Origin of the sequence: Proteus faecis (assembly GCF_030286765.1) — a bacterium.
GTDB lineage: Bacteria > Pseudomonadota > Gammaproteobacteria > Enterobacterales > Enterobacteriaceae > Proteus > Proteus faecis.
In genome coordinates, this window is the sequence record NZ_JASVWV010000008.1 from 115343 (window position 1) to 173013 (window position 57671).

General features: G+C 38.2%; 44 protein-coding genes, 1 tRNA gene and 1 pseudogene. 22 read left to right on the forward strand and 24 right to left on the reverse strand.

The features are described from left to right. Nucleotides 1-21: 21 nt before the first annotated feature. On the reverse strand, nucleotides 22-549 hold the full coding sequence (locus QSH13_RS11825) for a fimbrial protein (RefSeq protein WP_006534899.1): 528 nt from the start codon (nucleotides 547-549) through the stop codon (nucleotides 22-24). Nucleotides 550-1227: 678 nt separating this feature from the next. Between QSH13_RS11825 and mrpI the strand changes: the two genes are divergently transcribed. Beyond that, nucleotides 1228-1788, forward strand: coding sequence for a phase variation DNA invertase MrpI (gene mrpI / locus QSH13_RS11830; protein ID WP_109397033.1), 561 nt, complete (start codon nucleotides 1228-1230; stop codon nucleotides 1786-1788). Nucleotides 1789-2221: 433 nt separating this feature from the next. Here the strand turns inward: mrpI and QSH13_RS11835 are convergent, their stop codons facing one another. Then, the gene (locus tag QSH13_RS11835) at nucleotides 2222-3445 is read right to left on the reverse strand and encodes an RtcB family protein (protein ID WP_109397034.1); all 1224 of its coding nucleotides are present in this window, start codon (nucleotides 3443-3445) and stop codon (nucleotides 2222-2224) included. Nucleotides 3446-3447: 2 nt separating this feature from the next. Continuing rightward, nucleotides 3448-4581 carry a slipin family protein gene (locus QSH13_RS11840; protein WP_194294832.1) on the reverse strand — a complete coding sequence of 378 codons (1134 nt, stop codon included), beginning with the start codon at nucleotides 4579-4581 and terminating at the stop codon, nucleotides 3448-3450. A gap of 558 nt (nucleotides 4582-5139) precedes the next feature. On the opposite strand from QSH13_RS11840, the gene rtcR reads away from it, so the two are divergent. Together rtcR and rnz are read left to right on the forward strand one after the other, a co-directional pair. Next, a complete protein-coding gene (rtcR, locus tag QSH13_RS11845; protein ID WP_109397036.1) occupies nucleotides 5140-6732 on the forward strand; it encodes an RNA repair transcriptional activator RtcR in 1593 nt (530 codons plus the stop codon). A 9-nt stretch (nucleotides 6733-6741) separates the two neighbouring features. Further along, complete coding sequence (rnz, locus tag QSH13_RS11850) at nucleotides 6742-7659, forward strand: ribonuclease Z (protein WP_109397037.1); 918 nt, start codon at nucleotides 6742-6744, stop codon at nucleotides 7657-7659. A gap of 85 nt (nucleotides 7660-7744) precedes the next feature. Here rnz and QSH13_RS11855 read toward each other — a convergent pair whose 3' ends face one another. Further along, a complete protein-coding gene (locus QSH13_RS11855; protein WP_286039214.1) occupies nucleotides 7745-8407 on the reverse strand; it encodes a DUF421 domain-containing protein in 663 nt (220 codons plus the stop codon). A 264-nt stretch (nucleotides 8408-8671) separates the two neighbouring features. Between QSH13_RS11855 and QSH13_RS11860 the strand changes: the two genes are divergently transcribed. Together QSH13_RS11860 and betT are read left to right on the forward strand one after the other, a co-directional pair. Then, nucleotides 8672-9241, forward strand: coding sequence for a hypothetical protein (locus QSH13_RS11860; protein ID WP_109397038.1), 570 nt, complete (start codon nucleotides 8672-8674; stop codon nucleotides 9239-9241). 365 nt (nucleotides 9242-9606) lie between these two features. After that, on the forward strand, nucleotides 9607-11613 hold the full coding sequence (betT, locus tag QSH13_RS11865; RefSeq protein WP_109397039.1) for a choline BCCT transporter BetT: 2007 nt from the start codon (nucleotides 9607-9609) through the stop codon (nucleotides 11611-11613). A gap of 65 nt (nucleotides 11614-11678) precedes the next feature. Here the strand turns inward: betT and hpaR are convergent, their stop codons facing one another. Continuing rightward, on the reverse strand, nucleotides 11679-12116 hold the full coding sequence (hpaR, locus tag QSH13_RS11870; protein ID WP_006534911.1) for a homoprotocatechuate degradation operon regulator HpaR: 438 nt from the start codon (nucleotides 12114-12116) through the stop codon (nucleotides 11679-11681). A gap of 590 nt (nucleotides 12117-12706) precedes the next feature. On the opposite strand from hpaR, the gene hpaC reads away from it, so the two are divergent. Together hpaC and dtpB are read left to right on the forward strand one after the other, a co-directional pair. After that, complete coding sequence (gene hpaC / locus QSH13_RS11875) at nucleotides 12707-13225, forward strand: 4-hydroxyphenylacetate 3-monooxygenase, reductase component (protein ID WP_109397041.1); 519 nt, start codon at nucleotides 12707-12709, stop codon at nucleotides 13223-13225. Between the two features lie 596 nt (nucleotides 13226-13821). Continuing rightward, nucleotides 13822-15306 carry a dipeptide/tripeptide permease DtpB gene (dtpB, locus tag QSH13_RS11880; protein WP_286039156.1) on the forward strand — a complete coding sequence of 495 codons (1485 nt, stop codon included), beginning with the start codon at nucleotides 13822-13824 and terminating at the stop codon, nucleotides 15304-15306. Between the two features lie 168 nt (nucleotides 15307-15474). Here dtpB and fbaA read toward each other — a convergent pair whose 3' ends face one another. The 7 genes from fbaA to dnaQ form a co-directional block, all read right to left on the reverse strand. After that, nucleotides 15475-16554, reverse strand: coding sequence for a class II fructose-bisphosphate aldolase (fbaA, locus tag QSH13_RS11885; RefSeq protein ID WP_006534914.1), 1080 nt, complete (start codon nucleotides 16552-16554; stop codon nucleotides 15475-15477). A gap of 63 nt (nucleotides 16555-16617) precedes the next feature. Beyond that, nucleotides 16618-17781 carry a phosphoglycerate kinase gene (gene pgk, locus QSH13_RS11890; protein WP_109397043.1) on the reverse strand — a complete coding sequence of 388 codons (1164 nt, stop codon included), beginning with the start codon at nucleotides 17779-17781 and terminating at the stop codon, nucleotides 16618-16620. 87 nt (nucleotides 17782-17868) lie between these two features. Then, complete coding sequence (gene epd / locus QSH13_RS11895) at nucleotides 17869-18888, reverse strand: erythrose-4-phosphate dehydrogenase (protein ID WP_109397044.1); 1020 nt, start codon at nucleotides 18886-18888, stop codon at nucleotides 17869-17871. 257 nt (nucleotides 18889-19145) lie between these two features. Beyond that, entirely contained in the window at nucleotides 19146-21140 is a 1995-nt protein-coding gene (tkt, locus tag QSH13_RS11900) for a transketolase (protein WP_109397045.1), read from the reverse strand. 788 nt (nucleotides 21141-21928) lie between these two features. Next, nucleotides 21929-23152, reverse strand: coding sequence for a hypothetical protein (locus QSH13_RS11905; protein ID WP_286039155.1), 1224 nt, complete (start codon nucleotides 23150-23152; stop codon nucleotides 21929-21931). Nucleotides 23153-24089: 937 nt separating this feature from the next. Further along, a tRNA-Asp gene (locus tag QSH13_RS11910) sits at nucleotides 24090-24166 on the reverse strand. Nucleotides 24167-24289: 123 nt separating this feature from the next. Next, a complete protein-coding gene (gene dnaQ, locus QSH13_RS11915; RefSeq protein WP_109397047.1) occupies nucleotides 24290-25042 on the reverse strand; it encodes a DNA polymerase III subunit epsilon in 753 nt (250 codons plus the stop codon). A gap of 65 nt (nucleotides 25043-25107) precedes the next feature. On the opposite strand from dnaQ, the gene rnhA reads away from it, so the two are divergent. Continuing rightward, the gene (gene rnhA, locus QSH13_RS11920; protein ID WP_099074311.1) at nucleotides 25108-25590 is read left to right on the forward strand and encodes a ribonuclease HI; all 483 of its coding nucleotides are present in this window, start codon (nucleotides 25108-25110) and stop codon (nucleotides 25588-25590) included. A gap of 8 nt (nucleotides 25591-25598) precedes the next feature. On the opposite strand, the gene QSH13_RS11925 is transcribed toward rnhA, so the two are convergent. Next, on the reverse strand, nucleotides 25599-26315 hold the full coding sequence (locus QSH13_RS11925) for a methyltransferase domain-containing protein (protein WP_109397048.1): 717 nt from the start codon (nucleotides 26313-26315) through the stop codon (nucleotides 25599-25601). Between the two features lie 38 nt (nucleotides 26316-26353). Between QSH13_RS11925 and gloB the strand changes: the two genes are divergently transcribed. Together gloB and mltD are read left to right on the forward strand one after the other, a co-directional pair. Next, entirely contained in the window at nucleotides 26354-27109 is a 756-nt protein-coding gene (gloB, locus tag QSH13_RS11930) for a hydroxyacylglutathione hydrolase (protein ID WP_072063584.1), read from the forward strand. Between the two features lie 75 nt (nucleotides 27110-27184). Continuing rightward, on the forward strand, nucleotides 27185-28510 hold the full coding sequence (mltD, locus tag QSH13_RS11935; protein ID WP_109397049.1) for a murein transglycosylase D: 1326 nt from the start codon (nucleotides 27185-27187) through the stop codon (nucleotides 28508-28510). Nucleotides 28511-28774: 264 nt separating this feature from the next. Here mltD and QSH13_RS11940 read toward each other — a convergent pair whose 3' ends face one another. The 4 genes from QSH13_RS11940 to mazG all read right to left on the reverse strand — a co-directional run bounded on the left by QSH13_RS11940 (nucleotide 28775) and on the right by mazG (nucleotide 34788). Beyond that, nucleotides 28775-30157 carry an SLC13 family permease gene (locus QSH13_RS11940; RefSeq protein ID WP_109397050.1) on the reverse strand — a complete coding sequence of 461 codons (1383 nt, stop codon included), beginning with the start codon at nucleotides 30155-30157 and terminating at the stop codon, nucleotides 28775-28777. A gap of 321 nt (nucleotides 30158-30478) precedes the next feature. Next, the gene (gene eno / locus QSH13_RS11945) at nucleotides 30479-31780 is read right to left on the reverse strand and encodes a phosphopyruvate hydratase (RefSeq protein WP_036911952.1); all 1302 of its coding nucleotides are present in this window, start codon (nucleotides 31778-31780) and stop codon (nucleotides 30479-30481) included. Between the two features lie 62 nt (nucleotides 31781-31842). Continuing rightward, nucleotides 31843-33480: a glutamine hydrolyzing CTP synthase gene (gene pyrG / locus QSH13_RS11950; RefSeq protein WP_109397051.1), complete on the reverse strand. Its 1638-nt coding sequence runs from the start codon at nucleotides 33478-33480 to the stop codon at nucleotides 31843-31845. Nucleotides 33481-33990: 510 nt separating this feature from the next. Further along, a complete protein-coding gene (gene mazG / locus QSH13_RS11955) occupies nucleotides 33991-34788 on the reverse strand; it encodes a nucleoside triphosphate pyrophosphohydrolase (protein WP_249718135.1) in 798 nt (265 codons plus the stop codon). A 304-nt stretch (nucleotides 34789-35092) separates the two neighbouring features. Here mazG and QSH13_RS11960 point away from each other — a divergent pair, with 304 nt between their 5' ends. Continuing rightward, entirely contained in the window at nucleotides 35093-35719 is a 627-nt protein-coding gene (locus QSH13_RS11960; protein WP_286039154.1) for a colicin-like pore-forming protein, read from the forward strand. A gap of 23 nt (nucleotides 35720-35742) precedes the next feature. Here QSH13_RS11960 and QSH13_RS11965 read toward each other — a convergent pair whose 3' ends face one another. The 4 genes from QSH13_RS11965 to dgt form a co-directional block, all read right to left on the reverse strand. Beyond that, on the reverse strand, nucleotides 35743-36081 hold the full coding sequence (locus QSH13_RS11965; protein ID WP_232799376.1) for a colicin E1 family microcin immunity protein: 339 nt from the start codon (nucleotides 36079-36081) through the stop codon (nucleotides 35743-35745). A 149-nt stretch (nucleotides 36082-36230) separates the two neighbouring features. Further along, on the reverse strand, nucleotides 36231-38468 hold the full coding sequence (relA, locus tag QSH13_RS11970) for a GTP diphosphokinase (protein ID WP_109407068.1): 2238 nt from the start codon (nucleotides 38466-38468) through the stop codon (nucleotides 36231-36233). A 71-nt stretch (nucleotides 38469-38539) separates the two neighbouring features. Continuing rightward, nucleotides 38540-39865 (reverse strand): 23S rRNA (uracil(1939)-C(5))-methyltransferase RlmD, encoded by a 1326-nt coding sequence (gene rlmD / locus QSH13_RS11975; RefSeq protein ID WP_109397055.1) that lies wholly within the window; start codon nucleotides 39863-39865, stop codon nucleotides 38540-38542. Nucleotides 39866-40253: 388 nt separating this feature from the next. Then, complete coding sequence (dgt, locus tag QSH13_RS11980; protein WP_286039153.1) at nucleotides 40254-41762, reverse strand: dGTPase; 1509 nt, start codon at nucleotides 41760-41762, stop codon at nucleotides 40254-40256. 126 nt (nucleotides 41763-41888) lie between these two features. Here dgt and mtnN point away from each other — a divergent pair, with 126 nt between their 5' ends. Both mtnN and btuF read left to right on the forward strand, forming a co-directional pair. Further along, nucleotides 41889-42584, forward strand: coding sequence for a 5'-methylthioadenosine/S-adenosylhomocysteine nucleosidase (gene mtnN / locus QSH13_RS11985; RefSeq protein ID WP_109397057.1), 696 nt, complete (start codon nucleotides 41889-41891; stop codon nucleotides 42582-42584). Nucleotides 42585-42689: 105 nt separating this feature from the next. Further along, on the forward strand, nucleotides 42690-43514 hold the full coding sequence (gene btuF, locus QSH13_RS11990) for a vitamin B12 ABC transporter substrate-binding protein BtuF (RefSeq protein ID WP_109397058.1): 825 nt from the start codon (nucleotides 42690-42692) through the stop codon (nucleotides 43512-43514). A gap of 240 nt (nucleotides 43515-43754) precedes the next feature. Here btuF and erpA read toward each other — a convergent pair whose 3' ends face one another. Continuing rightward, a complete protein-coding gene (erpA, locus tag QSH13_RS11995; protein WP_006534944.1) occupies nucleotides 43755-44099 on the reverse strand; it encodes an iron-sulfur cluster insertion protein ErpA in 345 nt (114 codons plus the stop codon). 275 nt (nucleotides 44100-44374) lie between these two features. On the opposite strand from erpA, the gene hemL reads away from it, so the two are divergent. Continuing rightward, nucleotides 44375-45661 (forward strand): glutamate-1-semialdehyde 2,1-aminomutase, encoded by a 1287-nt coding sequence (hemL, locus tag QSH13_RS12000; RefSeq protein ID WP_109397059.1) that lies wholly within the window; start codon nucleotides 44375-44377, stop codon nucleotides 45659-45661. Nucleotides 45662-45733: 72 nt separating this feature from the next. Here the strand turns inward: hemL and mrcB are convergent. Together mrcB and hrpB are read right to left on the reverse strand one after the other, a co-directional pair. Then, nucleotides 45734-48040 (reverse strand): annotated as a pseudogene (gene mrcB, locus QSH13_RS12005) (bifunctional glycosyl transferase/transpeptidase); the annotation flags it as partial. Between the two features lie 128 nt (nucleotides 48041-48168). After that, nucleotides 48169-50601, reverse strand: coding sequence for an ATP-dependent helicase HrpB (gene hrpB, locus QSH13_RS12010; RefSeq protein ID WP_286039213.1), 2433 nt, complete (start codon nucleotides 50599-50601; stop codon nucleotides 48169-48171). Between the two features lie 85 nt (nucleotides 50602-50686). Here hrpB and sfsA point away from each other — a divergent pair, with 85 nt between their 5' ends. The 8 genes from sfsA (at nucleotide 50687) to panD (ending at nucleotide 57604) form a co-directional block, all read left to right on the forward strand. Beyond that, complete coding sequence (sfsA, locus tag QSH13_RS12015) at nucleotides 50687-51397, forward strand: DNA/RNA nuclease SfsA (RefSeq protein WP_109397061.1); 711 nt, start codon at nucleotides 50687-50689, stop codon at nucleotides 51395-51397. A 196-nt stretch (nucleotides 51398-51593) separates the two neighbouring features. After that, nucleotides 51594-52049, forward strand: a complete 456-nt coding sequence (gene dksA, locus QSH13_RS12020; protein ID WP_023580786.1) for an RNA polymerase-binding protein DksA — start codon at nucleotides 51594-51596, stop codon at nucleotides 52047-52049. Nucleotides 52050-52102: 53 nt separating this feature from the next. Next, complete coding sequence (gene gluQRS, locus QSH13_RS12025) at nucleotides 52103-53014, forward strand: tRNA glutamyl-Q(34) synthetase GluQRS (RefSeq protein WP_109397062.1); 912 nt, start codon at nucleotides 52103-52105, stop codon at nucleotides 53012-53014. 90 nt (nucleotides 53015-53104) lie between these two features. Next, on the forward strand, nucleotides 53105-54658 hold the full coding sequence (gene pcnB / locus QSH13_RS12030) for a polynucleotide adenylyltransferase PcnB (RefSeq protein ID WP_369961646.1): 1554 nt from the start codon (nucleotides 53105-53107) through the stop codon (nucleotides 54656-54658). Next, entirely contained in the window at nucleotides 54651-55145 is a 495-nt protein-coding gene (gene folK / locus QSH13_RS12035; protein WP_109397064.1) for a 2-amino-4-hydroxy-6-hydroxymethyldihydropteridine diphosphokinase, read from the forward strand. Before pcnB ends, folK begins: the two co-directional genes overlap by 8 nt. 359 nt (nucleotides 55146-55504) lie before the next feature. Continuing rightward, on the forward strand, nucleotides 55505-56296 hold the full coding sequence (gene panB, locus QSH13_RS12040; RefSeq protein ID WP_196544168.1) for a 3-methyl-2-oxobutanoate hydroxymethyltransferase: 792 nt from the start codon (nucleotides 55505-55507) through the stop codon (nucleotides 56294-56296). A gap of 43 nt (nucleotides 56297-56339) precedes the next feature. Then, on the forward strand, nucleotides 56340-57191 hold the full coding sequence (gene panC / locus QSH13_RS12045) for a pantoate--beta-alanine ligase (protein WP_109397066.1): 852 nt from the start codon (nucleotides 56340-56342) through the stop codon (nucleotides 57189-57191). Nucleotides 57192-57223: 32 nt separating this feature from the next. Then, nucleotides 57224-57604: an aspartate 1-decarboxylase gene (gene panD, locus QSH13_RS12050; protein WP_036932765.1), complete on the forward strand. Its 381-nt coding sequence runs from the start codon at nucleotides 57224-57226 to the stop codon at nucleotides 57602-57604. The last annotated feature ends 67 nt before the right edge of the window (nucleotides 57605-57671 follow it).

Consider the following 57671-nt stretch of genomic DNA (forward strand, 5'->3'; position numbering starts at 1 on the left):
TTGTACAGAACTTATTTTTTCTTACTGATAAGTCAGTGCGAAAGTTGCGATTGCAGTGAAGTCACCTGGAACAGCAGCTGCTGCAGAAGAACCTTGTAAGTAAGCAGCAAAGTTCAGATCGTTATTACCATCACGTAATGTTTGAGCTGCACTTGGTGTGCCTAATTTGATTTGTTTGCCACCCGCATCGGTGATAACAACAGCAGCATTTTTAGCGATACCTTCAATACCTAAAGAACCCGCTAAGATGTCTGCATCTTCTGAACCAGTGAAGGTTGTTTGAACAGTTTTATAAGTTTCTGTTGTGCAATTCTCTAAAGTAATTTTAAAATCACGAGAATTACTACGACCACCATCTTTTAATGCAGCAGTAGAAATTTGACCTAATGGAACAGTTTGATTTTCTGAATCAGGATGAATAGAACAAGGTGCATCAATAATTGAACCAACAAATTTAACTGTACCGTGACCTTGATCAGCAGCAAATGCAGAACCTGCAGCAACAGATAAACCTAAGCCAAGAACTAACGCTAATTTATTTAATTTCATCTTTTTGTTTCCTAAAATATAAAGGACGAAGACATTAAAAATAATAAATTCATTAGGATTGAATTATTCCTAATTGAATGACTCATTTATTGAGTTTTTGAATTTTGGTATATTGATGCCCGTCCTAAACGCAATTAAATATCGTTAGAAACAAAACAAAATACACCAAATTGTTTTGTTAAAAATTTTCATCTCGAAATTAGACTTATTTAGATAATCTATCTTTAAATATCGGAAAAAGAGTTTATAATTCTAAGTGCAAATACTATAATTTGTGAAAAAAGTAAAAAAATTTATTTCTGGATTTTAAACAAAGTAACCAATCATGTTTGTTTTTTAAAATAATGATAAATATCAATATGTTAATTAAATTAAGATATAAGGTTAATATTAAATTTGACTTAAGTGCGAAGCCAGAGAATAATAGTAAACAATTTGGTGTATTCTGTTTATTTCTCTAAAGATGTCTGAATTCCTCTCTTTAGTCATTTTTCACTTTTTCAATCAATAACTTTCATTTTCCAAAAATCAATAATCTTTCGATAAACTTGTTTAAAATGAACAAGTAAAAGTGAAAGCATAAAAAAAATATAACCCTTTATTGATGCATATTACTTGTTATAGTGATGCAACAATTGACTTTTGTTCCTTGTTATCTCATTGAAAAGGTTATGAAAAATGAAGCAACGCAAGTTTCTTACACGTTTTGAGATCAATTCTATTTTGAAACAAGCAAAGGAAGGACGGTATCCAGAAAGAGATTACTGCATGTTTTTAATGTGTTTTTTACATGGATTTCGCGTTAGTGAACTATGTAGGTTAACCCTCAGCGATATTGATTTGGAAAGTCGGATACTCTATGTCAGACGTTTGAAAGGAGGGCTATCTACAACACAACCAATTATCGAAGATGAGTATGAAGCATTAGTTAACTGGTTGAAAAAACGGGAAACATGGAGAGAAGCTGATTCTGAATGGGTGTTTTTATCTCAAAAAACAGGTCCAATCTCGCGCCAACAAGTTTATGGATTACTTCGCCGTTTAGGTAAAAAAGCTAATGTATCTATTATTCCTCACCCTCATATGCTACGTCATGCATGTGGCTATGCCTTAGCTGATTTAGGACGAGATACGCGTCTAATCCAAGATTATTTAGGACATCGTAATATTTCACATACTGTTATCTATACCGCAAGCAACTCAAAACGTTTTATTCACATTTGGGACGCAAGAAATTAACAATTACTTTTTTATTAATATGTACAATGAGGATTAATACACTAAATAGAGTAAGCTATATTTTTTCAATAAGAATAAAGTTAATTTTAATATAATTAATAAAATTAGGAATTGTTTTATACTAAAATAAATAACTGCGATTGTAGATATTAATAGGTTATTAATAATTACTTTTCAATTATAGAATCACTTAATATAAGTATTCTTTTTTTGATTGTCTTTATTAGTCGTAAATGAGTCTAATATCAGTAATTATTTATTAATAATACTAAACATTTATTGTTTGAATTTTAAGCGAGAAATAAGGACTTAATTTAAAAGTAACTTTAATTCTTTAACTTATATTCATTTGCATACCATGCACACTCTTTCATATCTCACTATCCCCAACGTTATCGTTAGGGGATAGTTATGGATTACCTTAAAAACACCATTATCCTTTTACACAAACAACCTGTCGTAGTGTATGAACTATCTCAACAAGCGATAACTGTGCCTTCATAACAGCATCAATATCCTTATAAGCCATTGGAATTTCATCAATCACATCTTCATCTTTTCGACATTCCACATGTGCAGTTGCTCGAATTTGGTCTTCAACATTAAAGGTTTTTTTCGCAGCTGTTCGGCTCATTACGCGTCCAGCGCCATGACTACATGAACAGAAACTGTCGGCATTTCCTTTTCCTCTCACAATAAAGCTTTTAGCCCCCATTGACCCAGGAATTATCCCCATTTCACCTTTTTGAGCTGAAACAGCGCCTTTTCGAGTCACCAGCACTTCTTCACCAAAGTGCATTTCCTTTTGCACATAGTTATGGTGGCAATTTACCGCCTGTTGTTGTGTTGTAAAAGGTTTCGCTATTTGTGTTGATAATGCCGCCAACACGTGTTCCATCATAATTTCACGGTTATGTCGGGCAAAATCCTGTGCCCACTCTACGGCTTCTATATAGTCATCATAGAAAAGAGTCCCTTCCTTTAAGTACGCTAAGTTTTTATCCGGTAAGTTAGCGATATGTTCTCTCATATCTTCTTGTGCCATTTGTATAAATAGCGTACCAATAGCATTACCGACGCCACGAGAACCACTATGTAACATGACCCAAACATTATCAGATTCATCAAGGCACAACTCGATAAAGTGGTTTCCTGTTCCTAATGTACCAAGGTGACAATAGTTATTCGTATTTCGTAAACGTGGGTACTTATCAGTTAAAATCTTAAAACGCCCTTCAAGTTGTTGCCAATGTTGATCAACAAGTTTAGGTGGGTTCTTCCATGAACCACGATCATTTCCTGATTGATAACTTGTTCTTCCATGAGGTACAGCTCTTTCTATTGCCGTTCTTATGGCAAACAAATTATCTGGCAGATCATTTGCGTGTAATGATGTTTTCACCGCAATCATTCCACATCCAATATCCACACCAACAGCAGCCGGAATAATCGCACCTTTTGTTGGAATAACACTCCCTATTGTTGAGCCTTTCCCTAAGTGAACATCAGGCATTACCGCCATATGTTTGAAAATAAAAGGCATCTTAGCGGTATTTATAAGTTGCTTTAGAGCATCTGCTTCAACGGGCACACCATTTGTCCACATTTTGATTTCAGCAGTTCCTGCTTCTTTTACTATTTGATGATCCAATATCATGCCTATGCTCCTTTAATTTGTACTAACCCGTTTAATACTTGGTCTAAACCACCATAAACGGAAATCTTATCAATACGTTCTGCAATTCGTTCTACGGTTTCTAGCTCTTTTAATCGTAAGGCTACTGGATTGTTTTCCATCACTTTTGCCGTATTTAATAAAGAGCGTGTCGCGGATGTCTCTTCTCTTCGACGAATAACATTAGCCTGAGCCGATTTTTCTGCCTCAACAACTTGCGCTAAAATCGTTTTCATTTCGCCTGGTAAAACAATATCTTTTACCCCTAATGAAGCCACTTCAATACCATATCCTTTAGTCATTTCACTGATTTTTTCACTCACTAAGCTGTCAATCAGGGTTTTATTTTCTAATAATTCATCCAATGTTCGTGTTCCTACGGCTTCACGTAACGCAAACTGCAACTCTTTATATAAGAACTCAATCGGTGAACTCAGTAATTGATACGCTGAAAGCACATCGCTATAACGCCAGTTTGCTGACAAATTAATGCGCAATGTCACTTTATCTTTCGTTAAGATCTCCTGACCACTCACATCAAGAGTTTGTAAACGCATATCAACAACCTCAACATCAACTTTGTGCTGATAACGCCAATAGCCTTTTAATCCAGGAGGCAATAGTGATTGAGTTTCACCATCAATACGGATAATGCCAGCATGCCATGTCGGAATATCCACACTTAATACACCTTCACTGCCTTTGACAGTCTGGTTACGTAATTTTGGATGCTGCAATTTTTTAACCAAGGTTGGCGAAACTTCCAATTCATTCGCTGACAACACTTCCATTGAGCGTTGTGTATAATTCCAATAGAGACGACGGGTACTCGGCGCTAAGATCTCTTTGAGTGAGCCATTTTCATAAAGTAAGCCAATCTCTTCATCAGATAACACAATATCAAAACAATATTCACGCACCCATTCTGGATGATATTGACGTAAAAATTCGGCTTTCTCTCTTTCAATTTCCGGACCGTTTAACTCCACCAGCTCAACACTTAATTGACGACGAAAATCGAAAAATTTATGCTCACCGGCTGTAAGGACTTCAATATACTCATCGTCCTTCTTTAATAAACCCAGCTGTCCTTGTTTTACTTTTATTGTTGTTTTTATCATCATTGCTTCCTTTTTCTCTTCTTTATTTTTAGCTTTCTTTTATTACCATTTTTATCGTGACTTGCTTTCCACGAACAAACTTGGCGAAATCGAAGGGAAAACAAGAGAGGAACGATACTTTGTTTGTCTCTTCTTCTGCCTCCAATCCAGCGTAGTTGCTGGTGGATAAGCAAGGTGACGGTACTGCTGTCACAACGATTTTTTATATTTAATTTTACATTTGGATTTGTAATGGTTTTGGTGTCAGGAATCGAACCTGAAAATAACCCTCTTCACCTACAGAGTCCCGATGTGAAGGAACACATTTAGATAACACCACAGAGTGTTCTTCATGTGCCTACCAGATTTAAAATCTGCTCAAGACACTAATAATATTGCGAAGATCGTGCCAAGTTTTTAAAACCCACCCTAAAAAACTTTTAATCAATTGTTTTTATTAACAATAATATCTTTAATATAAATTTTTACTATTTATACATTGAATTAAAAAAGATAAAAACTTATCTTTTTATCTATATGTTTATAAATATAGATAAAATAAATAGAGATAACGTAATGAAACGCAAAGTGGTGATTGGTGTTTTAGGCACAACATTAGATAGACGAGGTAAAAGCCATAAAAGATGGAACTCATGGCGCCCAACAATTTCTATTTGCCATCAAAAAGATTTCCCTGTTAGTCGATTAATCATGATCCACCAGCCTAATGATTCAATGTTAGCGTCAAAAACCATTGAAGATATTCATACCATTTCACCTGATACTGAGGTGTTACCTTACGAAATTGATATTCGCGATCCTTGGGATCTCGAAGAGGTTTATAGTCACTTTCTTGATTTTGCAGTGAATTATCCATTTGATACCGAAAATGAAGAATATTATGTACATATCACCACAGGTACACATATCGCTCAGATTTGTTGGTTCCTACTGACTGAAGCACATTATTTACCGGCAAAACTATTACAAACCTCGCCTTCTTCTAAAATAGAAAATAAAGACGGCATCAAAACAGTACAATCAGCCACGGGTAGTTATGCTGTTATTGATCTTGATTTAAGCCGTTATACCAAGCTAACGAGCCGATTTGAGCATTACCATAATGAATCCCTCTCTTTTTTAAAATCAGGGATCGCCACACGTAATGAACGTTTTAATACTTTGATTGCTCAAATTGAACGTGTTGCATTGCGCTCCGTTGCTCCCATTTTATTAACAGGCCCCACGGGTGCCGGTAAATCATTCCTTGCTCAGCGTATTTATGAATTACGGCAGTCTCGCCATTTTGTAAAAGGCCGTTTTATTGCTGTTAACTGCGCCACTTTACGAGGAGACAATGCGATGTCCACTTTATTTGGGCATGTAAAAGGTGCATTTACAGGGGCATTACAAGCCAGACAAGGCTTATTAAGAGAAGCCGATAAAGGAATTTTATTTCTTGATGAAATTGCAGAATTAGGACTTGATGAGCAAGCCATGTTGCTTAAAGCGATAGAAGAGAAATCTTTTTATCCTTATGGTTCAGATACTGAGGTACAAAGTGATTTTCAGCTAATCGCAGGAACACATCGTGATATGGACAAGCAAATTGCAAAAGGACTTTTTCGTGAAGATCTTTATGCAAGGATCAACTTATGGTCTTTTTCACTACCTGGTTTAGCCGATCGTAAAGAGGATATTGAACCTAATATCGATTATGAATTGCATCACTTTGCAAAATGCCATCAAAAGGCGATCCGTTTTAACTCTGATGCGAAATCACACTATATTCGATTTGCAACATCGGAACAGGCATTATGGCGTGGTAATTTCCGTGAACTTAGTGCTAGTATAACGCGAATGGCGACACTTGCCGAAAATGGTCGTATTACCCTTCCTCTGGTTGATGAAGAAATTAATCGTTTAAAACAAAATTGGGGAATAGCTTCCACCTCTTTATTTAAGAATACTGAGATTGATCTTTTCGATCTGAGTCAACTTAATACAGTGATCAAAACGTGCCAACAATCATCAACTCTCTCAGAAGCCGGTAGAAAACTTTTCGCAGTATCAAGACAAAATAAAAAACAACCCAACGATGCCGATCGCCTACGTAAATATCTAGCAAAATTCGATTTAAGTTGGGAACAAATTCGACATGGAGAATAATATTTCATTATGGAGCTCACTTTTTTAGGCACTAACGCCGGCGTTCCTTCTAAAGATCGCAATGTCACAAGCATGGTGCTTGATTTACAAAATAAACAAAAAAGCATGTGGATGTTTGATTGTGGTGAAGCAACACAACATCAAATATTGCATACCCGTGTGAAACTACCGCGTTTAAATAAAATATTTATTACCCATTTGCATGGCGATCATATTTTTGGTTTACCAGGATTGCTTTGTAGTCGCTCAATGGGAGGAACGGAAACATGTTTAACGGTATATGGCCCTAGGGGTATAAAAGCCTTTATAGAAACAGCACTGACATTAAGCCAATCTTATTTAACTTACCCTATTAATATTATTGAGATTGACGAAGCGGGTTTTCTGTTTGAAGAAGAAGGTATGAAAGTCAGCTGTGAAGTTCTTTCTCATCCCGTACCTTGTTTTGGTTATCGTTTAGAAGAAGAAAACCGTCTAGGTAAATTAGATGCCGAAAAACTGAAGGTTGACAATATTCCAGCGGGTCCTTGGCTACAAGACTTAAAACAAGGTAAAACAATTAAATTGCCAGATGGCAGAGTTATTGACGGCAAAGAGTATATTGGCCCAGAAATAAAAGGTCGTTGTATTGCTATTTTTGGAGATACTCAACCCACACCGAATGCATTAAAGCTGGCTAATAACGCAGATGTTATTGTTCATGAAGCAACGTTTAAACATGAAATGGCAGATCAAGCAAATAGTCGTGGACACTCAACAACAGTACAAGCGGCACAGTTAGCAAAAGAGGCTAATAGCAAAAAGTTGATTATCACACATATTAGTAGTCGCTATTCACCCGAAGAGTGTGTTGAATTACTCAATGAAAGCCAAGAAATCTTTAGCCAGACAGAAATGGCTACTGATTTTGAGGTATTTAAGTTGTAATTACGTCTTTATTAACTAGCAGTGGCGATATTATTTCGCCATTGTTATAAATCACACTCCTCTCATTTACGCATATTTTAGTTATTTATAACGTCGTCCGCTTAATCTTCCCATCTTGTAAAATAAAATTGACCTTTCCATCCCAAAATTCAGCTAAGAAAATATCTTCCGGTTTATCAATATGCTGATTTTTCATCTCTTCTTGAAGCCACGCTTCATCTTTTTCTATTTGCGCTAATTCTGATGTGCGAATAACGCCCTCTTTCATGACAATAATTGAAGGCATTTTTGCACCATCACACACTACGGTGATTTGTCCATCTGGTTCAATTTGCGCATAATTGACCTCTTGAAACGAATGAATACCCTGAGCATGAAGACGAGACGTTATGTTTAAAATGTCTATTTTATTCTTTTTCTCCATGATGTTTTCCATTATAAACTCCCCCTTCTTTATAATAGGAATAGGGTTACCAATGGTCACTGCACGGAAAAAGTTGAATCGTTTACTAATATAATTAAGCAAAGAGATAAAACATACCCCAATTAAAAAGACGATAATATATTGATAAAGAGGAATTGCATCAGTGTAAATGACCCCTCCCATAATGCCACCGAGGACAAAATTACCAATAAAATCAATAGGTGTTAATTGAGAGAGTTGTGTTTTACCTGATAAATTCATATGAACTAATATGATAGTAAAACCAATAATAAATTTGATAATAACTAGAAAGTAATATTCCATTTGCATCTCACATTTCCAATAATCTCTGCTTTTATTATAAAGCAGAAAATCCCCCTCAGATAAAAATCTAAATTATTTTTGATGATATTTGACTAAGAAAAAACACTTTATATACTTAGAATTGTTGATTTTAAGACTCACACTATACTTATTACTATGGTTTATCTGTAATATCTTATTATCAACTCAATAGCTTCTCGCCTTTTCTAGCTCTTACGCGGGATATCACTGAATTGTTTTTGAATACACATTTGGGAGAAAAAAATGAATAAAAAACTACTTACTTCATTGGTTCTAGCGGGTTTGGTCACTATTACAGCAGGTTGTGATGATTCATCTAAGAAAGTCGATGATAGCATTGATAAAGCAAAAGAAACTGCTACTCAAGTTACTGAAACAGCGCAAGATAAAGCCAACGAATTAACGGAACAAGCCAAAGATAAAGCTGCCGACTTGAAAGAAGATGCGTCAGCAAAAGCAGATGAATTAACAAAACAAGCTCAAGAGTTAAAAGATAAAGCTGAACAAAAAGCGGCTGAGCTAAAAGATGTAAGTGCAGCAAAAGCTGAAGAAATTAAGCAAAGCCTAGAAGCTGAAAGTAATAAATTATCTGAAAAAGCCGCAGAGCTAAAACAAGATGCAAGCAAAACAGCAGATAACCTGATGCAAGAAGCAGACAACAAGATTGATCAGCTAAAAGGCGACGCGTCAAAAACTAGCGATGATGTAAAACAACAGGCTCAAGAGACTGAAAATAAAGCAATTGATAAAGCGGATCAATTAACTGATCAAGCCAAACAAAAAATTGATGATTTAAAAACTGAAAACAAATAATCCGATTTCAGTTTTTTTGATGAATTGAGAGCCAGTAAACTTTCACTGGCTTTTTTTGTACAAAAAAAAGACAAGGGTTGATCGTTTAAGCAAAAAATGTAACCATATTCTCCTTTTTTCAACAGGAGAAACCTATTAAAGAGCGAAAGCATCTAGAATATAAAGTTATTAATAAATTGATTTAATTGTACTTTTCTTCATCTTGCGGAAAAAATAATTTACTTCCGTTCTTTTATAAAACATTTGTCCAATTTGGTGTTTTATTCAAATTTTCTTATGAACTTTTCTTTTCTGGTAACATAAGCAATCAGATAATGGGTAGCGAAAAGTCTCTTTCTAAGAAAATAACTATAAATAGGTTAACTATGAGTCAACAAAACGATATAACCCCTCAAAAAAAAGTTAGGATGAAAATTAATCCTCCCGTTTTTTATACATCAGCGTTGTTAATTTTACTGGTCGTTGGTTTCTCGGCGTTATTTCCTGAGTTAGCTAATGATAAATTAGGTCATCTTCAGGAAAATCTCTTCAGAAATGCGAGCTGGTTTTACATTCTAGCCGTTGCATTGGTTTTGCTGAGTGTGACTTATTTAGGACTTTCCCGCTTTGGTCAAATCAAGTTAGGGCCAGATCATGCTCGCCCTCACTTTAGTTATTTTGCTTGGTTTGCCATGCTCTTTTCAGCAGGTATGGGGATTGGCTTAATGTTCTTTGGTGTTGCCGAACCTGTTATGCATTACCTAATGCCTCCGACTGGTGAAGCTCAAACCATAGAAGCCGCGAAAGAAGCGATGCGATTAACCTTTTTCCACTGGGGATTACATGCATGGGCAATTTACGCCATTGTCGCGTTGATCTTAGCTTTCTTCTCTTATCGCCATGGTTTACCGTTAACACTGCGCTCGGCACTTTATCCAATTATTGGTGATCGCATACATGGCCCGATTGGTCATGCGGTTGATATTTTCGCCGTTATGGGAACCGTATTTGGTGTCGCAACCTCACTTGGATTTGGTGTTCTGCAAGTTAATGCGGGTTTAAATCACCTCTTTAATGTACCGATTAATCCAACCATCCAAGTAATATTGATTGTTGTGATCACAGGACTTGCAACCATTTCAGTTGTTTCTGGGTTAGAGAAAGGGATCCGCTTTTTATCTGAACTTAATTTAGGATTGGCGGTTATTCTTCTTTTATTAGTTATTACTCTCGGTCCAACCGTATTGATATTAAAATCATTTGTTGAAAATACGGGGGGATATCTATCCGAAATTGTCAGTAAGACCTTTAATCTTTACGCATATGAACCCAAATCGAGTGATTGGTTAGGGGGATGGACTCTGCTTTATTGGGGTTGGTGGCTTTCATGGTCCCCATTTGTAGGGATGTTTATTGCCCGCATTTCTCGAGGCCGTACTATTCGTGAATTCGTTGTAGGTGTCCTGTTTGTTCCTGCTGGCTTCACTTTACTTTGGATGACCGTTTTTGGTAACACTGCGATCCATTTAATCAAAGATAAAGGTGCAGAAGCTCTTGCCAATATCGTACAGCAAGATGTGTCATTGGCTTTATTTGAGTTCTTAAATTATTTTCCATTCTCGACTGTTTTATCCTTCGTTGCGATGTTGATGGTAGTCGTCTTCTTTGTGACTTCAGCAGACTCAGGCGCAATGGTTGTTGATACTTTAGCTTCTGGCGGTGATAGCGAAACCCCCGTATGGCAACGTATTTTCTGGGCTGCCTTAATGGGCATTTCTGCAATTACTTTATTATTAGCGGGTGGTTTAACTGCACTACAAACAGTAACTATTGCAAGTGCACTTCCCTTCTCAATGGTATTACTTGCTTCTATTTATGGACTAATTAAAGCATTACGAGTTGATGTATATAAACGTGATAGCCAACAACTAACGACAATTGCACCACCAGCCAGTCGCAATCCAATTCCTTGGCAACGTCGTTTAAGAAATATTGCCTATTTTCCTAAACGCTCTCATGTAAAACGTTTTATGGATGAAGTCATTCAACCCTCAATGGAAATGGTGTCTGCCGAATTAAGTAAGCAAGCAACGCAATGCATTATCCATAATGAAGAAGATGATCGAATTGGTTTTGAAGTCGATTTAGGCGATGACATGAATTTCTTCTATGAAGTTCGCCTGCGTTTTTATACTCAACCGGCCTTTGCGTTAGCAGGATTAAGTGATGAAGAAAGAGACGAAGAGCATAAATATTACCGTGCTGAAATTCACTTAAAAGAAGGTGGGCAAGATTATGATGTAATGGGTTGGACGAAAGAACAAATCATTCACGATATTCTTGATCAGTACGAAAAACACATTCACTTCTTACACGTATTAGGTAAGCAATAATTTTATCTGCATAATAGCAACAAAAAGGAGATGCCATGACATCTCCTTTTTTCTTATCAAATAACTTATTTCTCTGATTGTTCAATATCATCTAAGTTAAGTGCAATCAGCTCTTTTAATAATCCGGACAACCGTTGTAGTTTTTCAGTCGAAAACTTTTGTTCAAGTAATTGATAGCCTTCTTCAATTTTAGGCTGAATTTTATCGTATAAACTTTGCCCATTAGCAGAAAGTGAAACAAAAAGTTTACGTTGGTCACTTATTGGTTTTAAACGACAAATTAGCTCGTCTCTTTCCATTCTAATAAGAATACCTGTTAGACTTGGTCGAAGAATACACGATTTTTGCGCTAATTCGTGGAAATCAATCGAGCGTTTATCCGCAAGTACACGAATAATACGCCACTGCTGTTCTGTCAGATTATGCTCTTTGAGAACAGGTCTAAAAAAACCCATCGCAGATTCCCGTGCTTGTAATAGCGCGATAGTTAATGATTCATGCATAATCAAGAAACTCTTTATATGGTGTTATAGGTGAAATGACAAAATATCACTCAATATAGACAGTGAAAAAGTACCGCTGTTTATAGTTTATAAATGGCTATATTCTAAGAATAGACTAATTGTTACAATTATTCATATTAACAAATAAATAAAGTTGACTCAATTTTTGCAATTTTCTTCCCTTTCTGCAATTTATCACCCATGCGCCTTTTCAGAGTCAAATTCATCTTCCACAACATCTTGAGCTATACGCAATTTTTATAAATTGGCAATTTGTGTTATCTCTTTACCAATCAAAAAAAGTAGCCTGATTTGCCTATTATCCTATTTCTAAATTAGGAATAATGTCGCTTAGCGATAAGGTTGTCTCACAGTTTTTGAGATAAAGTTAATGGGTTGTAACAAAGAAAGATTGCTATCTTTGTTCATGCGCGGTAGCGTTACAGCTTTAAAACAACGCAACAAAGAAACCGGCAATAGCATTACAACTTTGTTAGCGGAGTAGTCAGATGATTTTTATAGTTATCTAACTAATAATTATTTTAAGTGAAGACGCCCACAGACGAGAAGTCTGGCAGTAGGAGTAAATAATGTCTGAGGAAAAACAGGCTAACCCACTTTTTCGGGATGCAATGGCAAGCTTAGGCGCTGCGGTCAATATCGTGGCAACAAATGGCGATGCGGGATGTTGTGGCTTAACAGCAACTGCAGTATGTTCTGTTACTGATAATCCACCTACCGTAATGGTTTGCATCAACAGTAAAAGTCAGATGAACTCTATTTTTCAAGAAAATGGAAAATTAAGCATCAATATATTAAACCATGAGCAAGAAGAAATGGCATGTCATTTCGCCGGAATGACAGGGCTCGCGATGGCAGATCGCTTTACCCAACCAGGATGGCAAAACGGACAATTACAACAACCCGTATTAACAAATGCGCTTGCCTGCCTCGAAGGTGATATTCATGATGTACGCCAAGTCGGTACACATTTTGTTTATATGACCGAAATTAAGACTATTTCAGTACGTGAAGATGGTGATGGCCTTATTTATTTCAAACGAGGTTTCCATTCTGTTAAAAATAGACAAGCCCCCATCCCTGCTTAAATTTCACCTATTTTACTTCAAGATAAAAACGCACTTTTAATAAGGGCGTTTTTATTGACTATAATCACACCATAGAGTTAAATATTTATCTATATTAAATGAATATTTATTTATCAAAATGGCATTGACTAAGTTTTAGATATTTATTAAACATTTATTAACATCTGTTTGTTATAAAAGAATAATTTTTAATTATAATAAAAAAATTCTTTCTAGAATCAATCAGTCACATAATCAAAAGTATTTTCTTTCTACCTTTCCCCTTTATCTTTATTTAATTCAACCAGATTAAAATATAAACAAATAATAATCTCACTGATTGCATTTTATACAAAAAGTCAATTAAATGACTTTATTTGAAAATAAACTAATGAATATTTTTTTCAATCTGGTATTAATCTTACCCACAGTGTGATCAACCTTTGAGAAGTCATTCCATCAATATATTAGTCTACTCGACTTGCTGATTACCTTCTTAAATTTGCAAACATCACTCTAAATGCAACAGATAATGTTATCGTCGTGTAACATTTCTCGTGAATGTGAGTAAATAACATCGTTGTTGAAAATAAATAATAATTAGGGGCATTACATATATGGATAAACCCGCTCAAGTCGGTTTATTACAACAACCTAAACCATTCTTTATGATTTTCTTTGTGGAATTATGGGAACGTTTTGGTTACTACGGCGTACAAGGTATTCTTGCCGTTTATTTTGTTAGTAAACTCGGTTTCTCTCAAGAACAGGCTTTCATTACTTTTGGTGCATTCTCTGCACTGGTTTATGGGCTGATTTCTATTGGTGGTTATGTTGGTGACCATTTATTAGGAACAAAACGAACAATTGTTTTAGGTGCTATTGTCTTGGCTATCGGTTATTTCATGACTGGTATGTCAATTATGTATCCTAATTTAATTTTCTACGCATTAGGGACTATTGCAGTAGGTAATGGTTTATTTAAAGCCAACCCAGCCAGCCTATTAGCAAAATGTTATCCACCTAAAGATCCACGTCTTGATGGTGCATTTACACTATTTTATATGTCGATTAATATCGGCTCATTAATTTCTTTATCTATCGCCCCTGTACTTGCAGAACGTTACGGATATGCACTGACTTATAATATCTGTGGTATTGGCTTGATCATGGCGTTATTAGTTTATTTCTTCTGTCGTAAAATGGTTACCAATATTGGTTCTGAACCAGACCATTTACCAATGAGCTTTAACAAACTGTTATTAGTTATTATTGGTTCAATTGCGATGGTATTTATTTGTGCATGGTTACTGCACAACGTGATGATTGCAAATATCGTTTTAGTCAGTCTGTCTATTATTGTTGTCTTTATTTATTTCCGTGAAGCATTTAAACAAAAAGACAGAGTCGCTCGTAATAAAATGTACGTTGCATTTGTTCTGATGTTAGAAGCTGTTGTTTTCTACATTTTATATGCTCAAATGCCAACTTCACTGAACTTCTTTGCTATTCATAACGTTCATCATACGCTTTTAGGCTTTGATATTAACCCTGTAAGCTTCCAAGCACTAAACCCATTCTGGATCATTGTTGCTAGCCCAATCCTTGCTATCGCTTACAGCCATTTTGGCGCGAAAGGTAAAGACTTCTCAATGCCAGCGAAGTTTACCGCAGGTATGCTTCTGTGTTCATTAGGATTCCTTACAGCGGCAGCATCAGGTATGTGGTTTGCCGATGCTCAAGGCTTAACATCGCCTTGGTTTATCGTTCTGGTTTATTTATTCCAGAGCTTAGGTGAACTGATGATCAGTGCGTTAGGTTTAGCAATGGTTGCTGCGTTCGTACCACAATATATGATGGGCTTTATTTTAGGTATGTGGTTCTTAACACAAGCTACAGCTTATCTGTTAGGGGGGTATGTAGCGACCTTCACAGCTGCACCAGAGGGTATTACTGATCCACTACAAACTTTGCCTATTTATACCGATGTATTTGGTAAAATTGGCATAGTAACCTTAATTGTGGGCTTGGTTATGTGGGCAACAGTCCCTCTACTTAACCGAATGATGAAAGAAGAAAGCAAAAACGTTAAAGTCGCTTAATCTTTCAATTTGAATTAAATATTAATAAAAGCGCCTTTAGTAGGCGCTTTTATTTTGCAATAAAAACCATTCTTTCGTTTAAGAGTTACAATGATTTTCTACTTTTCTTGATATATAAAAAAACCCGCCAAATAAGCGGGTTTAATTTAATCATTAAGAATGATCCAATTACAGAACATCAACTGAATTCAGTTCCTTAAATGCTTGTTCTAAACGAACAACCATAGATGATTGTGCGTGACGTAACCAGTTACGTGGGTCGTAGTATTTCTTGTTAGGTTTATCAGCACCTTCTGGGTTACCTAACTGACCTTGCAGATAGGCTTCGTTCTTTTTGTAGAACTGTAAGATACCATCCCAAGTTGCCCACTGAGTATCTGTATCGATATTCATTTTGATAACGCCATAATCAACAGCTTCTTTGATTTCTTCAGCTGAAGAACCGGAACCGCCGTGGAAAACGAAATCTAAGCTATTGTGTGGTAAATTGAATTTCTGTGATACGTAGTCTTGTGAGTTACGTAGAATTTTTGGCGTTAACTGAACGTTACCTGGTTTATAAACACCGTGAACGTTACCGAAAGATGCCGCGATAGTGAAACGAGGACTTACCGCGCTCAGTTTTTCATATGCGTAAGCAACATCTTCTGGTTGAGTATAAAGTGCAGAGCTGTCCATACCCGTGTTATCAACACCGTCTTCTTCACCACCCGTGCAGCCTAATTCGATTTCTAAAGTCATATCGATTTTAGCCATACGCGCTAAATATTTAGCACAGATTTCAATGTTTTCTTCTAATGATTCTTCAGATAAGTCAATCATATGAGAAGAGAACAGTGGTTTACCTGTTTTAGCATAGTGTTTTTCACCAGCATCTAACAGACCATCAATCCATGGTAATAATTTTTTCGCGCAGTGGTCAGTATGCAGAATAACAGGAACACCATAATATTCAGCCATTTGATGCACATGATGAGCACCAGAAATTGCGCCTAAAATAGCAGCTTGCTGTGGTACATCAGATTTAAGACCTTTACCTGCGATAAATGCAGCACCACCGTTAGAGAACTGTACAATAACAGGAGAACGAACTTTCGCAGCAGCTTCTAACACAGCATTGATTGAGTCAGTACCTACACAGTTAACCGCAGGCAGAGCAAATTTGTTTTCTTTTGCTACTGCAAATACTTTTTGTACATCATCACCAGTGATGACACCCGGTTTCACGAAATCAAAAACTTTAGACATGTAATAAGATCCTATATTTGGAACAGGTAGAAAATAATTTTCTACCTGTATGAGCTGACTTAATTACTGTTTAGCGCGTTCTTCTAACATTGCAACAGCAGGAAGTTTTTTGCCTTCAACGAATTCTAAGAAAGCACCACCACCGGTTGAAATGTAAGAGATTTTGTCTGCGATATCAAATAAATCAATAGCAGCTAACGTATCACCACCGCCAGCGATAGAGAATGCTTCACTATCTGCGATTGCTTTAGCAACGATTTCTGTGCCTTTGCGGAAGTTAGGGAATTCAAACACACCTACTGGGCCGTTCCACAGAATAGTTTTTGCATTTTTCAGAATTTCAGCTAAACGTTCAGCAGTCACATCACCGATATCCAATACTTGTTCATCATCTTTAATGTCATTTGCTGATTTCAATACAGCTTCTGCTGTTTCAGAAAATTCAGTCGCAACACGAACATCGCTTGGTACTGGAATATCACATTTTTCCATTAATTTCTTAGCATCATCAACAAGATCAGCTTCGTATAAAGAACGACCTACAGGATGACCTTCTGCTGCAATAAAGGTATTTGCGATACCGCCACCAACGATTAATTGGTCAGCAATTTTTGATAAAGAATCTAATACAGTCAGTTTAGTTGAAACTTTAGAGCCACCAACAATAGCAACCATTGGACGAGCAGGTTTATCTAAGGCTTTACCTAATGCTTCTAATTCTGCTGATAACAGTGGGCCTGCACACGCAACATCGGCAAATTTAGCCACGCCATGCGTTGATGCTTGAGCACGGTGAGCAGTACCAAATGCATCCATTACAAAAACATCACATAATGCAGCATATTGTTTAGATAGCGTTTCGTCGTCTTTCTTTTCGCCTTTATTAAAACGAACGTTTTCAAGGACAACTAATTCACCTGCATTGACTTCAACACCATTTAAATAGTCTTTAGCAAGGCTAACTGGTGCAGTTAATTTATCTTTCAGATAGTCAACAACTGGTTTTAAAGAGAACTCTTCGTTGTACTCACCTTCGGTAGGACGACCTAAGTGAGAAGTTACCATCACTTTAGCGCCTTGTTTTAACGCTGCTTCAATTGTTGGTAAAGAAGCACGGATACGCGCATCTGAAGTCACTTTACCATCTTTAACGGGAACGTTCAGGTCAGCACGGATAAGAACTCGTTTACCCGCTAGGTCTAAATCGGTCATCTTAATTACAGACATGATGAATCCTCTCATTGATTCTCTAAAATTTAGTAATCTTCTGTTCAGTGCCTTGTATTATTACGCGACACCGTCATTAAAACATGATTATTTAAAACCAGTTGCAGCCATTGCTAACGTTGTATCAAGCATTCTATTAGCAAAGCCCCATTCATTATCACACCAGACTAACGTCTTGATCAGGTGTTGCCCACTGACTCTTGTTTGAGTGCCATCAACGATTGCACTATGAGGGTCGTGGTTAAAATCAGTTGAGACTAATGGCAATTCTGTGTAATCCACTATACCACGAAATGCGCCAGTTGCTGATTTTTGAATTAACCGATTGACATCTAACACATTTACAGCAGTTTTTACAGTGATACTTAAATCAATTGCCGTCACATTAATTGTAGGAACTCGTACAGAAATTGCCTCAAAATGATCCTTAAATTTCGGGAAAATTCGAGTAATTCCTGCGGCCAATTTCGTATCAACAGGAATAATAGATTGTCCTGCAGCACGAGTACGGCGTAAATCCTTATGGTATGCATCAATCACGGGTTGGTCGTTCATGGCTGCATGGATTGTAGTTACTGTTCCTGATTCTATATTAAACGCGTCATCCATCATTTTAATGATGGGGATAATGCAATTTGTTGTACAAGATGCGTTTGAAACAATTCGGTGCTCTTTTTTAAGTTCGTGTTGATTCACACCAAAAACGACAGTTGCATCTAAATCAGTTGTACCAGGATGAGAAAAAAGCACCTTCTTTGCGCCTTGTGCAATATGTGCTTCGCCATCAGCACGGGAGCCATAGGCACCACTACAATCAAGTACGACATCAATACCCAGTTCACCCCAAGGTAAATCAGTAATCTCAACGTGATGAAATAAACGAATCGTATCATCACCTACTTGCAATAAATCGTTGTTAATTCGTACATCCCAAGCAAAACGTCCGTGGCTGGAGTCATACTTGAGAAGATGCCCGATACCTTGTGCATCAGCTAATTCATTTATTGCAACAACCGTTATTTCAGCTCGTTTACCTGATTCATAAAGCGCTCTTAACACATTACGCCCTATACGACCAAAACCGTTAATAGCGACTCTGATTGTCATGTGACTTCCTTGATAACTAGTAATTTGCAACCGCTTAGAATAATAGAGCAAGATACTAATCAACAACGATAAATCAAGTAAATCTAGAAATTGTGCAGTCACCGACATTTTAGGATTAACTGAAACGGTTCAGCTTACTGATAGTCAGATTACGAAAAATGAGAGAAGATCGCAATAGTAAACAAAGATGGAAGGATAAAAAAAGAGCACATCTGAGAAATTCTTCCCAAAAATGTGCTCTTGTTAACACTTATTGATTATTTAAGTAAAGATTTTGCCTGTGTAACCACATTTTCAACAGTAAAACCAAACTCTTCAAATAATTCATTTGCTGGTGCCGATTCGCCGAAGCTATGCATACCAACAATCGCGCCTTCTAAACCAACATATTTGAACCAATAGTCAGCAATACCAGCTTCGATAGCAACACGTGCTTTCACTGATGCTGGCAATACTGCTTCACGGTAATCTGCATCTTGCTTATCAAATGCATCTGTTGCTGGCATAGAAACAACACGTACTTTACGGCCTTCAGCTGTCAGTTGTTCATAAGCACTAACTGCTAATTCAACTTCAGAGCCTGTTGCAATAAAGATTAATTCTGGAGTGCCAGCACAATCTTTCAGGATATAACCACCCTTTTCGATATTTGCCAGTTGCTCTGGAGTACGTGATTGCTGTGCAAGATTTTGACGAGAGAAGATCAGTGCTGTTGGACCATCTTTACGATCAATAGCATATTTCCATGCAACAGCTGATTCAACTTGGTCACATGGACGCCATGTGCTTACGTTTGGAGTGACACGCAGGCTTGCCATTTGCTCAACAGGTTGGTGAGTTGGACCATCTTCACCCAGACCGATAGAGTCATGAGTATAAACAAAGATACTACGGATCTTCATCAATGCAGCCATGCGTACAGCATTACGTGCATATTCCATAAACATCAGGAAGGTCGCACCGTAAGGAACAAAACCGCCATGTAATGCAATACCGTTCATAATTGCAGACATACCGAATTCGCGTACACCGTAATGGATATAGTTACCTGCTTTATCTTCGTTCAGTGCTTTAGAACCAGACCACATGGTCAGGTTACTCGGTGCTAAGTCCGCAGAACCGCCCATGAATTCAGGTAATACTTTACCGAATGCTTCTAATGCATTTTGAGACGCTTTACGGCTTGCAATACTTGAAGGGTTTTGTTGCAGATTTTCAATAAATGCTTTGGCATCTGTTTCCCAGTTTGCAGGTAATTCACCAGAAATACGACGTTTGAATTCAGCGGCTAATTCAGGGAATTCTGCAGCATATGCAGCAAATTTAGCATCCCATGCAGCTTCTTTTGCTTTACCCGCTTCTTTCGCATCCCACTCTTTATAAATTTCTTGTGGAATTTCGAATGCGCCATATTCCCAACCTAACGCTTTACGTGTTTCAGCAATTTCTGCATCACCTAATGGGGAGCCGTGAGAATCAGCAGTACCTGCTTTATGAGGAGAACCAAAACCGATAGTGGTTTTACAAATTAACAGTGAAGGCTTGTCAGTAATTTGTTTTGCTTCTTCAATCGCTGCTTTGATGCTTGCTGCATCGTGTCCATCAATGCCACTGATTACATGCCAGCCATAAGCGTCAAAACGTTCTGCTGTGTTATCAGTAAACCAACCGTGCACTTGACCATCAATAGAGATGCCATTGTCATCATAGAATGCAATCAGTTTACCTAACTGTAATGTTCCAGCTAAAGAACACACTTCATGAGAGATACCTTCCATCATACAACCATCACCCATAAAGGCGTAGGTGTAGTGGTCAACAATGTCATGACCAGGACGGTTAAATTGAGCCGCTAATGTACGTTCTGCAATTGCAAAACCCACTGCGTTTGCAATACCTTGACCTAAAGGACCCGTTGTTGTTTCAACACCAGGAGTGTAACCAAATTCTGGGTGACCAGGTGTTTTAGAATGCAATTGACGGAAATTTTTCAGATCATCTAAAGAAACTTGATAACCAGACAGGTGCAGTAAGCTGTAAATCAGCATTGAAGCGTGGCCGTTAGACAATACGAAACGGTCACGATCAGCCCAGTTAGGGTTAGTCGGGTTATGATTTAAAAAATCACGCCATAATACTTCTGCAATATCAGCCATACCCATAGGGGCGCCAGGGTGTCCTGATTTCGCTTTTTGCACAGCATCCATACTTAAAAAACGGATCGCATTAGCAAGGGTTTTACGAGTGGTCATTTTCTACTCCAAGTCGGATAAAAAGCATCTAGATAGCTGATTCTCTCAATGCAGGCAAAAAACCGCAATATAAAAAATCCGCAAAGGTGGCTATCGTAATTAGCTTAAATCAATAATTCTTTGATTTACACAACATTTTTTACGATAAAATCGGAAAATAACATTATCTCACCGCATTATTGCGCAACAAAAACATTAAATAGACATTATTTGCGCAACCAAGAAATAAGCTATTAAACCTTAGCTTGATACGACTAATCAAGATAAAATTTCTTTATCAAATTATCCATTAAATCAAATAAATATCGTATTTGTTTTAATTATAACCTAATAACTGACTGAGTTTGTTGCAAGGACGTAGAATTATAAGAGCTTAAAAAAGACAAAAAGCAGATAATTCACTGATTCAGTGATAAAAATCTTATTTACATCATATATAGCTAAAAGGAAAAATCAGCGTAACGTAAATGTTACTTATTACCTTAGCAAAATGAGTGAGAAAATAAGTAATTAGGTTATTCCAAGAATGGTTTTTATAAATTTTATTACAATAAAGAATATATTTTTCGTATTTTAACTTTCAATAAGCCTAAAGTTTCTTTTTTCTGTGTTAATTGAATATTTTTTTCTATTATCATTTTTGCAGAAAAATAATTTCAGAAAACAGCTTACTTAATAATACGCGAAAGTTTGCAAAGCAAAAAACCCAGCATAAATGCTGGGGTTTAGTAATGGAAGGCATCCCTCCGAATTGGATTATCATTTAATATGGTTATAACTAACCTTGTTCAGATATTTTTAAAGACAGGTATTTTTCTAACTTCTTTAAGGTAGGCAGTACCTTCAGTATTGCCAGTACCTGGCGAGGTACCCAGCATTTTTACAGCAATACCGTAATGCGACTGCCTCCATATTTTCATGCCTAATCCAAACGACTCCATCGCTTGATGAAAATCGTCTTTATACAAATTATCCTGAGGAATAAGATTAAAAACATCATCAATCGTCTCGGGGTTAGATAAAATCGCCTCGCTTACCTCCGGTACCGCTTGATAGGCTATTGAATTGAATCTTTCGGCATCAGGTCTACTACACAATGATTCAACTTTTTTATAACTGCGTGACTGGATTGCACTAGAGCCTTCGGTATAGTCTCTGAACCTATGAAAACCATCAACCCGCAACGTCGATAACAATGGAAAAAGTGCTGCCATTTCATTCAATCGATTAGCGCTGAGAAACAAGAGTTCAGTTGCTTGTTTCAGATCCGATTTAGCAAAGGCAATAACTTCCGTTAAACAAGAGGCCAGCCAATCAAACAATGTTTCAAAGGCCTGTAATATACGTAGAAAAATGTACTCATCATGATTAATATAAACGGGTATCATAGAGTATTCTAAGCGTAATTTTTCATTATCAGATAAGCGTAAAAACACAGCAGAACAAATTGTGTCGCAGATAGCTATCATATCCCGCTCATTATTTTCCCACTGTATATTCATTCGTTGATATACTTTTCCCATACACTTTATCAGTCGTCGGCAACGCATATTAACAAGTCGCTGATCTGGTGCCATTTCATAGAGCCAACTGCCATTATTACGCAATGCATCTAGCTCAAAGCGGATTAAATCCATAGTAATAATAGTCAATTGCCAATCGATATAATCAGCACTATTTTCTGTGTAATTCTGCCAATGTAATAAATCCAGTGCTAGATAAGATCGATAACTATAAGTGTCATCAAATTTATCCAAGACGACGTTAAGAAAACTTAACATCCAATCACCAGCGGAACTGTGGGCTAATTCATCTCGATATACTGCCAGTTGTTGTAATTTTTGCTGGGTAACAAAATGTTTTCCAACTTTATGAAATTCAGAAAGGATCTCTCTGGCATCACACCGATGACTATTATTCAATAGACTGTCTTCGGCGACCACTCTATCACTCTTTTCATGTTTTGAATCAGCCCCATCAAGATGCTCTTGCTCTGATATTCTATCAGACATAGTTAGCTCCCGGCTCTTTGTTGCATAAATGTCAGGATTTCAAGTTGCTGGGCGAGTAGTTTTATATATTCCATCCCGCTTCACTAATACTGTTACCTTCGCTACATACCCAGCACTCAATTCACTCGCTGCTTCAGCTAACTCTTCATTTTGAAGTTTCAACCATCGCTCTGTGGATTAATGTATAACCTGAAAGCACCATTCATTAATAATATAAATGTATTTATACAATATAACAGTCATTAAAACCAACAATAATTTAACGTTGAACCAACAACCCTAACTGTAAAAAGACATATTTACCGGAATTACATAAATAAAATCAATCAAGTTAAAAGGAAAATAATTTTATTACATAGGTTGAAAATTCTTTAAATTAATCCACCAAAGAGTAATTAAAGATAATTAAAAGTGATAACTTGCATTATTATAGTTTTTTAGTTCGATTAGTTATTATGATTTATTTTATTATTCTAATTGCTTTAATTATTTTAACGGTAATTTTTCGAAGGGTAACAATTAAAGATATCCCGTCATTAATCACAAGCCAAATAAGCAAATACATAAAATATATTTATACTTTTTTATTGAAGCAATGTTAAAATCTGTTTTATTGGTTTTCAATAATTATTTATATATTCAATCAAACAGCTATGCGGGTCTAATAAACAAGGTGTTACTGGCTAGCTGAGGCTAGTTTGGATATCAACGGGGATCAGTACTGGTGTTACCCGCTTAGTTACCCGCTTAATGGTAGGAGAAAGCCTTGTGTTCTTATATTTAGTTCAATGTTTCTGAACGCACGTTACCGCGTGATTTACGTGAACGATTGGCTTAATTGCGGGTAGAAGGTCGGAAAAGTAGCATACTGCTGTCTGGTATGATGATAAAACCCCAATAGCAAAAACCCCAGCATAAATGCTGGGGTTTGGAATGTTGGCGGAACGGACGGGACTCGAACCCGCGACCCCCTGCGTGACAGGCAGGTATTCTAACCAACTGAACTACCGCTCCGCGCATCCTTTCGGACGAAGTGAATATTACGAATCTCTTGCCTTGTCGTCAACTGTTTTTCTAACAAAAAGATGCATTTGGATAATTTTTAATCTCAACTTACTCTTTGTGCTTTTTTTATATTCAAACAGCCTCATCATTTGATGCTGGACGCCATAAACAATGCCCGCCTTTCTTCTCAACCAAATCTAATCGAGCCTCATGCTCAGCAACTTCTTCTGCAGTTGCTCTTATTACTCTTAATCCTGAAACTGGGCGCTCGATGCGCTGAATATCATTTTGCTCTTGCTCGTTACTTGATTCACCTTCCATTGAAAATGCTAATGCTGTTTGCCCACCGGTCATTGCCAAGTAAACATCAGAAAGTATTTCAGCATCCAATAACGCGCCGTGAAGAGTACGCTTAGAGTTATCTATTAAGTATCTATCACATAAGGCATCAAGATTATTTCGTTTGCCGGGAAACAATTCCCTCGCCATTGCAAGGCTATCGGTAATTTGACAGAACGTTTCGGTAGGCGGAATATCACGATTAAGCTTTCTAAATTCATAATCCATAAAGCCGATATCGAACGATGCATTATGAATGATCAGCTCTGCTCCGCGAATATATTCTAAAAACTCATCGGCAATATCAGCAAAAGAAGGACAATCTTCTAAAAACTCATCACTAATGCCGTGAACTTCAAAAGCTTCAGGATCAACTAATCTTTCAGGCTTAATGTAAACATGGAAATTTCGCCCTGTTAATCGACGATTGATAACCTCTACGGCACCAATTTCAATGATATTATGACCTTCATAATGAACGCCCAGTTTATTCATACCGGTAGTTTCGGTATCAAGTACAATTTGTCGTGTGATTGGAGTGCTCATAATCCGTTTTTATGTCAGACTTAGGGTTAGTTTTTCGTATTAATCAAAAAGGATAAGTCGCCTTTATGCACAAGCAGGTAGAAATATTCACCGATGGTTCATGCTTAGGCAACCCAGGCCCTGGTGGTTATGGCGCTATTTTACGCTATCAACAACATGAAAAAACCCTAAGTGAAGGTTTTTTTATGACCACCAATAACCGAATGGAACTTCTTGCTGCTATCGTAGCACTAGAAACATTAAAATTCCCTTGTAAAATTACACTGACAACAGATAGCCAATATGTCAGACAAGGTATTACACAGTGGATCCATAGCTGGAAAAAGCGTCAATGGCGCAAAGCAGACAAAAGTCCTGTGCTTAATGTCGATTTATGGAAACGCTTAGATAGTGCTATTACTCGTCATGAAATTGAATGGCATTGGGTAAAAGGCCATGCCGGTCATGATGAAAATGAACGTTGTGATGAATTAGCAAAAGCGGCAGCTCAATCACCGACACAAGAAGATACGGGTTATATCGAAAGCCAAAAAGATAAAACACAATAAATCATGTTTTATGGCTCTGAATGATTGCGTGTGGCCCCTAAAACTCGACCTTTTACACTCATTCTTGGCAATGCAAATTTCAATGCAGTGGGTGTTAAAGGAAGTGTTCTTTTACGAGCAATAATTAAATTTAAACAGCCACCAGTGTGATAGCGGCTACCATCACGTTTTATTGGTCTTGAAAATGGCATAATATGGAAATTCTGTTGTGTCATCACTTCGTAATTTAGCACACTAAGCCAATCGATTTGGCGTCGAAGTGAAAACATGCGACTTGAATAAGGTTGCTTTTGCCGTAAAAGAGGCGTGCATTTGCCCAACCCTAATAAACTAATCGGGTTAAAGCTTGTTAATACTATCCAACCATCATCAATTAAAACACGATCAGCTTCTCTTAGTAGCCAATGGGGATCTGCACTATAATCAAGCACATGAGCCATAAGACAAACATCAATCGATTTATTTTCAAAGGGTAGATAATCTAAAGACGCGATAACATCCGCATTTAATGCATTCGATGTCACATTGACTTGATGCGAAACGATACTTAATTTGGTATCCAGTTCGGCACTGAGTTGACCGAGTTTCAGCAAATGAAAGCCATACATTTTTGGCCACCAGTTTTGTAAACGCAATTCAATCGCCATGCGATAATATTCCCCCCAAGGAATATCACGCCAAGAATTTGGCATTGTAATCGGTTTTACTGAACGCGCTGCTTTCATCGTTTAACCCTTTATATTTTATAAGTAAGGTAACTTATATGGAGCTTATCAGAATTCCTGCTTTATCAGATAACTACATTTGGCTATTAAGTAATGAAAATAGTGAATGTGTGATTGTGGATCCGTCACAAGCCAAGCCTGTTATTGAAATGCTTTCACAACGCTCGCTAACACCTATCGCAATTTTATTAACCCACCATCATGATGATCATGTTGGTGGCGTTGCTGAACTTGTAAAAAAATATCCTAACATTGACGTTTTTGGCCCACAAGAAACACAAAGTAAAGGGGCTGAAAATATTATTCATAATCAAGAACGCATCATTGTTAGCACGTTCACTTTTAATGTGATTGGCACACCCGGCCATACATTGGGTCATGTTGCTTATTATTGTGAACCTTATTTATTTTGTGGCGATACACTTTTTTCTGGTGGTTGTGGTCGCTTATTCGAAGGTACCGCACAACAAATGTTTAGTTCATTACAAAGATTGAGTGCGTTACCAGATAACACATTAATTTGTTGTGCTCATGAATACACCCTATCAAATATGACCTTTGCACATCATATCATGCCAGAAAATGCACTTATTACCGATTATTTAGCCCAAGTTAGTGAAATGCGTAAAAATTTGCAACCAACTGTGCCAATAACACTGAAAAACGAAAAGAACATTAATCTTTTTTTGAAATCTGACGATATTGATTTGCAAAGGATTTTAGGTATAACCACCAATACTTACGCTCCAATTAAGACATTTACAAAATTAAGAGAGTTAAAAGACAATTTTTAAATTCTATTGATTGTTTTATTTTGGCAGACTAAGTATCATTTGGTTCAAAAAACACACAGGATGAATTTTTCTATTATGAAGACAAAAGCGATTTTGTTCTCCATATTGCTATTGGCGGGCTGCCAGCAATCTGAGAACATTAAACCTAATTTGTCTGCGATCACACCAACGTCAACGAAAGGGACTTCAACTTCTCACCAACCTCAATATGATGTAAAAACCAATTTATGGGGTTATGTGGTAAGTGAATTGAAAATGGACCTCCCTGAAAATGAAAGGATCTCGCAGCAAGAATTATACTTTTTAAATAATCCCAAACATATACAGAGCGTTGCTTCTCGCGCTGAACCTTATATGTATTCGATTATTGATGAAATTGAAAAACGTGAATTACCAATGGAACTGGCACTTGTTCCTGTCATTGAAAGTGCGTTTAATCCTCATGTTACCTCTTCTGCAAATGCCGCGGGTTTATGGCAATTTGTGCCAATAACCGGTAATTACTATGGTTTAGCACAGAACCAATGGTATGACGGCCGTCGTGATGTCATGGCATCAACGAAAGCCGCCCTTGATTTACTAGAGCGCTTGTATGTGATGTTTGATAGTGATTGGGCACTTGCCCTTGCTGCTTATAACGCGGGTGAAGGCCGTGTCATGCAAGCAATAAAGGCAAATGAGAGTCAAAACTTACCAACAGACTATTGGTCGCTTTCTTTACCTAAAGAAACGATGAATTATGTGCCGAAAATTCTCGCATTGAGCAAAGTTATTCGTGAAAACGAACAAACTATTACTTTCCCCAAAAGTAATTATCGCGATAAAGCATTAGCCTCATTTGATGTCGGCGAGCAAATCACGTTAAATAAAGTTGCTGAATTAAGTCAGTTACCTATTAATACCGTGAAAGATTATAATCCCGGCTATAAACGTGGAATAACCGCACCAAATGGCCCTCATGTCATTATGCTGCCTCGCAATAAGCTTGACCAATTCCGTACCGCTTTTGAGGATGAAGCGATATTAGAAACTATTCGTTTAGCTGTTGCCAAAACGAATCAGTCTATTAAGCAAGAAGGCGTTTATAAGGTTCGTTCTGGGGATTCGTTTTACGCTATTGCTCGTCGCTACAATATGAGTATAAAAGACTTACAGCGTATTAATGGATTGAATGCAAAGAGCACATTGCTAGTTGGTCAGACATTAAAAATTCATAATGCAGGCAGTGCCACAACAACGAAACCAGCGAAACCGTCACCAAGCTACTATAAAGTACGCCAAGGTGACTCTTATTACAGCATTGCCCGTCGCCATGGCATTAATCTAAAACAGTTAATGAGCTGGAACGCTGACATTAAAATGTTAAAGCCAGGTACGCAATTAACACTGTATATAAAATAGTTTTCTACACTTAAGCTTCTTTAAAGCCATCAATATATTAACACCTTAAAGGTGATAAATAGAGATGGCTTTTTTCTTTCCTGTCAATTAGTCCCCCTTTCCAAGAAAACCGCTCTTTTCTTCCTTTTCATCCATGCCTTCTATTTTATTTTGTTTGAATACGCTCCCCTTTACTCTTCCAAATATTAGACAATAAAAAAGCGCCTGATATTTAACTATCAAGCGCTTTGTTTTTATCTCTATGAATTAATTTAGCATACTAACTTATAGCCAGAAGAACCAAGCAAACAGAGAGATAACAAAGATACATACTAAGTTCAGTACACCACCAACTCGCACCATTTCAGTCTGTTTAATATAACCAGAACCAAAAACAATCGCATTTGGCGGAGTTGCGACAGGTAACATAAATGCACAAGATGCACCGATACCAATAATCATTGTCAGCGCCATTACTGGCATACCTAACGCTTGTGCAACGGTTGCAAAGATAGGTACTAATAACGCAGCACTCGCTGTATTACTGGTGAACTCTGTTAATACAATAATAAAGGTTGTTACCGCCAGAATAATCACAAACCAATGACTGTTACCGAAAGTATCTTTCATAAAGTCAGCCATAACTAAGCTTGCACCAGAAGATTGTAAAATTGCGCTTAGTGTTAAACCACCACCAAACAGCATTAATACGCCCCACTCTGTATTTTCTTGGATCTGGCTCCAACTAGCTACACCGGTAACCCCAATAACAATGGCGGCACTAACAGCAATAACGGTATCTAAATCTTTCACACCACCAAAAGCGCTACTGATAAAAGAACTAAAGATCCAGCAAAATACCGTCACTAAGAAGATAATCATGGTAATAACACGCTTGTTATTCCACTCTAAGACTTCTAATTTCAGATCAAACTTATGTTTCAAGTTAGGACGCAACATTAGGTACATTACAATAAACATGATAGGTAATAACACCAACATGATTGGAACACCATACTTCATCCACGTAATGAAATCTAAGTTCAGTTGAGCAGCGGCAATCGCATTTGGTGGGCTACCAACTAACGTACCTAAACCACCAATACTGGCACTATAAGCAACACCTAGTAATACGAAGACAAAAGTATTACGTTCTGAACGAATATCTAAGTTAGATAAAATACCTAATACTAGAGGCAGCATCATCGCAGCTGTTGCTGTGTTACTGATCCACATTGAGAGTAATGCAGTAACACCAAATAACAGCAATACAGCGATTGACAGTTTACCTTTTGCGATCATCAGCAAGCGGTTAGCAATTAAACGATCTAGCCCTTGGATATGAAGTGCTGTCGCTAATGCAAAGCCACCGAAGAATAAGAAAATGATAGGGTTTGCAAATGATTTTAATGACTCATTAGTATTCATTAGCCCAAGCACAACGGCTAATATAGGTATAAATAATGCTGTTATAGTCACGTGAATAGCTTCTGTCAGCCATAACACACCCACAAACACCATTAATGCTAAACCTGCATTTGCCTTTGGATCATAAGGTAAAAATTCTAGCAAAAGTAGTAATAACACCACATCAATAGCCAGAATAATTAACCCTCGTTTGTTTATCGGACTAGACTTCGCCGACGGGGCTAAATTGGATGCGTCCATGATAATACTCCACATTAGCTGATATGAACATTGGATTCACTAAGCTTAAATTGTTAACGAAATAGGTTATATGTGAAATATAAAAACATTTCCCTTCATTGAAAATGCGCAAAAGCTATATTTGAGATCTGTTCCACGAGAATTAACCAATTTATTAATAAAAGAGCAATAATTGAACACTATTTTCTCTTATACATCACACTTTTTTCAAAGTTGTTAAAAATAAATATTCTATTTTTTCTGTAAAAAAATAAAAAAAAGAGGAGAACTCAAGGTTCTCCCCTTTCAGATTAATAAATTTTTTTAATCAAAGATGCAAGATTATGCTTGGCCTTTAACTTCTTTCAGACCGTTGAAAGGTGCTTTGTTACCTAATGCTTCTTCGATACGGATCAGTTGGTTGTATTTAGCAACACGATCAGAACGGCTCATAGAACCTGTTTTGATTTGGCCAGCTGCGGTACCAACTGCTAAGTCAGCGATAGTTGCATCTTCGGTTTCACCTGAACGGTGAGAGATAACAGCTGTGTAACCTGCATCTTTCGCCATTTTGATTGCTGCTAAAGTTTCTGTCAGTGAACCAATTTGGTTGAATTTGATCAGAATTGAGTTAGCAATGCCTTTGTCGATACCTTCTTTTAGGATCTTAGTGTTAGTTACAAACAGGTCGTCACCAACCAGTTGGATTTTGTCACCAAGAACTTTAGTTTGGTATGCGAAACCATCCCAATCAGATTCGTTTAAACCATCTTCGATAGAAACGATTGGGTATTGTTTAGTCAGTTCTTCTAAGTAATGAGTGAACTCTTGTGAAGTGAAGGTTTTGCCTTCGCCTTTCAGTTCATAGTTACCCGTTTCATTGTTGTAGAACTCAGAAGCAGCACAGTCCATAGCCAGAGTAACGTCTTTACCTAAAACGTAACCTGCTTTCTCAACGGCTTCTTTGATAGCAGCTAATGCAGCAGCATTAGATTCTAAGTTAGGTGCATAACCACCTTCGTCACCTACTGCAGTGTTCATGCCTTTTGCTTTTAACACTTTTGCTAAGTGATGGAAGATTTCTGAACCCATACGCACTGCTTCTTTCAGAGTAGGTGCGCCAACAGGTTGGATCATGAACTCTTGGATATCAACGTTGTTATCTGCGTGCTCACCACCGTTGATGATGTTCATCATTGGCAGAGGCATAGAATATTGACCGTGAGTACCGTTCAGATCAGAAATGTGCTCGTACAAAGGCATACCTTTTGCAGCAGCAGCCGCTTTTGCGTTTGCTAAAGAAACCGCTAGGATTGCGTTTGCACCAAAGTTTGATTTGTTTTCAGTACCATCTAAATCGATCATGATTTTATCGATGTTAGCTTGGTCTTTTGCATCCTGGCCAAGGATCGCTTTAGCGATTGGACCATTAACAGCAGCAACCGCTTTCAGAACACCTTTACCTAAGAAACGTGATTTATCACCATCACGTAATTCTAAAGCTTCGCGAGAACCTGTTGATGCACCTGATGGAGCCGCAGCCATACCAACAAAACCACCTTCTAAGTGAACTTCTGCTTCAACTGTTGGGTTGCCACGAGAATCAATAATTTCACGACCAAGTACTTTAACGATTTTGGACATTCGGTTTTCCTCTGTACAAGTTAAATTTCCGAGAAGAGATACTCTATCTCTTCTCATATATCCTATTTCAGCAGGCCTTTTTGGTTATCAAAGGCTGCTTTCACAAAGCCTGCAAATAACGGATGGCCGTCACGCGGCGTTGAGGTAAACTCTGGGTGGAACTGACAAGCAACAAACCAAGGATGGTTTGGATTTTCAATAATTTCCACCAGTTTGTTATCTACTGAACGACCTGCAATACGTAAACCCGCATCTTCGATACGTTTTAATAGTAGATTATTTACTTCATAACGGTGACGATGGCGCTCTGTAATGGTGTTTTTGCCATACAGTGTACGAACTAAGCTATCGCCACTTAAATGGCAAGGCTGAGCACCAAGTCGCATCGTACCACCTAAATCACTATCTTCTGAACGCACTTCGACATTACCGTCTTCATCGCGCCATTCAGTGATTAATGCAATAACTGGATATTTGCAATCTGGTGCAAATTCAGTGGAGTTTGCGCCTTCCATTCCAGCAACATTACGTGCAAACTCAATCATAGCAACCTGCATACCTAAGCAAATGCCTAAGTAAGGGATTTTATTTTCACGTGCATATTGAGCAGCCATAATTTTGCCCTCAACACCACGTTCACCAAAACCACCTGGTACTAAGATTGCGTCTAACCCTTTAAGCATTTCTACGCCACGAGTTTCAACGTCTTGTGAATCAATTAGTTTGATATTTACAGCAACACGGCTTTTGAAACCACCATGTTTTAATGCTTCAATCACTGATTTATAGGCATCTGGTAATTCAACATATTTACCAACCATACCAATGGTCACTTCGCCTTCAGGATTAGCTTCTTCATAAATAACTTGTTCCCACTCTGCAAGATTTGCGACTGGGCAATCTAAGCTGAATCGTTTACAGATATAATCATCTAATCCCTGTGATTTCAATAGTGCGGGGATTTTATAAATGGAATCGACATCTTTTAATGAAATAACCGCTTTCTCTGGTACATTACAGAATAGTGCAATTTTGGCACGTTCGTTTGCAGGAATAACGCGGTCTGAACGGCAAATCAACGCATCTGGCTGGATACCGATCGACAGTAATTCTTTTACAGAATGCTGAGTTGGTTTGGTTTTCACTTCACCAGAAGCGGCTAAATAAGGCACCAATGTTAAATGCAGATAGAATGTGTGCTCGCGACCCACTTCTGCTGCCATTTGGCGAATCGCTTCTAAGAATGGTAAGGATTCGATATCACCAACTGTCCCGCCAACTTCAACTAAAACGACATCATGACCTTCACCGCCACGGATGATGCGTTCTTTGATTTCATTAGTGATATGAGGAATAACTTGAATTGTAGCCCCAAGATAGTCACCACGACGCTCTTTGCGTAATACTTCAGAATATACGCGACCTGTCGTGAAGTTATTACGACGAGTCATTTTCGTGCGAATAAAGCGCTCATAGTGTCCTAAGTCGAGATCAGTTTCAGCACCATCGTCAGTGACGAAGACTTCCCCGTGCTGAATTGGGCTCATAGTACCTGGATCGACGTTGATATACGGATCCAACTTCATCATGGTGACATTGAGTCCACGGGCTTCGAGTATAGCCGCCAGAGAGGCTGCGGCAATGCCTTTACCCAGAGAGGATACGACCCCGCCGGTCACAAAAATATAATTCGTTTTCATGCTGAACCTGAAAGTTTAGGTGTATTAGGATGATGGATATAACTGGACGGGAACACAGTATACCCGAACCTTATTTTCGCTACAAACATTCTTAGTAGTATAAAGTTCTTTTTCATCACGCCACTTATCCGTTTAAACACGAAAAAACAGTAAAAATTCAATTAACTAAACCCGTGAAAATATTTCACAAGCATTTTAGCTTAATCCTTTCAGCTAAGCTATCACTTTTAGAGAAGAGATGCTTTATTTTTTCATAATATTAAGTGTAGCAGGTTTATAGCGAGATCTTTTGCTTATGATCATACGTTTAAATTTTTTGAGATTGATCACACTTTTAATGTAATAGAATGCAAATAAAAAACTTTAAATTACCCAAAAACAAAAAAACGAAATTACATTTTATAATTTTTCTTTTTAAATATTTTTATAAAAACAGCTGAAAAAACGAGATGTTACAAGCTATTTTTATCGCACTTTATGTCATGTTAGAGTTAATTTGCGTGTCACAATTCACTCAATCGGTTGTTTTTTTGCTTTCTGCCAATAGATCTCCATCTCTTCCAATGAGGCATTTTCTATGCCAGTGCCTTTTTCTGAGAGCATTTTTTCAACAAAACGAAAGCGTTGTTCAAATTTTCGGCATGCTCGATTTAATGCTTGCTCGGGTTTTTGCTTTAAATGACGTGATAAATTCACCACAGAAAACAATAAATCACCTAACTCATCTTCAATTCGAGAGGCATCTTGAGGCTCTTTTTTCACCTCAGCTATCACTTCATCAATTTCTTCATAAACCTTACCCAAGACAGGCTCTAATTCATTCCAATCGAACCCCACTGAAGCACAACGTTTTTGGATTTTTTCGGCTTTCATTAAAGCAGGTAATGTAGCGGGAATATCATCTAATAATGAAAACTGAGCTTTAGCTTCACGCTCTTGAGCTTTAAGTTTTTCCCAACGATATTTTTCTGTGACTAAATTATTGTCACTTTCAGCGGCAAAGATATGAGGATGACGGCGTTCTAGCTTATTACTGATAGCTTCACAAACATCATTAAAATCAAATAATTTTTGCTCTTGCGCCATACGTGAATAAAAAACAACCTGATAAAGCAAATCGCCTAACTCTTCTTTTAAATCAGCAAAATCTTTGCGTGTAATGGCATCTAATACTTCATAGGTTTCTTCTAATGTATAAGGTGCGATAGTGTCAAAAGTCTGCACTTTATCCCATTCGCACCCTGTTTCAGGGTCACGTAGTTGCGCCATAATTTCTAATAAACGAAAGATTGCACGATTTTCTGACATCATATTGCCTTTTAAATAAGAGTTAGCTTTATCCTGTTTAACACTTTTTAGATAAAAAATGCCGCGAACAGTTGTCTCGGCATCTTATCATTTCAAGCTCAAGATCTTAAAAATAACTTTTTTGAAAGAATAATGACATTTTAAATTGAACTATAAATTTGTTATTTACAAATATACTCCTCGCTATAAATCCACGTTTCAACACCATATAAATACATCATTTTTGTTAAAGGTTTAATAAAATGAGTGAAAATATATTAGAGAACAAGATTTTAAATCCGCATGCCAAGATTTCCATAATAATATGACGTTTACATATCGCAATTTCCAAATTGCTGATATTTTAGCTCAACAAGCAAATAAAAAAGAACAAACAAACGATGATTTTAAGCAATTGCATGATTCAATAAAGTTTACTGCTGATTTTTATAAAGAAGTGTTTAATGCTTATGGTGATAAAGCAAGGAAATTAGCGGAGTCTTTAGCACAACAAGCCAGAGGAAAAACCATCCGTAACGTTGATGATGCGCTAAAAGCTTACGAAAAATACAAAGCGAATATCAATAGAAGAATTAATGCCAAAGATCGTAAAGCTATTGCAACTGCATTGGAATCGATCATACTCGATGATATAGCTCAAAAATTAAAAAAATTTAGTAAAGGTATGTTTTTTGTGAGTAAAGCTCTTGACGTCAAAGATTTATCGATAGAATTAATAAAAGCAACAGAAACAGATAATTGGCGTCCATTTTTTGTTAAAGCAGAGACTATATTTGTAGGAATGGCGGCTACATCGATAGCAGGATTTACATTTAGTGTACTTCTAGGTGGTCCCATAGGGATATTAGGATATGGATTGCTTATAGCAAGTATTGGAGCATTGATTGATAACGACTTAATTGAAAAAGCCAATAATTTGATTGGTGTTTAATTAATACTTTAGAGGTTGTTTATTTAGAGGAACAACCTTTTCACTAACACAAATAATATAAAAATTATTGTAATTGGTATAGATAATAAAAACACGATGAAACTATATAAAGCTAAACCACCAGCTTTACCAGCTGTATCTAAAAATAGTCCTCGATTCCAAAATTCTCTAGTAGTAAATTGAAGAAAAAAATATTCAATCCCCCATTTAGCCAACGGATATAATCCAATACCAGCAATACTAATTAACAATATTAGACTTTCATACTTCAACTCATACTCTAAGCAAGAGTATAAAAATAGAGCGCCAATAAACCATCCCCAACACATATTCTTAATATAATATTGTTTAGTTATCTTCATATTTATCTACTAGATCCCTTTTATTTAAAACTATATTTATTTTAAATAAATCCTAGCAATTAAATTACTAACTAAATATACAGTTTTTCTGATTTTTAGATAAAAAAATGCCGAGAACAGTTGTCTCGGCATCTTATCATTTTAATGTTTTAGTGAGAAAAGCGTTTCGCTTCTATCACATCAGGCAACTGATTAAGTTTTGCCAAAATACGACTTAATACTTGGAGATTATAAATCTCAATATTCATATCAATGGTCGCAATTTGTTGCTTAACATCACTACGGCTACTGACACCAAGCACATTCACTTTCTCATTGGCTAAAATAGTCGTGATATCACGTAATAATCCACTACGATCATTCGCAACAACACGCACTACTAATGAATAACCGCTGGAATAATTCTCTCCCCATACCGCGTCAACAATACGCTCTGGCGCATGAGAAAGTAATTCAGCAAGTTGCTCACAATCAGCACGGTGAATCGAAATACCACGACCTTTGGTAATAAAACCAACAATATTGTCACCCGGAATAGGCTGGCAACAACGTGCAATATGGTGCATTAAGTTACCCACCCCCTCAACGACAATACTACTACCTGAACCAGTGGTTCTTGGTGCTGGCGTTTTGCTTTCGAGTGTCCGCAGTGCTTCTTTATCTTCATCTTCCGCAGTGGCTTTATTTAATTTACTTTGAATAAAGTTCACTAATTGATTAATTCGGATATCACCGACACCAATCCCAGCTAATACTTCATCAACACTATGCACGTTATAACGCGCAATCAGCAGTTTTTCTGCTTCTTTCATATTGATATCCATATGCGCCAATTCGTTATCTAAAATCTGACGCCCTGCAAGAATATTTTTATCGCGATCCTGCTTGCGGAACCAATTGTGAATTTTTGCACGTCCACGGCTTGTCGTGACATAACCTAAATTAGGATTTAGCCAATCGCGGCTCGGGTTAGGATGTTTTTGCGTGATAATCTCAATTTGATCGCCCATTTGTAGCTGATAGCTAAAGGGCACAATGCGCCCGCCAATTTTCGCTCCAATGCAGCGGTGCCCCACATCACTATGAATATGATACGCAAAATCAAGCGGTGTTGATCCTGCAGGTAAATCAACCACATCACCTTTTGGCGTAAAGACGTAAACCCTATCATCAAACACTTGGCTACGAACTTCATCCAGCATTTCGCCAGAATCCGCCATCTCTTCTTGCCATGCAATCAGTTTACGTAACCATGCAATACGGTTTTCATAACTTCCTGTACCGCCTTTCGTTGTCGCGCCTGTGGCGCCTTCTTTGTATTTCCAGTGCGCAGCCACACCCAGCTCGGCATCTTCATGCATTTGGCGAGTACGAATTTGAATTTCAACCGTTTTACCTTCTGGCCCTAACACAACGGTATGAATAGATTGATAACCATTTGGCTTTGGATTTGCCACATAATCATCAAATTCATCAGGTAAATGACGAAAATGAGTATGCACAATCCCTAATGCTGCATAACAATCTTGAAGACGTTCAACAACAATACGTACCGCTCTTACATCAAATAATTCATCAAATGCCAAGTTCTTTTTCTTCATTTTGCGCCAGATACTATAGATATGTTTGGGGCGACCATAGATATCTACATCAACATTTTCTTCTTTCATATAACCACGTACCGTACTGACAAAATTATCAATATACTGTTCGCGATCGATACGACGCTCATGAAGCAAGCTTGCTATTTTTTTGTATTCATCAGGATGAAGATAACGGAAACAAAAATCTTCTAATTCCCATTTTAATTGACCAATACCCAATCGGTTGGCTAACGGCGCATAAATATTAAAACACTCTTTAGCAGCCAGTACGCGCTCATCTTCTGTGGCATCTTTGACTTCGCGTAAATGGGCTATACGCTCTGATAGTTTAATGACTACACAACGGAAATCTTCTACCATAGATAACAGCATACGACGCACGTTATCTACCTGAACTGAGCTTGTTTCATTGGTATGTGTCGCTTTTAATTGGCGTATGGCGTCCATTTCCATAACACCACGTACTAAGCTCCAAATAGCATCACCAAAGTGTTCTGTGACGATTTCCTGATCAATAAGATTTTCTTCAGCAAGAGGGAAAAGAAGCGCTGCCCTCATGCTGTCTTTATCCATGCTGAGTGTCGAAAGAAGCTCAACCATTTCAACACCACGCCACAATAACCGTTCGGCATCTTCACGCCCTTGAACAGTACGATGGCAGTATTCCCAGGTTTGCATGATTTCACTACCCGCATTGGCATGAGTTAAGTTCAAGCTGTTAACCCATTTATCAACAGCAAACTCTCCCGCAGGTGTTAAGTGAGCACTTCTTACTGCAACCATATTCTCTCCCTACACGGTATAAATCTTATTTGCGACTTATTTACTGGCTAACTGTTTATTATCGACTCAAATTATTTTCGACTAAACTGTGCCATTGATTCCAGATGACCCGTTTGTGGAAACATATCCAACATTTTTAAACCGGTTAGCTGATATCCAGAATCTAATAATATCTTACTATCTCTGGCTAACGTGGTCGGATTACAGGAGACATACACGATTTTTTCTGCAGATAACTTCACTATGTGTGACATTACCTCCAGCGCTCCTGCTCTTGCAGGATCTAACAACACTTTGTTAAACCCTTCTTTCGACCACGACATCGCAGAAAAATCAGCCGATAAATCTGCATGCCAAAAATGCGCATTACCTAGTTGGTTTAGTTTTGCATTCTTTTTCGCCATTTCAACCAGTGCAGGTACACCTTCTATACCCACAACTTCACTGACACGTTTTGCAATAGGTAAAGTAAAGTTACCCATACCACAAAACAGATCTAACACGCGATCTTCTAGCGATAAATCAAGCCATTCAATAGCTTGAGCAACCATCTGAGAATTTATTTCATCGTTTACTTGAATAAAATCAGTGGGTGCAAAACGTAAATTTAGACCTTCTATTTGATAGAAGGGTTCCTGCTCAATTGGAGTTAATCGTGCTATCTCGCTATTATCACCTGCAAGATACATCGTAACTTGATAAGTTTGAGAGAAATCACGCAAACTCTGTTTATCATGCTCAGGCAATGGAGATAAATGACGTAAAATAACTAATGGTCCATTATCAGCAAGCACCATTTCAACATGCCCTAAATCACGCGCTGATGTTAATTTGCTAAGGCATGTCCAAAGAGGAGGCAATAAATCATTTAATTGAGTTTTTAACACTGGGCATTTTTTTATCATCACCAAATCGTTCGAGCGCTCTTGGCGAAAGCCCATTACCAACCCTTTTTCAGGTTGATAGCGCAATCCTAATCTTGCTCTACGACGATAACCATATTCAGCGCCTGCAATAACAGGCTCCGCTGAAATAATCACCCCAGTTTCACGCTTAATAAGGTGCGATAACACACTGGCTTTTGTTGTACGTTGTAGCGCAATAGGCACATGTTGCTGCTGACAACCACCACAACGATCATAATATTCACAATGCGGTTTTATGCGCTGTTCACTGGTCGTTAAACGCTTAATAACTTCGCCTTTAGCAAACTGGCGCTTTTCTTCTGTTAAACGAATACGAGCAGTTTCTTGTGGGAGTAATCCTTTTACAAAAATTGTTTTGCCCTCAGCATGAGCAATACCTTGACCATTTGCATCCAATGCACTGGCGGTCACTTCCAGAATCATCGCCTGTTTTTTCGCAGGACGTTTTTTAGGGGAATAAAACTGCACCATAGTATTAAATTAAGTATCAATAATGAATTAACAGTGAAATGACATCGTTTTAAAATACGCTGTATTTTTTCAGCGTGACATGAATGACTATGCATTTCAGAAGAAAACATAAAGAGAGTATAACATCGAACAAGTTATTTACTTAACTGATATAAGCAATATTTTTGTTAATTTGATAAATCTTTTAATGATAACAACCTAAGGCACTCGTTTTATGAATTTTATATTGTTCTATAACTAACAAATATTATATATAACTTTTATATTGAATATATTTACAATTAATAACATCTATTTTCTGTTATTTTAATAAATCTTTATTATCACTAAGAAAAGTCTAAAATTTATCACCAATCAATTAGATAGCGTTTTTCTTAATGATTACAAATTAATCACAAACCATTAATTTTCTATATTCTTCATAAGCACAATGATCTGTCATTCCACTGATATAATCTTGAATTAATCTTGTACGATAATAAAACTCTAAGACTTTACCTTTTTCAGTATTTATATCATTTAGCTTTTCTAACATTTCGTTATAAGCTAGTTTATGTTTCACAGAAAGCTTATGATATAAACGCGTCTCAATAACATATTTAGGATGTTCGTTATATTTATGCAATCTTAAAAAATCTTCCGTTGATAATAAAAGCAAGGGTTTATAGATATCAAGTAACCCACTAATCACGCGATATCCTTTCATTTCAAGTTCTTCAACTTCAGGATGGCTAAACACCCATTTTTTAGCCACACTTTTTAATGTTGTTAATAAACGGTGCTCAGCACTATCCCCTTCCAATAAGGCGTGGTTAAAACTCCCTTCATAAACTTGAGGAAGATTTTTTATAAAACGGTAGGCAGTATAAGGGACTAATTTCCCTGTAATATAAACTCGTAAATACATAAAAAACTGATCTTGCATACTGCGCTTAGCTTCATTTTGATCGACTTTTTTATAAGCACGATTAACGGTTATATCAAATAAATCACCTTCAGTGACATCGCCATTTTCACGCCATGCATCACGTAAAAGCTGAACAAGACGGTTAATATCAAAAATCCCCTTTTCTACCGCATCATCTAAATCCGCAATACAATAAGAGATGTCGTCAGCAGCTTCCATAATATAAGTGAGAGGAAAGCGACAAAATTCCCCCATATCTAATTTTTGTTGTACTTCTTTTACAAATGCTAATTCAGACCAATAATACCCTGGTTTTTTCATTAAATAGCTATATTCTTTAGGAACATCACCTTGCCAATAAGCAGGACGAGTGTATTTCAATACACACCCAATTTGCGCATAGGTTAAATTCAATTTAAGCAGATGATGTGCCATTCGGATAGCTTGAGCATTACCTTCAAATTGACATAAATCTTGGCGTAAAGTTTGTCGCAATTCATTTAATTGCACTTTAGCTGAATACTGCATAGGGACAAATGGGCAACAGTCGAATTCGGCCGTCGCCTCTGGTGATAATACTTTTTGAAACCAATGTTTAATTGCCGCTTCACCAAAATGACCAAAAGGTGGGTTACCAATGTCATGCATTAAACACGCCATCTCAATTAAACTCTCAAGGCTATCAATACGCTCATTTAAGCCATACACTTCAAGCTTATTTTGTTTTTTTAACTCACCAATAATTTGCTTCGCGATATAACGCCCTATTTGTTGAACTTCGAGAGAATGAGTAAGGCGACTGCGTACTGCGGAATTTGTCTCTAAGGGAAAGACTTGTGTTTTTTGTTGTAAACGACGAATAGCGGCTGAGTTAATAATACGCCCTCGATCACTTTCAAATTGTCGAGAAACCTGAGTTTCATCATTAATATCGATGTCACTGCTGTTGTATTTACGTTGATAATTTAACTTCAGCTTAAAATCGATCATTCCTATCCTCTTTCTGGCTTAAATGAAACGAATTCTCTATTCTTTGTGTTATATCGTGTTTTTCCGATAGATGTTAAACTCTATTTAAATTTTATTTATTCTTAACCTACAAGTGAGTATGACACAATGAGAGTTGGCGTAATAGGTGCAATGGAGCAAGAAGTCACACTTCTGCGTGATAAAATTGAAGATTGCCAAATCTTATCCCGTGGCGGTTGTGAAATCTATACAGGTAAAATTAACGGTGTTGATGTTGCATTACTAAAATCAGGTATTGGTAAAGTTGCAGCCGCGATCGGCACAACATTATTACTTGAGCATTTTCGTCCTGATGTCGTTATCAATACTGGCTCTGCGGGTGGCTTAGACTCAAGATTAAATGTCGGTGATATCGTTGTTTCAACAGAAGTGCGTTATCACGATGCTGATGTGACTGCGTTTGGTTATGAACCTGGTCAAATGGCACAATGCCCTCCCGCTTTTATTGCAGATCCCAAACTTATTAGCATCGCAGAAGAGTGTATTGAATCACTAAAATTAAATGCAGTTCGTGGTTTAATTTGTAGTGGTGATGCTTTTATTAATGGTGCAGAACCTTTAGCTCGGATCCGTCGCACATTCCCAGATGTTGTGGCCGTAGAAATGGAATCAACCGCAATTGGCCATGTTTGCCATCAGTTCGATACACCATTTGTTGTGGTTCGTGCTATTTCTGATGTGGCTGATAAAGAATCACACTTAAGTTTTGATGAATTTTTATCTGTTGCCGCAGAACAATCAAGCTTAATGGTGACAGCGATATTGGATAAATTAAAAGACTAATTAAGTCGAGATAATCTTAATACCGCTTTATCAATACCCCGCCTTTCTTTTTTACTTATTCTAAGATAAAAAATAGGTGGGTATTTTTTTATTATTGGAAAAGTAATGCGTTTATTTATTAATCTTGGGTTATTACTCTGCCCATTATTTTGGCTCAATTTTGCTATTGCTACCACGCCTGTTGATCGTGTTATTACGCTATCGCCTTCAGCCACTGAAATGGCTTATGCTGCGGGTATGGGTAATAATATTGTCGGAGTTAGTGCTTACTCTGATTATCCAGAGGCGGCTAAAAGTATTGAACAAGTGGCCAATTGGCAGGGCATTAATATCGAGCGCATTCTATTATTAAAACCTGATTTAATCATTGCATGGCGAGGCGGTAATCCACAACGTTCGTTAGATCAATTAAAAGCCTTGGGTATTCCTATCATTTATTCTGATCCACAAAGTATTGAAGAAATCGCAGACGATCTTATTACTCTTTCCAGTTATAGCCATCATCCTGATATTGCTTTAAAAAATGCCCAACAATTGCGCCAGCAATATCAGGCATTACAGCAACAATATGCATCAAATATATCGCATCACGCCAAGAAAAAAGTATTTATTCAATTTGGGATGCAACCATTATTTACTACATCAAATAGCACATTACAGAGCCATATTACGGAACTTTGCGGTGGAGAGAATATCTTTGCTAACAGCCCGGTGGCATGGCCTCAAGTAAGCCGAGAGCAAGTACTTACAAAGCAACCTGATTTGATTATATTCAGTGGTAAGGCAGAGCAAATACCTACAATAAAAGCATTTTGGCAACCTCAACTCACTGTACCCGTTATTGCCATTGATGAAGACAGTTTTAGCCGACCTGCACCACGTATTATTAATGCAGTACAGCAAATTTGTGAGGCAGTGGCGAAAAGTTAAATTACGTTTTGTTGAAAAACGAGAAAGGATTTAACAATAGGAAATTGAAAGTTTAAGGTTTTATTCTTAGGTGTTGTTCTTAAAAATTTATCTTTAAAAAATCCCACCGACAAAAGTCGTGAGCGAGCAGTGCAACGAAGCAGGTAGCGTGCAGTAAGCGAAGCATACATTAGTATGTGAGTATTACGAGCACAGCTCTAACGCCGTGGCATACTACACAGCCACGACGCCAAAGAAAAATCAGATACTAAAAGAAGAACCACAACCACACGTGCTCTTAGCATTAGGATTCGTCACAATAAAACGCGACCCTTCCAATCCTTCGGTATAATCCACACAACCGCCCACTAAATACTGCAAACTCATTGGATCAACCACTAAAGCAACACCTTGTTTTTCTATGGTCATATCACCTTCATTCATTGCATCATCAAAGGTAAAACCATACTGGAATCCGCTACAACCGCCACCCGTGATATAAACACGTAAACGCAGATTTGGATTTTCTTCATCTGCAATCAGATCTTTTACTTTATTTGCAGCCGCGTCAGTAAATTGTAACGGCAGAGCCATATCATCACTCATTGTTCACTCCAGACTGGGTATTCCAGCAAAAAAACAGCCAGCAAAAAATTTATATTTCTTGCTGATATAATGTGATGATTATCTAATACCTGCTCATAACCTTCAAGTTTGTTGTGGACAAAATACACTTTTTGCTACCTATCACTTTTTACGATAAACCACGTACCCACAATAACAGTGAGAAATCAAAATCTTGTTGCCGTAATTTGGCTTCATCTGCGTGGTGCTTTAGAATACGCCTTAATCTTACGCTCACCCATCATTAGGAGTCTGACATGAGCAAGTCTGAAACGCTTTATAATCTCGCACAACAAGTGATCCCTGGCGGTGTCAACTCACCTGTTAGAGCATTTAACGGTGTAGGTGGAACCCCTCTTTTTATTGAACGTGCTAATGGTGCGTATATTTATGATGCCGATGGACGTGCTTACCTTGACTATGTTGGCTCATGGGGACCAATGGTTCTAGGTCATAATCACCCTGCTATTCGTGATGCTGTTACTGATGCGGTACAAAAAGGATTAAGTTTTGGTGCACCAACAGCAGCTGAAGTTGAAATGGCTAATCTCGTTACCGAACTAGTACCTTCAATGGATATGGTTCGTATGGTGAACTCAGGCACAGAAGCAACAATGAGCGCGATCCGCCTTGCTCGTGGTTATACTGGCCGTGACAAAATCATTAAATTCGAAGGTTGCTACCACGGTCATGCAGATTGCTTATTAGTAAAAGCAGGTTCTGGTGCATTAACTATGGGCCAACCTAATTCACCGGGCGTACCCGCTGATTTTGTCAAACACACTTTAACTTGCACTTACAACGATTTAAATTCTGTACGCCAAGCCTTTGAAAACTACCCAGAAGAAGTCGCTTGTATCATTGTTGAACCAGTTGCGGGCAATATGAACTGCGTACCCCCTAAAGCAGACTTCTTACCCGGTTTACGTGCATTATGTGATGAGTTTGGTGCTTTACTGATCATTGATGAAGTAATGACAGGCTTTCGTGTAGCATTAGGTGGAGCACAAGCTTATTACGACGTTGATCCTGACTTAACCTGCCTCGGTAAAATCATCGGTGGCGGTATGCCGGTTGGTGCATTTGGTGGGCATATGGAAGTGATGTCTAAACTGGCACCTATTGGCCCTGTTTATCAAGCGGGAACCTTATCAGGCAACCCAATTGCAATGGCAGCAGGTTTAGCGTGTTTACACGAAGTATCACAACCGGGTGTTCATCAGACATTAGATGAGCTAACAACTATGCTCGCTGAGGGTTTACTGGAAAAGGCGCAACAAGCAGGCATTCCAATGGTTATCAACCATGTTGGAGGTATGTTTGGTCTGTTCTTTACAGATGCAAAAGAAGTGACTTGCTATCAAGATGTAATGAATTGTGATGTTGAGCGCTTTAAGCAATTCTTCCACTTAATGTTAGAAAAACGCATCTACCTTGCTCCTTCTGCATTTGAAGCAGGCTTTATGTCTATCGCACATACCAAAGAAGATATTCAACGCACTATTGATGCCGCGGAATATGCATTTGGAAAAATGAAACGCTAATACCTATCTATTTTGACAAAAAACAAACGGCACTGACGTGCCGTTTTTATTTTAGCTAATCTACGTGATCACTTACTCAGAAAACAGATCTTGTAACCACTTTGGTGCGCCACTTTCATCGGTATCTTGCTGAACAGGTGTGCACAATCCATCTGGATTGGCTGTCCATACAGGTAAAGTACGAACACCACCGCCATAACAAGCAAAGTTCCCTTGAGCATCAACAGACATCTCTGCGATATCTTCTGGTGCTGGTGGATTTAGTTTCAGCGGTGCCTGATTCTCTAAATAGTTACGATACAGCAACAATGCCCCTGTTGACCCCGTTAAATTCGTTGGGCCATTATTATCGCGCCCCATCCATGAGATCGTCACTTCCTTACCATCAATCCCTGCAAACCAACTATCGCGGAGATCGTTTGTCGTACCCGTTTTACCAGCAAGATTGTAATTACCAAATTTTGGTTTTAATACACGCCATGCTGTCCCTGAATTCACGACTTGTTGCATACCAAACAACGTCATATAAGCCGCTTGAGGTGAAACCGTCGTTTCCGCTTGAGGATAACTTTGGTAAAGCACGGTACCATCTTGAGCAATAACAGAACGCAATGATGATAGTTTTGCTCGATTACCTAAACTACCAATTGTTTGGAAGGTTTGAGCGACTTCCATTGGTGTTAAGTTTAATGCGCCTAATAGCATCGCTGGCACTTTTTCCAGATTTTCTGCGGGTGCACCTAAGTTAATCCAAGTTTGGATCACGCGATCTAACCCGACTTCTAAACCAAGATTTACAGTCGGTATATTGCGTGAAGTCGCTAATGCATCCACCAACATTAATTTACCTTTATAACCACGATCATAGTTACGAGGTTGCCAAGGTTTGCCTCCTGGAATAGGCACAGATATTGGCTCATCAGCAAGCCATGTATTTAAACGAAAACGCTCAGGTTCACTTAATGCCGTTAAGTAGGTCGCAGGTTTTGCCAAAGAGCCAATAGAGCGACGAGCCGATAATGCACGGTTAAAGCCCGCATATTGTGGTTGAGAGCCACCCACTAATGCTCTCACCTCACCACTTAAGCGATCCACAACAACCATCGCCCCTTCAAGATCGTCAATCTTACGCACTTTACGTATATCGGCAACGCCCACTTCAACTGCTTTTTCAGCGGCATCTTGCGAGACCGGATCTAATGTAGTGAAAATTTTTGTACCCGATAAATCTTTTACTTTATCGCCTAGGGTTGTTTGTAACTCTTGACGAACCAATTGCATAAATGCCGGTTGAGGCGTTAACGCTTCACTACGTGGTTTCACACCTAAAGGACGAGCACTCAGCACATTGTAAAGCTCTTGGTCGATTATCTCTTGGGTTTGCAGCAGTTTTAATACCACATTACGACGCTCTAACGCAGATTTTGGGTTACGCCATGGGTTATAAGCAGACGCACCTTTAACCATACCCACTAAAAGAGCTTGCTGATCAAGGCTTAATTCATCAACGGGACGACCAAAATAGTAAAGGCTAGCTAAAGGGAAGCCTCGAATTTGTTCATCACCACTTTGCCCTAAAAAAACCTCATTAAGATACAGTTCTAAAATACGATCTTTGCTATAACTCGCATCCATAATGATCGCCATATAGGCTTCATTAAGCTTTCTTTTTAACGTTCTTTCGTTAGTCAAAAATAGGTTTTTCACTAACTGTTGCGTTAAGGTACTCCCGCCTTGAACCGCTTTACCTGCGCTAAAGTTTGCTAATACTGCGCGTCCAATCGAATAAAGGCTAATGCCATCATGCTCATAAAAACGGCGATCTTCTGTTGCAATTAGCGTATCCACTAATAATTGTGGAAATTTATCTCTTGCTAAGAATAAGCGTTGTTCACCATTTGCAGATTGCATCATGGTAATTAACTTAGGATCAAGACGGAAAAAACCAAACTGCCGTTGATTATCCATGTTAGTAATACTAACCAATGAATTCTGCTCAAAGGCTAATTTAGCTAAAATTTGCTCTTCACGACCATCAGGAAAATCGAAAGGTCGGCGCAACATCTCAATCGTGTTGCCTCTTACCACAAATTCGCCAGGACGAGTGATTTTGTTAACATTGCGGTATTGCATACCCTCGAGTAAGCTCACCATCTCTTTTTGGCTATAATTCATGCCCGGCTCTAAGTTAACGGTACGTCCGTAAACCGCAGCGGGTAATTCCCAAACATTGCCATCAAGGCGCTCTTTGATTTGAGAATGTAAATAAACCCCATAAATCCCCATTAAAACCGCAACCACAATGGCGATTTTGACAAATAACCAAAACCAAGAACGACCTCTTTTGGTTTGTTTCACTGGTCTTTTCTTTCTACTCATGAACGGTATCTCTCATTAAAACCCCTTTATCACGGGATAAAGAAGCCTAACATTGTCGCTATTTTTCTATGTGATCCCACAAGAAAGCTCTCAAATAGGGATAATCTACGATAAAAACTTAAATTAACTTATTGGCTATATTTTTTTACTCGTCGAGTCGGTGCCGTATTCGCCGGATCATCAGGCCATAAATGCTTGGGATAACGTCCTTTCATCTCTTTTTGCACTTCTTTATAACTTCCTGCCCAAAATGTCGCCAAATCGTGTGTTTTTTGGATAGGACGATGGGCTGGTGACAATAATTCCATGACGACAGGCAATTGACCATTCGCAATAATAGGGCTTTGTTGTTCGCCATAAACTTCTTGAATACGAATAGCAATCACCGGAGGTGACTCCAAATCATAAGTAATCATCACTTTTGTTCCTGTTGGCGCCAAATAATGTGTCGGAAATAAGCGTTGAAGCAACTGATTTTCATGCCAAGTTAATTGATTTTTAATAATTGTATTAATATCAATTTGTTGTAATGCTTTTAATGTCTGAATTTCCCCTAGTTCAGGTAAAAGCCATGTTTCTAAATTTTCAAGTAACACTGTTTCTGCTAAATCAGGTAATAAGGCTTCTGGACACCATTTTTTCGCTAAAGCAAGTCGTATAAAAAGCTGTTGAGTCTCTTCACTCAGCGCTAAAGCCTTTAAACCGTTATCTCTCAGCCAATTCAATAATGCTTGTTGCATTTGTTGCTTATTTGGTTTGTCTAATTGTCGCTGACTTAAAGTTAATCGCCCTAATTGACGCTGTTGCCATGCAACCAATGTGCCTCGTTTTTCATCCCATTCAACTGTGGTATTATTTTCAATAAGCTCAGGAAAGATAGCTGATATTTCATCGATATCAATGGGTAGCGCTAATAAAATGCGCACATCGGCATAATGTGCATTTTGTAGTAATAACGGCGCTAAGATCCACTGAGTATTACTCATAGCGTGCGCATCATCCATCATGGCACCTTGCCCATTTGCCAAACGAAAACGTCCTTGATTATCACGATTTTTAGCAATCCTATCAGGAAATCCAACCGCTAATAGTACACCTAACAATTCAGGACAAAACGTCCCTTTCCGATGTTGAGAAAGCTGTTTTTCACGTCGTGTCCAGAACATGTTTTTCTGCTGAGAAACCCATTCTAGATTAATTTCCTGTCCTCGTGGAGGCTCTTCTAAGATTGCACATAAACGTGCAGCTGTCGCAAGGTGATTGTCACTTAGCTCACTCGCATAATCCAAAATCGCCGCTAATCGAGGTTCAATCCCCCATTGCGCCATGCGTGTTCCCCGATGTGTTAATCCACCTTGTTTATTTATCGCACCTAAACGATACAGTAAATCTTTAGCTGCATATAATGCTTGTGGGGTTGGTGTATCCAACCAACTCAACTGATTAATGTCACGACATCCCCACTGCAAGACGGAAAGCCATAACGACGATAAGTCACTACTTAAAATTTCAGGTATTTGGTGAGAAGCAACACGCTCTGCCTGCTCTTGGCTGATTAAATGCCAGCAAATACCGGCCTCAAGACGCCCAGCTCGTCCGGCTCGCTGTGTTTGTGACGATTGGCTAATCCTTTGACGCAATAAGCTAGTGACACCACTTTTCAAATCAAATTGAGCGCGTTTTTCAATGGCACTATCTAGGACTAAACGGATCCCTTCAATAGTCAGACTGGTTTCTGCAATATTGGTAGCAAGTACGATCTTTCGATAACCTTTTTCTGTTGGCTCAATCGCTTTTTGTTGTTCCGCTAATGAAAGAGCACCATAAAGTGGGAAGAGTAAAATATTGTCATCCACTTTATCCTTTAGAATATCTGCAACGCGTACTATTTCTGCACTTCCCGGCAAGAATATCAGCATAGAGCCGGTTTCTTGCGCCAATAATCGCAACGCCATTGTGGCAATTTCTTGTTCGAAGGGTTGATACGAATTGATAGGAAAATAGGCTCTTTCAACGGGATAACTACGCCCTTGCGCACTGATCATAGGGGCATCAGGTAGTAGTGAGGTAATTTTTTGATTATCTAAGGTCGCGGACATAATCAAAACACGCAAATCATCACGTAATCCCATCTGTACATCGAGCAATAGCGCTAGTGCTAAATCCGCTTGTAAACTACGTTCATGAAATTCATCTAAAATCACAAGGCTTACGCCAGTCAACTCCGGATCTTGCTGTAACATCCGGTTTAATACGCCTTCTGTTACTACTTCAAGTCGAGTTTTTGAGCTAACTTTGCTTTCCGCTTTCATACGATAACCTACCGTATTTCCAACTTCTTCATTTAGCTGATTTGCTAAACGGTAAGCAATACTTTTAGCGGCTACTCTCCTTGGCTCTAATAAAATTATTTTTCCATCAAAACAATTTTGCTCCAGCAAATAGAGGGGTAACGCCGTGGATTTACCGGCACCTGTAGGTGCATGAAGCAAAACTTGTGGGGATTGTTTTAACGCAGTAACGATTTTTTCTGTTACATCAAAGATTGGCAATAAATGCACACGGGCTCCATGGCTCATTAACTTTCTTGACTAGGCATTGTAGCATTAGCGCTTTATTAAAGGTCATACTTTCATCGGAGTGATCATGAAATTTGAGCAACCGCTACAATCTGCCACTTTACTAAAACGATATAAGCGTTTTTTAGCAGACGTTGTTACCCCTAATGGGGAAGAATTCACGCTTCATTGTGCCAACACAGGTGCAATGACGGGATGTGCAACACCGGGTGATACCGTTTGGTACTCCACCTCTTTGAATGCAAAAAGAAAATATCCACACAGCTGGGAACTGACTCAAACTCAAACCGATGATTGGATTTGTGTAAATACCTTAAGAGCGAATGGGATAATTGCTGATGCGATTGAGGCAGGTGACATTCCAGAATTATCCGAGTATGACGAGATAAAACGAGAAGTGAAATACGGTAGTGAGAATAGCCGTATTGATATTTTACTTAAATCAAATCATAAAGTTGACTGTTATATTGAAGTGAAGTCAGTCACCTTACTCGACAACGGTATGGGTTATTTCCCTGATGCAAAAACAGAACGTGGTCAGAAACATCTTCGAGAGTTGACCGCTATCGCAAAATTGGGTTTAAGGGCTGTCTTATTCTACGCAGTTCCCCATACTGGAATTATGGAAGTGACTGTTGCTAAAGAGATTGATCCTAACTATGCTTCACTGCTAAAAGAAGCATGTGATGCGGGGGTTGAAATCTTGTGTTATCGCATCAATATTAGTGAATACAATTTAACAATCGGACAGCAATTACCTTTTATTTCAAATGGTTAATTGAAATTCATGGTGTTAGTTAATCATTTTTTAACTAAAAAGGGATATTTACTTGCGTGCCTTCACACCATGAGAAAACTTATTAAAGGAATAATTGCTATCCTCGCGGGCATCTGCTATTTATAGCGCCCTATTTTTTCCCCTTCCTATTTTTAAGGTGGGGATTATTCAGAAATGCGTATGTAGGAGAAGCATTATGCAAGAAGGGCAAAAGCGTAAAACATCGTCCATGAGCATTCTCGCTATTGCTGGCGTTGAGCCATATCAGGAAAAAGCGGGCGAAGAGTACATGAACGAAGCCCAATTAGCGCATTTTAAGCTAATACTTGAATCTTGGCGCAATCAGCTCAGGGATGAAGTCAACCGCACCGTTACTCATATGCAAGATGAGGCGGCAAACTTCCCTGATCCCGTTGACCGAGCTGCACAAGAAGAAGAATTCAGTCTTGAGCTGCGTAACCGTGATCGTGAACGTAAACTCATTAAGAAAATCGAGAAAACACTGAAGAAAGTCGAAGATGATGACTTTGGTTTCTGTGAATCTTGTGGAGTTGAAATCGGCATTCGCCGTTTAGAAGCTCGTCCTACAGCCGATTTATGCATCGACTGTAAAACATTAGCTGAAATCCGTGAAAAGCAGATGGCTGGCTAATAATGAGTAGACGCCTCAACCTAATACGTTGAGGCGTTAATCTGAATCTTTCGATGCACGAGATTACAGACTATATTGGGCGCTTTGCGCCATCACCAACGGGTCAACTTCATTTTGGCTCATTGGTTACTGCACTTGGCAGTTATCTTCAAGCTCGTGCACACCACGGGCGTTGGCTTCTGCGCATCGATGATATCGACCCTCTTAGAGAACCTCCCGGCACTGCATTCCAAATTATTCGCACATTAGAACATTATGGTTTGTTTTGGGATGAAGAGATCCTCTATCAATCGCAACGCCATGATGCTTACCGTGAAATTTTACACACCCTTTGGAAAGAAGGTGTTTGCTACCACTGTCATTGTAGCCGTCATCGTTTACATGACTTAGGGGGCGTGTATGATAACCACTGCCGTCATCGCGAGCCACTAACGAATAATGTTACACCTTTCGATAAAGAGAGTGCATGGAGATTGATCCAACAGCATCCCGTTTATCATTTTGAAGATGTCATTCAAGGTACATATTATTCAAAAAGTACGTCTATCGTATTAGAAGATATGATTATTCACAGAAAAGGTAACTTATTTGCGTATAATCTAGTAACAGTGATTGATGATAATTATCAGGGTGTAACCGAAGTTGTTAGAGGTGCCGATCTACTTGATCCCACGCTGCGACAAATCAGTTTACATAAACAACTGAATTTACCTATCCCACGTTATGCTCATTTACCTTTAGTAATAAATCATGACGGTAATAAATTATCAAAACAAAATCACGCGCATGCGTTACCAGATACTGATCCAAGACCTGTCATTATCGATGCTTTACGGTTTCTTAATCAGCCCATTATTGCAGGTTGGCAAGATTATTCGTTAACATCATTGCTAGAGATTGCGATAGCACAGTGGTCACCTTCTGAGATTTTAAAACAAAATCATCAGCAACAAAGGTATGAATAAACCACACAAAGCATTCTCAAAAAATGTTCAGTAGGCTATGATTAGCCGCTTAATTTTTTAATTATTAGAATTTATTATTCGAGGTGTCATATTTTTAATCGAGTAGCACATTTCTGCCGTAATCTGCTAGGGCGACAAACACCGTCATCAGACACACAACCGGTAGCAAGTGAAAGGCCAGTCACTGCATCTGACCGACCAATACAAGAAACACAGAAACCTGTGCGTCGGCGTCCTGCTATATCCGCAGACCGTCCCCGTAAGAAAAAGAGTAATAAAGAAAAGGCGAACGGGAGTGATTTGCCAATGACTGTGATCCCAAGAGATCAACACCCAATTTCACGTAAAGACATCAGTGATAATGCATTAAAAGTGCTTTATCGACTAAATAACTCTGGTTTTCAGGCTTATTTAGTGGGAGGTGGTGTCCGTGACTTATTACTGGGAAAAAAACCAAAAGATTTTGATATTGCCACTAATGCAACACCTGAAGATGTACGTCGATTATTCCGTAACAGCCGTTTAGTCGGTCGTCGTTTTCGTCTTGCTCATATTATGTTTGGCCCTGAAGTGATTGAAGTTGCGACTTTCCGTGGTTCTCATGAAGATCATGAAGTTTCAGACAACAACCAATCCCAGCAAGCACAAAGTGGCATGTTACTGCGTGACAATATTTTTGGTTCAATTGAAGAAGATGCCATTCGCCGTGACTTTACATTAAACAGTCTCTATTACGGCGTTGATGATTTTGCTGTACGTGATTACGTTGGCGGTTTAGCGGATCTGAAAGCAGGTATTATTCGTTTAATAGGCGATCCTGAAACGCGTTATCGCGAAGACCCTGTCAGAATGCTTAGAGCAATTCGCTTTGCCAGTAAATTGGATATGCAAATTGCGCCAGAAACTGCAGAGCCTATTAGCCGATTAGCTCCTTTATTACGTAATATTCCATCGGCTCGTCTTTTTGAAGAGTCGCTAAAATTATTACAAACAGGGCAAGGCTACAAAACTTACAAGTTAATGTGCCGTCATCAATTACTTGAACCACTGTTTCCGCTAATTGCGTCTAAAATGACAGAGCAACATGATACGCCAATGGAGAGAATGATAGATCAAATTCTCAAAAATACGGACTACCGCATCAATAAAGAGATGCGAGTCAATCCGGCGTTCTTATTTGCGGCAATGCTGTGGTATCCATTAATTGAACATGCCGAAAAATTAGTCCAAGAAAGTGGTCTTTCTTACTATGACTCTTTCTCTATGGCGATGAACGATATTTTAGATGAGCAATGCCGTACTATTGCGATCCCCAAACGCATTACCACAACCATGCGTGATATCTGGCAATTACAGCAACGTTTACCTAAACGCCAAGGCCGTCGTGCAAATAAATTACTTGAGCACCCTAAATTCCGTGCAGCGTTCGATTTACTGGAATTACGAGCCAACGTACAACGCAATCCAGAGCTTGAAGCGTTAGCAAGTTGGTGGGCTGATTTCCAAGAGTCTAACAATACACAACAGCGCTCAATGGTGTCTGAATTAGGTCAAGCGCCGGTTCGCAGACGTCCACGTCCACGTAAACGCCCTCGTCATCCAAGTGCAAAACCAGCATCCAGACAAGAGAGTACCAATGAATAAACAAAAAAAACGTGTTTATATCATTTTGGGAAGTAATTTGAATTCACCTGAAAACCAGGTGAATTCAGCGATTAAAGCAATTAGTGAGATCCCACAAACAACATTAATTGCACAATCATCTTGGTATCGTACTCGCCCGATGGGACCACAAGATCAGCCTGATTATCTTAATGTCGCGGTTGCGGTTGATACAACATTAGCACCAGAAGAGCTACTTAATAACACGCAAGCTATTGAATTAGCACAAGGTCGTGTTAGAAAAGAAGGCAATCGTTGGGGACCAAGAACGCTTGATCTTGATATTATGTTATTTGGTAATGACGTGATCCAAACCGAGCGATTAACCGTACCTCATTACGGGCTTAAAGTGCGTGAATTTATGCTTTATCCTTTAGCAGAATTAGCCCCTGACCTTCGTTTTCCTGACGGTGAGTTATTAGCAGATAGATTGGCGTTAGTGCCTAAAAATGGCATGGAAAAGTGGTAATTTCACACTAATACGTTCTTAATGCTAAAGGTTGATACTGTAAAAAATAGACACAGTATCAGCCTATCTCTTCTCTTTAGCTTTCCCTCGATTTTTCAAACTTAACTCTCCTTCTCAATTTTTAAACTCTTTTGTATTTATTTTTTACATATAACAAACTGATAAATATAAACAAAAATTATCATTTGTTATTTTTTATTACTCATTTAACTACTTTTTCTTCGTTTTTAGCCCTTAGATGCTACAATCGAAAGCGGCTTTATTTTGATAATCTAATATTTTCTTTAATAAACAAATAATTATGTGAAGTAATTAATTTTATCTACACACCAAAAACGACACTGATGGAGTTTTTTACAATGAAACCCACTACGCTTTCAACGCTGAACCGCTATAAGCAAGAAAAGAAAAAATTTGCCACACTCACTGCTTATGATGCAAGTTTTGCTCGCCTTTTTGCACAAGAAGGTATTCAAGCCATGTTGATTGGTGATTCCTTAGGAATGACACTACAAGGTCATAACAGCACCTTACCCGTTACTGTTGAGCAAATTGCCTATCACACCCGATGCGTAAGAGCCGGTGCGCCTAATGCCTTCTTAATTGCAGATATGCCCTTTATGTCTTATTCAACACCTGAACAAGCTTGCCTTAATGCCGGCATTTTAATGCAAGCAGGGGCTAATATGGTAAAGATTGAAGGGGGTAGCTGGTTAATACCGACAGTAAAAATGCTCACCGAACGTGCTGTTCCGGTCTGTATTCATTTAGGATTAACACCACAATCCGTGAATGTGTTTGGTGGCTATAAAGTTCAAGGCAGAGAACTAGCAGCCGCAGAACAATTAAGACAAGATGCCATGTCACTTGAAAGTGCAGGTGCCCAACTGGCTGTTTTAGAATGTGTTCCCGTTACTCTAGCTAAGGCAATTACAGATGTATTGACCATGCCGGTTATTGGCATTGGTGCGGGAAATGTTACTGATGGCCAAATTCTCGTTATGCATGATTTATTAGGATTAACGCCACAGCCTCCAAAATTCTCTAAAAACTTCTTGCAAGAAGCAGGCTCTTTGCAAGGCGCCGTTAGCCTGTATGTTCAGCAAGTAGAGCAAGGCCTATTTCCACAAGAACAACATACATTTAACTGATTTATTATCTTAATTTATAAACATCGTTTAAAGGAGTCACGCCATGCTAATTATTGAAACTACGCTTATCTTACGCAGAGAAATCAAGCGATTAAAACAAGAAGGTAAACGCATTGCATTGGTTCCAACTATGGGTAATCTTCATGAAGGTCACCTGAAACTCATTGAAGAAGCCCGTATTCACGCAGATGTCGTGATAACGTCTATCTTTGTTAATCCACTTCAGTTTGATAGAGAAGCAGATTTAGCAAACTACCCTCGTACTTTACAAGAAGATTGCGAGTTACTGCGTGATAAACATGTCGATATTATCTTTGCACCTTCAGCGAAAGAGATGTATCCACACGGAATGGAAAACCAAACCACTGTTGATGTGCCTGTATTGTCTACAGTATTAGAAGGTGCAAGTCGTCCAGGTCATTTCCGTGGCGTCACAACAGTTGTCAGTAAACTTTTTAATCTTGTACAACCTGATGTCGCGATGTTTGGTGAAAAAGACTTCCAACAACTGCAAATTATCCAAAAAATGGTAAACGATTTATGTATGGATATCAGCATCGTTCCTGTTGCTATCGTACGTGACAAAAATGGTTTAGCACTCAGTTCGCGCAATCGTCTATTATCTGATAATGAAAAACAGCAAGCTCCTGCACTTTACCAAGCAATGCAAGAAATCGCAGAACAATTAAAGTCGGGGGATCATGATGTTAATCATCTACTGCAAAATGCAAAAAACACTTTAGAACAAAAAGGTTTTCGTGCAGATGAATGCTTTATTTGTGACGCAGATACACTCACACCATTAAATGAAGAGAGTCGTCGAGCTGTGATTTTAATGGCTGCATGGCTGGGTAACACTCGTCTTATTGATAACCAACAAGTTAACCTTGTTTAATCTTCATTATTAGAAAAATAGGAAACACAACTATGCTACGCACTATGTTACAAGGCAAACTTCATCGCGTAAAAGTCACACAAGCAGATCTTCATTATGAAGGCTCTTGCGCGATTGATCAGGATTTTATGGATGCGGCAGGCATTCTTGAAAATGAAGCGATCGATATTTATAACGTAGATAATGGAGAACGCTTTTCAACTTACGCCATTTGTGCGGAAAGAGGTTCACGAATTATTTCAGTTAATGGTGCGGCTGCACGTAAAGCTGCGGTTGGCGATCGCTTAATTATTTGCTCTTATGTCCAAATTCCTGATAGTGATGCGCGTAGCCATAAACCCAATATCGCCTATTTTGAAGACAACAATGAAATGAAGCGCATAGCCAAAGCCGTGCCAGTTCAAGTTGCTTAATCAATAAAATATTGCATCTTCCCATAGGCAGAAGCGCCCTGCTTATGGGAATAATTCACAAGAACAA

Coding starts and splice junctions, on each gene's coding strand:
- QSH13_RS11825 (WP_006534899.1), bottom strand. CDS start 549: ATGAAATTAAATAAATTAGCGTTAGTTCTTGGCTTAGGTTTATCTGTT.
- mrpI (WP_109397033.1), top strand. CDS start 1,228: ATGAAGCAACGCAAGTTTCTTACACGTTTTGAGATCAATTCTATTTTG.
- QSH13_RS11835 (WP_109397034.1), bottom strand. CDS start 3,445: ATGATATTGGATCATCAAATAGTAAAAGAAGCAGGAACTGCTGAAATC.
- rtcR (WP_109397036.1), top strand. CDS start 5,140: ATGAAACGCAAAGTGGTGATTGGTGTTTTAGGCACAACATTAGATAGA.
- rnz (WP_109397037.1), top strand. CDS start 6,742: ATGGAGCTCACTTTTTTAGGCACTAACGCCGGCGTTCCTTCTAAAGAT.
- QSH13_RS11855 (WP_286039214.1), bottom strand. CDS start 8,407: ATGGAATATTACTTTCTAGTTATTATCAAATTTATTATTGGTTTTACT.
- QSH13_RS11860 (WP_109397038.1), top strand. CDS start 8,672: ATGAATAAAAAACTACTTACTTCATTGGTTCTAGCGGGTTTGGTCACT.
- betT (WP_109397039.1), top strand. CDS start 9,607: ATGAGTCAACAAAACGATATAACCCCTCAAAAAAAAGTTAGGATGAAA.
- hpaR (WP_006534911.1), bottom strand. CDS start 12,116: ATGCATGAATCATTAACTATCGCGCTATTACAAGCACGGGAATCTGCG.
- hpaC (WP_109397041.1), top strand. CDS start 12,707: ATGTCTGAGGAAAAACAGGCTAACCCACTTTTTCGGGATGCAATGGCA.
- dtpB (WP_286039156.1), top strand. CDS start 13,822: ATGGATAAACCCGCTCAAGTCGGTTTATTACAACAACCTAAACCATTC.
- fbaA (WP_006534914.1), bottom strand. CDS start 16,554: ATGTCTAAAGTTTTTGATTTCGTGAAACCGGGTGTCATCACTGGTGAT.
- pgk (WP_109397043.1), bottom strand. CDS start 17,781: ATGTCTGTAATTAAGATGACCGATTTAGACCTAGCGGGTAAACGAGTT.
- epd (WP_109397044.1), bottom strand. CDS start 18,888: ATGACAATCAGAGTCGCTATTAACGGTTTTGGTCGTATAGGGCGTAAT.
- tkt (WP_109397045.1), bottom strand. CDS start 21,140: ATGACCACTCGTAAAACCCTTGCTAATGCGATCCGTTTTTTAAGTATG.
- QSH13_RS11905 (WP_286039155.1), bottom strand. CDS start 23,152: ATGTCTGATAGAATATCAGAGCAAGAGCATCTTGATGGGGCTGATTCA.
- dnaQ (WP_109397047.1), bottom strand. CDS start 25,042: ATGAGCACTCCAATCACACGACAAATTGTACTTGATACCGAAACTACC.
- rnhA (WP_099074311.1), top strand. CDS start 25,108: ATGCACAAGCAGGTAGAAATATTCACCGATGGTTCATGCTTAGGCAAC.
- QSH13_RS11925 (WP_109397048.1), bottom strand. CDS start 26,315: ATGAAAGCAGCGCGTTCAGTAAAACCGATTACAATGCCAAATTCTTGG.
- gloB (WP_072063584.1), top strand. CDS start 26,354: ATGGAGCTTATCAGAATTCCTGCTTTATCAGATAACTACATTTGGCTA.
- mltD (WP_109397049.1), top strand. CDS start 27,185: ATGAAGACAAAAGCGATTTTGTTCTCCATATTGCTATTGGCGGGCTGC.
- QSH13_RS11940 (WP_109397050.1), bottom strand. CDS start 30,157: ATGGACGCATCCAATTTAGCCCCGTCGGCGAAGTCTAGTCCGATAAAC.
- eno (WP_036911952.1), bottom strand. CDS start 31,780: ATGTCCAAAATCGTTAAAGTACTTGGTCGTGAAATTATTGATTCTCGT.
- pyrG (WP_109397051.1), bottom strand. CDS start 33,480: ATGAAAACGAATTATATTTTTGTGACCGGCGGGGTCGTATCCTCTCTG.
- mazG (WP_249718135.1), bottom strand. CDS start 34,788: ATGTCAGAAAATCGTGCAATCTTTCGTTTATTAGAAATTATGGCGCAA.
- QSH13_RS11960 (WP_286039154.1), top strand. CDS start 35,093: ATGACGTTTACATATCGCAATTTCCAAATTGCTGATATTTTAGCTCAA.
- QSH13_RS11965 (WP_232799376.1), bottom strand. CDS start 36,081: ATGAAGATAACTAAACAATATTATATTAAGAATATGTGTTGGGGATGG.
- relA (WP_109407068.1), bottom strand. CDS start 38,468: ATGGTTGCAGTAAGAAGTGCTCACTTAACACCTGCGGGAGAGTTTGCT.
- rlmD (WP_109397055.1), bottom strand. CDS start 39,865: ATGGTGCAGTTTTATTCCCCTAAAAAACGTCCTGCGAAAAAACAGGCG.
- dgt (WP_286039153.1), bottom strand. CDS start 41,762: ATGATCGATTTTAAGCTGAAGTTAAATTATCAACGTAAATACAACAGC.
- mtnN (WP_109397057.1), top strand. CDS start 41,889: ATGAGAGTTGGCGTAATAGGTGCAATGGAGCAAGAAGTCACACTTCTG.
- btuF (WP_109397058.1), top strand. CDS start 42,690: ATGCGTTTATTTATTAATCTTGGGTTATTACTCTGCCCATTATTTTGG.
- erpA (WP_006534944.1), bottom strand. CDS start 44,099: ATGAGTGATGATATGGCTCTGCCGTTACAATTTACTGACGCGGCTGCA.
- hemL (WP_109397059.1), top strand. CDS start 44,375: ATGAGCAAGTCTGAAACGCTTTATAATCTCGCACAACAAGTGATCCCT.
- sfsA (WP_109397061.1), top strand. CDS start 50,687: ATGAAATTTGAGCAACCGCTACAATCTGCCACTTTACTAAAACGATAT.
- dksA (WP_023580786.1), top strand. CDS start 51,594: ATGCAAGAAGGGCAAAAGCGTAAAACATCGTCCATGAGCATTCTCGCT.
- gluQRS (WP_109397062.1), top strand. CDS start 52,103: ATGCACGAGATTACAGACTATATTGGGCGCTTTGCGCCATCACCAACG.
- folK (WP_109397064.1), top strand. CDS start 54,651: ATGAATAAACAAAAAAAACGTGTTTATATCATTTTGGGAAGTAATTTG.
- panB (WP_196544168.1), top strand. CDS start 55,505: ATGAAACCCACTACGCTTTCAACGCTGAACCGCTATAAGCAAGAAAAG.
- panC (WP_109397066.1), top strand. CDS start 56,340: ATGCTAATTATTGAAACTACGCTTATCTTACGCAGAGAAATCAAGCGA.
- panD (WP_036932765.1), top strand. CDS start 57,224: ATGCTACGCACTATGTTACAAGGCAAACTTCATCGCGTAAAAGTCACA.